Source organism: Lentzea atacamensis (assembly GCF_003269295.1).
GTDB classification, from domain to species: Bacteria; Actinomycetota; Actinomycetes; order Mycobacteriales; family Pseudonocardiaceae; genus Lentzea; species Lentzea atacamensis.
Map to the genome: position 1 here is coordinate 57,672 of NZ_QLTT01000016.1, position 46,311 is coordinate 103,982.

Genomic DNA, 46,311 nt, shown 5'->3' on the forward strand with positions numbered 1-46,311 from the left:
GAGTCGCGGTCGCCGTCGACGGCTGCGGTGTAGGCAGCGGTCGACAGCAGGGATCCGTACACCGACAGGTGCTCTGGCCCGCGGTGCAGGCCAGGCTGCAAGGTCTCGATGGAGCTGAAGATCAGGCTCTGCGCGGCGTCGGCGTGTCCGGTTCGACGCAGCACGATCGCCCAGGCGCGGTGCGCGGCGGCTTGGGTCAGGACGTCGTCCGTGTCGTGGGCCGCCTGTACCGCGCGGTCAGCTGTGATCAACGCGGACTGCGTGCGGTCGAGTTTGACCATCAGCTCGGACGCGAGCGTGTACAGGTCGGCCAACAGGCCGTTGGCCTCTGCAGGATTCGTCGCTTCCGCGCGGGTGGCCATCGCGGTCGACAACACGGCGGGCAGCCTGGAGGCGGACTCGGTGTAGTGGCCGAGTTGGAACACTGAGCGCACTGCAGCGACTTGCCGGCGCAGCTCCGTGACCCCTACCGGGGCAGCACTCGTTGAGGGCGGAGCGAGCAGAGCGCGCTCGAGCGCGCTTACCGGGTCGCTCTTGGCCCAGGACGGTGCCCCGGCACCGAGCACCGCGGTGCCGGCCAGACTGGTCAGCCCCGCGAGCAACGTGCGACGACGCATGGGATCGGTCTCCTCGTCCGGCGCCAGGATGACGTTGACCCTAGCGACGGGACGCGGCGCGTGCACGGACCGTGATGTTGTGTCGGTGAGCCCGAGCAGGTGCGGCGGAATTTGCAGAGCCCTGGCCAGGCATCGCAGGACCTGAACGTCGCGCAATGGCTGCTTGCCGCGCTCCATCCGCGACAGCGTCGAAACGGAGTAGCCGCACTTCGCTGCGAGGTCGGCGAGCGTGAGAGGGGTGGCGAGACGGACCGCGCGCACGATCGCCCCGAGGTCCCCGGAATCGACGGCGACTCGGACCTCTTGGGTGTCCCAGATCGCGCGAGTCCGGTCCATCGCCTGCACTCCTCACTCAGAGCAGGGTGTTTCAGCGTATCCAAACGATCACAGTCCGTGCCAGCTGATTTGCGCAGCCTGCAAATGGTTGGGCAAGTTCAGCAAGTTTCCTGGTCAGCGCGGTGGAGGAGGTCGTGTTCTAGGTGCTGCCGCGGCAGCTGACCGTCCTGCTGCGGGAGGAGGGACGACATGGCCACCCCAAATACGTCGCAGCAGAACTTCTCTGCCGTTGGCCGAGAGATGACTGCGGCCGAGCTCGACCACGCGGGCTTGTTGCATGCGGAGAACAACGTCGTGATCAGCCGGTACGCGATCTTCGTGCCCATAGACGAACTGGGCACACCTCGCCCGGTCGTGATCCGCGCTGGTGCAGTGATAGAGCCGTTCGCCGTCGTGCACGGCGGCACCACCATCGGCGAGCAAGCCCGCGTCGAGGAGCACACCGTCGTCGGCAAGCCTGAACTCGGCTATGCCGTCGGCAAGATCCGTCCTGGCGTTGGCGGCGGCACTGTGATCGGCGCCGGAGCGACAGTTCGCTCCGGCGCGGTCGTGTACGCCGAGGTCGGAATTGGGGTGAACACGCTGATCGGGCACCACACGCTGCTCCGTACCGCGGTGCAGGTCGGCGCGGACGCGCAGCTGGGTCACCACCTCACCATCGAACGCGAGACTCGCATCGGTCGCGACGTGCGATGCTCACCGGGCTCGCACATCACCAGTTCCACCGTGCTCGCCGACCGAGTGTTCCTGGGGGCTGGCGTGCGCACGATCAACGACAAGACTCTGACCTGGCGCGATCCGGATCGTGAGCCGATCCTCGCAGCACCGACGTTTGACACCGAGGCTAAGGTCGGCAGCGGTTGCGTCGTGCTGGCCGGCGTGACGGTTGGCGAGTGCGCCCTGGTCGGGGCTGGCTCCCTGGTCACCCGCGATGTCCCGCCAGGAGCGTTGGCCTACGGCCATCCGGCCCGTGTGCAGGGAGAAGCCCGGTGAACCCGGCCATGCCCAGCGGGCCCGCTACGGCAGCCGAGGCGATCACGACCTGGCTTCGGCCACTCCGGCCACTTCTCGATCCCTGTGGCCGGATCGACTGGAAGCGGCTCGCCGGAGTTGCGGAGGCCTTGGACCGAGTGCTCATGCATTGTTCGGTGGGCGCGAATCTGCAGGCGGGTGTGGAGCGCAGCCGCCGCCTACGCGCGATCCGGCAGGACCTGGCCCGCCATGTCGACACGACCGGCGATCCCGACCTGTTTCAGCTGCTGACACAGTTCATGTGTGGCTACTGCGACATCGATCTGCGCGACACCTTCGGACTCGGCCACGGAAGGCTCATCGCCCGTCACGGAGGTGCCCAGACACGGCAGCGGTGGATCCCGCGGCTGCTGGCGGGTGAGTTGGCCGGGATCGCCGTCACTGAGCCTCACGGCGGGTCCCGCCCAGCGGAAACTCAGACCTGCGCGGTCGCAGGGCCGGATGGAACTTGGAAGGTGACCGGTCGCAAGAGCTGGATCAGCCGTCTGACCGAAGCCGCGGTGTTCGTGCTGTTCTTCCGAACCCCTGACGGCGGTCTGGCCGCCGCCGCGGTCGACGCCACTCAACCAGGTTTGCACCGGCAGCCGATTCCGCCGACGGGGCTTGCCGGCTGGACATGGGGCGTCCTGGACCTCGACGAGGTGAAGATCCGCCAGGAGGACGTCCTGCACGGGGACGGGATGCTGCTGTTGCGTGAGCACTTCGCCGGCTATCGACCGCTGGTCACCGCCACCGCGCTCGGTGGGGCGGCGGCGGTCTTCGACGCCGTGACCGCGCGGCTTTCCGCTCGGCAGGCCGCAGGCGACCTGCATCGGCTGCGCGACTCCGCGCTGATCACCCTCGGCCGCACGCACGTCCAGCTCGCGACTGCGCTGCTGGGCGCCGTCACAGCCTCCTACCTGGCCGAAGGCGGACACCCTGCTGCGGAACTGTGGGGCGCGGCGACGAAGGCTCATGGCATCGACACCGCCAACTCCGCCACTGCGGAACTCGCGCTCCTGCTTGGCGCGTCCGGGTTCCGCGCCGACTGCCGGACCGCCAAGACCCGTCGGGACCTGGGTGGACTGCTCTACGCCGACGGCATCCACGACAGCCTGTACCGGACGGCGGGCAAGCAGCACACGGCCACAAAGGACTCCGCAGGCGATGTCACCGCGGTTCCGGCGCCACGAGATCGGCCGGCCTCGGTCGCGATGACCGCCTGATCAGTGCGAGCAGGGGACAGCAATTCTGGACTACGCGATGCGCTGTCCCTGCTCGCACAATGCGGTGGCGCCCTGCTCGGCAGCATGCAGCGCGACGGTCAGGCGGTCGGCCAGCAGCGGCTTCACCTTGCTGCGGGCTTCGTCGAGGCTGTGGAAGCCGGCGGAGAGGATCTCCCCGTCTGTGAACATCATGCCGACCAGATCGGTCTCGTCCAGCACACCGCCGTCGAAGACGAACACCACGCCCTCGGGGCGGGAGTCCTGCGGCCGCACGTAGTCCACGACCAGCAACCGGCCGAGTGGTCGCTCCCATCCCAGCTCCTCGGCGAGCTCGCGGGTCGCGGTCGCCCACGGTGACTCGTCGGCCTCCACTGCGCCACCGGGGATCTCCCAGTTCGGCTTGTACGACGGCTTAAGCAACAGAACCCTGCCTGCTTTGTCGCGGAACAACACCCCGGCGGCCATGCGCTTGCGGGCCAACCCGGCTACGTACTGCTCGACAGGCAGGATTCCGTTGATACCAGGTGCTGCGGACTCCGATGTGGTCACCTGCGGCACCCTAGCCAGCTCAACCGCGGTGGATTCCGCGGGGGAGCGGACGTCGGTTCTCACATCGGTGCGGGTGATCACCCGATCGTGCCTGTCCGGTCATTAGCGCAATTTTCGCAGGTAGCGGCCTGTGGGTGTGGGATTCCTGCTAGATCTCTGCCAGATTCATGAGCTGGCGTGAATCTGCGCGGGCGCGGTTGGCTGCTGGTGTCTGTCAGGACAGACCTCCAGTTACTGCAAGGAAAATGCACGATGCCGAAACGATTCTCCACGGTACGAGGCCGTGAGCTTGGCAATGGTCTCCGAACTGCCATCGCAGCCGCGGGCTTCACTTCGCGTGCGCTCGCAGAGCGGGCCGACTGGGATGAGGCCAAGCTTTCGTGTCTGGTCAACGGCAAGGGCGGCGTCAGCGATGTCGAGTTGGGTGTGTTGCTGGGCCTGTGCGGGGTGAATCCCGTCGAACGAGATCACCTGCTTTCGCTGTTGCCGGTTGCGCAGGTCAAGAGCTGGTTGCAGGAGCACGGAACTTGTCCGCCTGTCTACCATCGCACGCTTGCGGAGAATCTCGCCGCGGCGAAGACGTTGATCAGCTGGCGCGGAATCGCGTTGCCGGAGTTGCTGCAGACGCCTGCGTACATGCGTGCGGCGATCATGGCTTCGCCCACGGTGCCCGGGGCTGAAGTGGAAGCGCGAGTGAAGGCCCGGCTGAAGATGCAGGAGCAGCTTCGCCGTAGGGGACTGACTTGCACGTTCTACATCCACGAACTGGCGCTGAGCCTGCCGGTCGGTGGGGGAGAGGCTCGACAGGAGCAACTGCATCACCTGTTGCGCGTGGCCGTGCGCCCGAACGTCGACATCCGGATCGTGCCGACGGCGATCGGCGCGCACGTCGGGATGGACAGGCCATTCACCCAGCTGACCTTTGAGAAGTACGAACCCGTGGTGTGCGTGGAGTGCGAGACCTCCACCGCGTTCATCGAAGACGAGGCCTCGATCGAAGCCTACGTAGAGGTTGTCCGCGCGCTGAGCGAGTCCAGTTTGGACGCGGATGAGTCCAAGGCGCTGATCGCCAGTCTCGGCGAGACGCAATCGCCGCTCGGGGAAGCGGTCTGACTGCGTCTTACAAGGTCTCGACGAGCTTCCTGAGCGGTGCGGCGAGTGTCCACTGCTTGCCCTCGACGCCACCAGAAGCCTGCCCGGCAACGGTGAGTCCGAAGTGGTCGGCGGCGTGGCTGAGGTTGTCGTGCATCCACTGCCGGAACCGAGCGTCGGCATCGCTCAGGTCCACGGTATGGCCGGCGCGGTCGAGCATGGGTTGGAGTTGGTCACGCTGTTCGGACACGGGATCCCTTGGCCCTTGGTGCTCGCCGAGCACGATGTGCGGCTTCCTTGGTACCGCTTGGAAAACCTCCAAGCGAGGAGCCGAACGGCTCATGACCCGAACGGGGACGTGTTGAGCGAGTTGTCGCCCATGCCAGTGCGTTCACCGCTCAGCCACGTCGTTCATAGTCTGAAGAGCTACTTCAACCTCACACGGCACCCTTCACCCGCGCGCCGATGCCTTGATTGACTGTTCGACCCGTTCCTCATGGCAACGAGTCCGGTCTTGGTGGCGGATGTTGACCAGTTGTCAGCTCACCTGTCTTCACAGTTGCTTCAGTGTGGATCGAAACCAACATCATCACGCGCAACACGTTGACCTGCTGTCAAACGAACTGCCAAGATCGTGAGTCGGGGGTTGCCTGCTGCCTCGCTGAGGGAGCAGGCAACCCCCGACTGGTCTGGATTGAGTTACGTAGCCAGGGGATGGTGCTCGCCGGTGAGTGCGGCGAGTGCTGTGGCGACTTCTTCGAGGGTGGCGCGGATGTAGGTGGTGGTGCTTCCGGCGTCGGTGTTGGTGTCGTTGTGTCCGGCGTAGGCGCGGGCGACGGCGTAGCCGAAGTGTCGTTCGACCCAGGTGAGTGTGGTGTAGCGGAGCCAGTGGGTGCTGACGCCTTGTTTGCCGGCCCAGGTGAGGCTGTCGCCGACGCGGTTCCAGAGGTGGTCGTAGCGGTGGTAGGTGATCGGGCGGCCGTCTGCGTAGCGGAGCAGGCGTCCGTTCATGGGTGCGCCGCGGTGTTCGACGTGCTGGAGCAGGTGCCACATCAGGGTGGGGGAGACCGGTTGCCAGCGTGAGGTCTCGCCCTTCTCGCGGAGGTAGACCAGGCACTGCTCTTCGTCGAGGTCTTTGGGTCGCAACGCCAAGGCCCCGCCGCGGCGGGCGGCGGTCTCGGTGTGGAACCGGATGATCAATGAATCGAGTTGCGGGTCGTTGCCGGTGGTGGCCACGACGTCGTTGAGCTGATCCATCTGCTTGCCGGACAACGCCCGCCGATTGCTGGGCTGCCGCCGAGGCTTGGGCACTTTGGCTGCTGGATTGGCGCGTTCGTCGATGAGGTCGTCGTTGACGGCGTGGCGGTAGAGGCAGCGCAGTGCGGCGATGAGGTGTTCGGCGGCGGAGTTGCCGTTGCGGGTGTTGCGGCGGACGGTCAGGTTGGCCTTGATGTGCTGGACGAGCCGCTGGATGTCGGTCGGGGTGCGATCGCTGAGCGAGATGTCCGCCCACTGGTCCAGCACGCGGTTCCAGTACGGGCTGTAGGCGCGGCGGGTGCCGTCGCTGACGGCGGCGGCCACGACCGGGATGTACTCACCGAATGTGGGAGCCGGTGGCTTCACGGAGTTGAGCAGGTCCTCGGCGGTCACGCCCATCCGGTCGAGAACGAGGCGTGCGGCGTCGAGCTCGGCCTGGGTCGGTGCTCCGGTCATGCGTCCTCACCACCCGGCAGAACGGGGAGCAGCAACTCGTCGAGGGCGACGGGAGGGACCACCGTGATCGTCTGGTGGTCGAGTTGAGCGGCGAGGAGGACGCGGTCGCCGGAACGCAGGTGTCCGGCTCGGCGGGCGTCGGCCGGTAGGCGGACGTGGCCCTGTTTAGTGAGTTTGAAGACGCCGTGCGGGTCGGCGGTCACGGCCAGCAGGCCGTCGTGTTCGCGGATGCTCAGCCGGGTTGCGGCGGTCCAGTTCAACGCGGCGGTCATCTGGCGGTCAGCGACCCGGCCGCGATCGTCGAGCGTGGCCACGCTGTACAGAATGTTGCTCAGCCGGGGCGGACGAGATACAAGGACGGCGATGAGCGGAAGTGGCTGACCAACCGCGCGGGTAGCCACGCCCGTTGTATTTCCTGGCGCGGTGCCGGGCACGATCGGGCGGATGTAGGAAATAGTCATCGAACGCCACCTGCCTGTGGCGTCGAAACGCAAAACAGGTGCTCAAGTGGACTTGAGCACCTGCCACGTAGACGTGGCATACATGCCACATTTCCGTGTCCGAGGGGGGACTTGAACCCCCACCCCCTTGCGGGGACTAGCACCTCAAGCTAGCGCGTCTGCCATTCCGCCACCCAGACTTACCGCTCAATCATAGAGGACACCAGAGCACCCCCTGCACGGGGGTCACCGTCGACGAAGACCCCGGCGGCCGGACGGTCGAGGGCGTGGTGACGGGGCAGGTCAAGGTGGGGAGCGCTGGGCGTGACCGCGAAGGTGGCCGCATGAGGTCATGCGGGGGCTCGGGCCGACCCCCCACACCACGTACAGCTGTACCAGCACGACTCATCCACCGATGACGAGATAGGTTGGGCCGGCAGCAGAGGAGGCCGGCCGGTGAAGGTGATCGTCGAGGCAGACGGCGGGTCGCGGGGCAATCCCGGGCCTGCCGGGTACGGGGCCGTCGTCCGCGACAAGCTCTCCGGCGAGACGCTGGCCGAGCGCAAGGGGTTCATCGGCGTCGCCACCAACAACGTCGCCGAGTACCAGGGGCTGATCGCGGGGCTCAGGGCGGCGCAGGAGCTCGGGGCCGAGACCGTTGACGTGCGGATGGATTCCAAGCTCGTCGTCGAGCAGATGTCCGGCCGGTGGAAGATCAAGCACCCTTCGATGCAGCCGCTGGCGCTCGAAGCGCAGCAGCTGGCTCGCACGTTCGGGCGGATCACGTACGAGTGGATTCCGCGCGAGCGCAACCGCCAGGCCGACCGGCTGGCCAACGAGGCCATGGACGGGAACGAGAAGCCGGATGCGAGCAAGGAAGGCGACAAGCAGCCGCACTGGAGTGGTGCCACGGGTGATCCGACGCGGTTGATCCTGCTGCGGCACGGGCAGACCAGGCTGTCGGTCGAGCGGCGGTACTCGGGGCGTGGGGATCACCCGCTGACGGAGCTCGGGCTGGAGCAGGCGGCCAAGGCTGCCGAGCGTCTGTCCAAAGTGGATGGTATTGCGGCGATCATCTCGTCGCCGTTGCAACGGGCTGTGCAAACCGCTCAGGCGCTCGGCCAGAGGACGGGTGTTGAGGTCGTCACGCACCAAGGGCTCATCGAGACGGACTTCGGCACCTGGGAGGGGCTGACGTTCGCCGAGGCGGCGCAGCAGGATCCGGAGATCCACCGGCGGTGGCTCGGCGACACCAGCGTCCAGCCGCCCGGCGGGGAGAGTTTCGACGAGGTCAACGCCAGGGTGCGCAAGGCGCGCAGCGAGATCATCGCGAAGTTCGGCGGCAAGACGCTCGTCCTGGTCAGCCATGTCACGCCGATCAAGACGCTGCTCCGCCAGGCGCTCGACGTCGGGCCGCAGTTCCTGTTCCGGATGCACCTCGATCTGACGGGTGTGTCGATCGCCGAGTTCTACCCCGACGGGCACGCGTCGGTGAAGCTCGTCAACGACACGTCGCACCTCAGCTGACCTTCCGCAGGCGGGGCGTCAGGGCCAGTGTGAAACGACCGATCGCGGCCTCCAGTGCGGTGGCCGCTGCCGGTGAGCCCACGTTCCGGTCCAGCACGAACTCGCCGCGCACCACCTGGTCGGCGCCCTTGGCCGCGAGCAGCGGGTGCAGGGCGTAGTCCATCGCCACGAGGAAGCCCTGGCTGCCGCCCGTCGCGAGCGGCAGCACCGGGCGGCCTCGCAGCGCCTTCTTCGGCAGCAGGTCGAGCAACGCCTTCACCAGGCCGCTGTAGGCGGCGCGGTACACCGGTGATGCCACCACCACGCCGTCCGCGGACAGCACCGCGCTCACGGCGGCGGCGATCTGCGGGTCGCGGAGGTCCTCGGTGAGCAGGGACAACGTGGGCAACGAGCGCACGTGCAGCAAAGAAACCCGGTGTTCTGCGGCCTCCAGCGCGGCGGACACCGAGGACACCACGACGCCGGTCGGAGCGGTGGGGGTCGGCGCGCCGGAGATGATCAGCAGATCGGACATGGCAAGCACTCCCTGAGGTCGCGGGTGACAGAAAGCGCGCTCAGCGGAGGCAACACAGGCTGGCTGCCACGCGGCCGTAGTCGACGTGGCGACGTCGTGTCATGGGCTGAGTGAACCAACGTCCGGACCAGCGGACAACCGGTCTCAGCTCCTGGGATATCCTGGTGGGCGCGGATGAGTCGGCAGGGCGGCCGCGGCAGGAGACTGTCGAGGAAAGTCCGGACTCCACAGGGCAGGGTGGTTGTTAACGGCAACCAGGGGCGACCCTCGGGACAGTGCCACAGAAAGCAGACCGCCTCGGCGTGAGCCGGGGTAAGGGTGAAACGGTGGTGTAAGAGACCACCAGCGCCCCAGGTGACTGGGGCGGCTAGGTAAACCCCACCCGGAGCAAGGCCAAGAGGGCACGAAAGTGCCTGCGCGAGCGTTCGAGGGCGGCCCGTCCGATGCTCGCGGGTAGGCCGCTAGAGCCTGTCGGCAACGGCAGGCCCAGATGGATGGCCGCCAAGTGGGACGCGAGTCCCACGAACAGGATCCGGCTTACATGCCGGCTCATCCGCCCGGTCCACGTGGGACGGTGCCCCTGGCCGAAACCCGGGGCACCGTCGCACGATCAGAACGACGCGACGTTCAACAGCGGCTCGTGCGTGCTGTCCTTGTCGGTCGAGGTGTTCCAGTTGCTGGTCCCGGCGGAGCGCAGGGCCGTCTTCACGGCTGCCGGGGACGCGCTCGGGTGGGTCGCCTTGTACAGCGCGGCCGCACCGGCGACGTGCGGGCTGGCCATCGAGGTGCCCGAGATCGTGTTGTAGCCGCCGCCCTTCCAGGTCGACAGGATGCACACGCCCGGCGCGATGATGTCCACGTCCGCGCCGTAGTTGGAGAAGTCGGCGAAGGTGTCGTCGGCGTCCGCGCGGCACGTCGACGCCGCGCCGCCGCCCGGCTGGCCGTTGAAGTCGGCCAGCGCGCTGACCGTGATGACTTCCTCGTAGGTGGCCGGGACGAACGTCGCCGAGTTCGCCGCGCTGTTGCCCGCGGCCACGACGTACGTCACGCCGGCGGACACGGAGCGGCAGATCGCCTCGCGCATCGCGTCCCGGTTGGAACCGCAGGCGCTGTCGCTGCCGGAGCCGCCGAGGCTCATGTTCGCGACCTCGATCTCGTCGGCGTGCGCGGTCACGTAGTCGATGCCGCAGATGATGGCCGAGAACGAGCCGCTGCCCTGGTTGTTGAGCACGCGGACCGGCCAGATGCGGGCACCGGGTGCGACGCCCACGACGCCGGCGCTGTTGTCGAGCGCTCCGATGGTGCCCGCCACGTGGGTGCCGTGGCCGTTGCCGTCGTCAGCGCTGCGGCCGGTGGAGCAGTTCTTCGCGCCCGCCGTGTTCACGTTGAGGTCCGGGTGGTCGAGGTCGACGCCCGTGTCGATCACGGCGACGTCCACGTTCACGCGTTCGTCGGTGCCGTTGATGCGAGCGGTCGGGCTCAGTTCGGCGTCGACGCGGTCGATGCCGGTCGGCACGGTCTGCGCGGCGATCGAGGCCACGCCGTCCGGCTGCACCAGCGCGACCCGCGAGTCACGGGCGAGGCGCGCGGCGGTGGCAGCGGTCATGCGCGCTGAGTAACCGCGAACAGCCGATTGGTAGAGGTTCTCGACGGTGATTCCCGCCAGGTTGGTCACGCTGGGCACACTCACGCCGTCTTTCAGCAGCACGATGTACCCACTGGTCCGGGCATCGGCAACGGCGGGAGCGGCAGGCACGGCGGCGGCGAGCAGGACGGCTGCGAACAGGGCTTTGACGGTGAGTCGTCGCATGTCTCTCCTCAAAGGGGCTTGAGCAGGGACCACGATGCTCGCACCCGAACGGACATATTCACTAGCCCGTTCAGGTGTAATCCGGAAGAGTTGCTCCTGTATTGATATGTCTGTGCTGTCTCATCTGGAATGCGCCCGCTGCGGCCTGCACCACGACGCCGATCAGCAACAGAACGTCTGTCACTCCTGCTCCTCGCCGTTGCTGGCTCGCTACGACCTCACGAGGGTCGGCAGGCCCACCGGGGACGACAGCCTCTGGCGGTACCGCGGCGTCCTGCCGGTCCGCGGCCCCGACCCCGCGTTCAGCCTCGGCGAGGGCATGACCCCGCTCGTCCCGCTGCCCGCGCTGAGCCGCGCACTCGACGCCAAGATCCTCATGAAGGACGAGTCGCTCATCCCGACCGGCTCGTTCAAGGCCCGCGGCGCGGCCGTCGGCGTGGCCAGGGCCAAGGAACTGGGCGTCAAGGGCATCAAGATGCCGACCAACGGCAACGCCGGCGCCGCCTGGGCCCTGTACGCGGCCCGCGCTGGTCTCCGCAGCGTGATCGCCATGCCGGAGGACGCCCCGCTGATCACCCGCGAGGAGGTCGAGGCGAGCGGCGCCGAGCTCCGGATCGTGCCGGGCACCATCGCCGACGCCGCGCAGGCGATCAAAGACGTCGATCTCTTCGACGCCTCGACGCTCAAGGAGCCCTATCGCATCGAGGGCAAGAAGACGATGGGCTACGAGATCGTCGAACAGCTCGGCTGGCGCGTTCCCGACGTGATCGTCTACCCGACCGGCGGCGGGGTCGGCCTGATCGGCATTCACAAGGCGCTCAACGAGATGCGCGAACTCGGCTGGATCGACGGGCCCCTGCCGCGTCTCGTCGCAGTTCAGTCCACCGGCTGCGCGCCGATCGTCAGGGCCTTCGACGAGGGCGCGGACGAATCGGCGTTCTGGGACAACGCCTTCACGGCCGCGTTCGGCATCAACGTCCCGAAACCGTTGGGGGACTTCATCATCCTCCGCGCCATCAACGAAACCAATGGCACGGCAATAGCTGTGGACGATGGGCAGATCCTCGAAGACCGCGCGGAGTGCGCGCGACTCGAGGGCGTTTTCCTGTGCCCAGAAGGCGCTGCGACGATCAGCGCGGTCCGGGCGTTGCGCGGAAACGGCTGGCTCCAAGCGGATGACGAGGTGGTCGTGCTGAACACCGGAGCAGGCATCAAGTACCCCGGTGTCCGCCTCTGACCGCGGCGCCGGCTCCTGACCGAGATCGCCGCCCCGAAGTCGCGGCGCAGGTTCAGGCCGGCGAGAGCTACACAGCTTTCGAAAACTTGTGAACGCTCAACGCTTGGCTGGTCGCCCGGAAGGCATCCTCAGCACGGGCCGGAACGGCTCGCCCGCGTTGTAGAGCTCCTCCAACTCGGTGACATAAGCCAGCACCGCCGGATTCACGATGTCGGCCAGCGAGCGCACCCCCGCCTGAGGTTCGTAGGACGCCAGATACGTCGCCGCCGCACGCGCGCGCTCGAGCACCGACCGGTCGAAGTTGATCGTCCGCTGGACCCGGCGCCGCGATTGCGGGCCCTCCCCGGTAGGCTGATCCACGCCTGGAGCACTAGGGGAGGCTGTGATTCCGTCCACACTTCCGTCCGGCACGAGGTCAGGTTCGAGCATGGGCGAATCTCCTCGGAGTCGTCGCTCCGGGCCGCACCCGCGGCGGGGTCGCGAGCCGGCCGATCAGGGCATTCACATGGGTGTACGCGTGCGCATGTTTAACGCACGCACTGTGTGTGACCAGGGCGTTCGCAGTCGGGTGAACATTGCCAGCGACGGAGAGAATCCTGGTCCGGGTGTTCCCCACTGACGTCTCCTCAGTGATGATGTGTCGGCCAGATTAGACGTAATTCCTCCCAGGGGGAACGGCCAGATGATCTACAGCCCGCTCCAACAGCTTCACACGTCGTGACGAACTCGTGTTCTACTCGTAGCGCAAGCCCGAGCGCACTCTGGAGTACCTAATGACCGCCATGGACCTGGTGACACTCGCTCAGCAGCAGCCGCCGGTGCCGGGCACAGGCAATGTCCGCGACTGGATCCTGAACAACATCGTTCCGTTGCTCCTGCTCACCGTCGCGCTCCTGCTCCTCTGGCTGGGCGGTGGCAAAGGTGACAACGCGGGTGTCATGCGCCGCCTCGGCGGTGTGATCGTCGCGCTCGCCATCATCGGCCTCGCGGTCACGACCGACGCGGGATCGAACATCGGCAAGTGGCTCGCCGGCTTGTTCGTCGGAGGCTGACACGTGCGGGTCCGCACTGACGACGAGGTCTACCGGGTCGACGCCGTCTGGCTCGGCCCGCCCAAAGCGACTTTTCCCTGGCGCGCGCGGTACGTCGCGTGGGGCGTCGGGATCGTCGTTTTCCTCGCCGTACTCACGATCGAACGCCAGATGGGCATCGGGTTCGGGTTCTTCTCGACCGCGTGGGCCCTCGTGGCGACGATCATCCTCACACGCTTCATCACCCAGCGGATCAGCCATGAACGGCCGCTCACGGCCGTCATGTCGATGTGGGTCCGCGAGCTCACCGCACCTCGAGAGCGCACGGCAAGCACCGGCGGAGCGGCCAGCGCCGCCCGGATCCGGGTCAGCCCGCAGCGGCCTCGTCCCAAGTTGAGCAAGAAACAACGGGCGAGACAGCAGGCCCAGCACCGCCGGACGTCAGCCAGCCGTAAGAAGGAGGTTCGCGGTGTTCGGACGCCGGCGAGACCGTGACCGTCGCTCCGCCCAGCACATCGCCCAGCACGCCGCGGCCGACCCCCGCGAGCGCGCGCAGGTCTACTCCAAGCGCGGCCGCCGCCTGCCCGGCGAGCAGGCCGTCCCCAGCTACACCCCGTCGATCGCCGCCCGCAGCATCGACGGTCACCTGCTGCGCACCGGCCAGGAGGTCTACGCCTGGTACCGGCTCGCGCCGCAGCGCTGGTCGTTCCGCAGCGACTCGCAGCGCCAGGACCTGATCGCCGCGATCGCAGGCCAGTACGCCGAGCTGCAGGGCCGCTGGATGCACCTGCGGGTGACGACACGGCCGTACCCGATCCGCATGTGGGCCGAGGCGCACGTGCACAACGCCGTCAAGCGCCTGCCGGACACGCCCGGCACGCTGTCGTTCGACGACTACATGATCGGCGAGCAGCAGCAGCTCATGGGCCGCTCGATGGCGGAGAAAGAGGTCTACCTGGGCGTCCAGGTGCAGACCCGCAACATGATGGACCGCGCCGTCGAACGCGCCGCGCCCGTGCTGCGCAAGGTCTTCCCGGACGCCGTCGACGCCGAGCTGGTCGCGCTGGACTCCGAGGTCGAGCACCTCGACCAGGTCATCGGCTCCGCGGGTCTCGAAGGCCGTCCCGCGACGGCCGAGGAGATGTCCTGGCTGATGCACCGGTCGTGCTCGCTGGGCCTGCCCGCGCCGCGCAACCTGCCCGCCGTGCCGGGTGCCGCGTGGGAACCGGAGGACCTCGCGTCCTTCACCGACGCCGCGGACTTCCACCAGGAGCCGTACTCGCCGACGGTGACCGTGCGCGGCCGCACCGGCTCGAACGCGGGCATCAAGCGGCACGTCGCGGTGCTCACCGTCGGGCTCATGCACGGCCTGCAGATCCCCGAGGTCGACGACCCGTGGGTGCAGCGCGCGGACCGGCTCCCGGCCTCCGTCGAGTGGTCCGCCCGCATCTACGTGCGCAAGCCGGAGGAAGTCTCCGGCGAACTGTCGCGCCAGATGAGCAAGGTGCGCTCGCAGGTCCGCCACTACACCGACGAGCACGAGCTGGAGCCGCCGCAGTCGCTGGCCCGCCAGGCCGGTCGCGTGCTGGAGATCGACGACGAGATGACGTCGGGCTTCACCGCGCTGGGCACCCGGGTGCGCAGCTGGTGGCGGCTCGCGGTGAGCGGCCCGACCGAGCGCGAGGCGCTCCGGCTGGCCCAGCAGCTGCTGGAGCTGTACAAGCCCAAGATCGCGATCGAACACCCCGAGGCCCAGTACGCGATCGCCCGCGAGTTCATCCCCGGCGAACCGCTGTCCAACGGCGCGTACCTGCGCCGCGGTTCGGTGTTGTGGGCGGCCTCGGCCGTCCCCACGGCAACGGCCGAGGTCGGTGACCGCCGCGGCATCCTGCTCGGCGAGACCGTCACGGCCACCCGCCGGCCCGTCGCGTGGGACCCGTGGATGGCGCAGGAGCTCCGTGACGCCTCGGGTCTGACGGCGATGGTCGCGGGTCTGGGTGCCGGTAAGTCGTTCCTCGGTGGCGGCATCGTCTACAAGACGCTGCGCTCCGGCGCGCACTGGACGCTGCTCGACCCGTCCGGCCCGCTCGCGGCGCTGTGCGACCTGCCGGAGCTGCGGCCGTACGCGCGGCCGATCAACCTGCTCAACGCCCAGCCCGGCATCCTCAACCCGTACCGGGTGGTCGCCGAGCCGATGATCGAGCACTTCCTCGACGAGGACGACCCGGAACGGGCCTGGCGCCGCGAGAAGGCACTGGCCGCGGCGACCCGTCGTCGTCTGGTGCTGGACGTGCTGACGGGCCTGCTGCCCTACGAGGTCGCGCGTCTGCCCCAGACGCGCATCGTGCTGCTGCGTGCGGTCCGCACGGTCGGTGGCCGCTTCGACGCCCACCCCGGTCTCGTCTTCGAGGCGCTGCGACGGGACGCGTCCGAGCACCACGAGCACGCCGTCGTCGTCGCGGACTTCCTCGACGAGATGCGCGAGCGCATGTCGTTGCTCATCCCCGAGGAGAACCACGACCCGTACAGCGAGGTGCGCGACGACCGGCTCACCGTCCTCACCATGGCGGGACTGAACCTGCCCAAGGACGGCGTCGGCCGCGAGCACTGGACGGACGCGGAGTCGCTCGGTGTCGAGATGCTGAACCTCGCCGCGTGGCTCACCCAGCGTTCGATCTACGAGAAGCCGAAGGACCAGCGCAAGGGTGTCTGGATCGACGAGGCGTTCTTCCTCTCGGAGGTCCCGACCGGTCGCGTGCTGATGAACCGCTTCGCGCGTGACTCGCGCAAGTGGAACGTCCGTGTCCTGCTGTCGTCGCAGATCCCGGCCGACTTCCTGAAGATCCAGGGCTTCGTGGCACTGCTCGACTCGGTCTTCGTCGGCCGTCTCGACGACGACCAGGCGCAGGCGGACGCGCTGCGGCTGCTCAAGGTGCCGGTCGGCGCCGGGTACGAGCAGGTCGTCGCATCGCTCGGCCGCCGCCCCGGTGGCGAGCGCACCGCGACCGAACGCGACCGCGCGCCGCGGCAGTTCATCTTCGGCGACGGTGCCGGTGGCGTGGAGCGGATCCGCATCGACTTCAGCGGCCCGCACCTCGAGCACCTGCGCAACGCGCTCGACACGACCCCGGACGCCAAGCGCGACAACGGCTCCGGCCAGCTCGCGAAGACGGACGACGACCACGCGGCTCCTCAGCCCGCCTACGTGCCCGACGAGATCGACGACGAACTGGCGGCGGACATGGAGCTCGGACTGACGGAGGAAGAGGCCCATCTGGTGGGCCACGGTGACGGCTCCAACCGCCACCGGGACGGCGCCGCATGACGGCGCTGACGATCGTGCTGGCGATCGCCGCCTTGCTCTGGGCGAGGCGGCGGTTCTCGGTACGCATGTCAGCTCGCACGAGGTCGGTCGGCCTCGTGGCAGCCATCCTGGCTCTCCAGGTGGTACTGGGTGCCCCAGCCGCGCACGCTCAATCCTGCAACGAGGCGCCGAATCCGGAGCGGCCGGGCGCGGGCATGGTCGGCGCGCTCGACCCGCCGGTCGGCAACGGCCTGCCGGGCTCGCCGTACCTCGACTACGGCTACGCGGGCATGGTGTGGCACTACTACCAGGCCAACTGCTCGATCGTGCCGAACGCCAACGCCACGCTCGACACGTGGGCGGGCAACGAGCTGTTCAGCATCGGCAAGAACATCGTCGGCGCCACGAACGCGTTGCACTACACGGTGATGGGCCGCGGCCTGCTGGTGCCGCTGGACGATGCCGTGAAGAACGGTGTGCAGAAGGTCTACGACAACGTCTACCTGCGCTGGTTCGGCCTGGTGGCGTTGATCCTGGCGATCCTGATGTTCCGCCAGATCTGGACCGGCGACTTCGCCACGATCTCCAAACGCGGGCTCTGGGCGTTGGCGGCCATGTGGCTGGCGACGTCCACCTTGGCCCTGCCGCAGTTCTACAACCTCCTCGACAACACGCTGGTCTCCAAGACATCGGAGATCCAGGCGGGGTTCATCGAGGCACCTGAGGAACAAGGCACACTCCACGTACTGCCCACGAAGCTGCACGACGCGGTCGTCTACCAGAGCTGGCTGCGCGGCGCGTTCGGCACGCCGGAGGCACCGCAGGCCACCGAGTACGGCCCGCGCATCCTCAAGGCCCAGGCGTGGACGACGGCGGAGATCGCCGAGCACAAGGACGCGGACCAGGCGGCTCTGCAGGCGAAGAAGAACGAGTGGATCGCGCTGGAGAAACAGCTCGGCACCGCGAAGGGCTACTTCGACGGCACGGACGGCAGCCGCACCGGCGCGGGTTTCCTGGCGCTGCTGCAGTCCATCGCGTTCTCGCTGTTCCAGCTGTTCGCGAAGGCCGCGGTGCTGCTCGCCCAGCTGCTGCTGCGCATCCTCACGCTCGCCGGACCGCTCATCGGTCTCGTCGCGCTGATCCACCACGACCTGCTGCGCAAGGTCGCGCGCGCGGCCGCCGTGACGGTGTTCAACGTGCTGGTGCTCGCGGTTCTCGCGGGCGTCCACGCGTTGCTGCTGCAGGCGATCTTCAACGCGACCGGGCTCTCGCTGCTGACGCGCACGTTGCTCGGCCTGATGCTGACGCTGGTGTGCTTCGTGATCGGCAAACCGTTGCGCCGCATGTGGCAGATGGTCGAGATGTCGGTCGGCTCCGCGAGCAACGTCCTGCCGATGAGCGGCGGCATCTGGTCGAAGATGATGGGCAAGAAGAAGCCCGGCCCGTCGCCGCAGGACGAGTTCTGGGAGTCCGTGCGCGAGAACGACACCGACGGCGAAGAGGTGCCGCAGCGCGGTCGCGGCCGTGTTCGCCCGGAGGCCTCCAGCCCGGTCATGGCGACGGCTCAGCGCCTCGACCGCGACGCCCAGCCCGGTCAGATCGTCAGCGGCGGGGACGGCTACGGCGTGCGTGCCGGTGCTCTGCCGGCGGGATCGGGTCCGGCGGCGTTGCCGGTCGCCCGGTCGCGCGTGGTCGACAGCCCGCCGGTCACCGACAGGCAGTGGGACCGGGTCGACGACGCGGTGCTCGTGCCGTCGCGGTCGAACGGCTACTCGGGCCCGGTGCAGGAACCTCGCAGGGCTGAGACGGAAGTGGTGGCAGGGCGTCAGGTGCACGTGATCTACCGACCGTCGCGCGGTTTCGAAGTCAGGGACAACTGAAGGGAGGCGTAGGTGCCGATCCGAACCAACCGCGGCCGTGCCGCGGTGTACCGCAGGCTCTGGGGATGGCCGCTGCGTTCCCCGCGTCACCTGGCCGCCTCGATCATCATCTTCGTGGTGGTGGTCGTCGCGCTGGGCGTGATCATCCCGAGGGTCCTGGACCGCAAGCCCGCGACGCCCACGGTCGCCGGCCAGTCGTCGTCGCAGCAGCCGAACCAGGTCGGGCAGCTGCCCTCCAGCGGCGCCTCGCTGCCGACCAAGGCGCCGGCACCGAGCAACTCCGCGAAGGCGGCGCCGCCTGCCGCCGACGCGCAGGTGACCGCGGAGCTGTGGGCCGAGACGTGGATCAAGCCGCCGCCCAACAACGACGTCAACCAGTGGCTCAAGGAGCTCGAGGAGTACACGACGCCCGAGTTCCTCGCGCAGATGGCCACCATCGACCCGAGGAACGTGCCGGACAAGCTCACCGACAAGGTCGTGGCGGTGAGCTCCACGACGTCGTCGGTCGACTTCGAGGTGCCCACGGACCTCGGCAAGGTGCGCATCACGCTGGTCAAGTCGCCCGGCGGCAAGTGGTTGGTGAACAGTTACACGAAGGCGGACTGACCCATGCGGCTCATGTTGCTGGTCGGGGCTCTCGTCGCGGTCGTGGTGATCGCGGTCGCGACGTCTGGCGTGACACAGGTGGTCAGCAACTCCACGAACCCGGCGGCCGTCGGCGGGCTCAAGCTGATGAGCTGCAACGCGGCCATCGGGCCGTGGGACGCGGGCGGCGGCGACAAGGGCCGTCATGACGCGTCGCGGCTCAACGAGGAACAGCGCAACATCGTCGCGCGCATCATCTCCATCGGCCAGGAGCGCAAGCTTCCGCCGCTCGCGTGGCAGATCGCCATCCAGGCGGGCATGACCGAGTCGGGCCTGCGCCCGCTGAACTACGGCGACCGCGACTCGCTCGGCATCTTCCAGATGCGCCCGTCGATGGGCTGGGGATCACCCGCCGAGGTGATCGACCCGACCTACGCGATCAACAAGTTCTACGACGTGCTGCTGAAGGTGCCGGACTGGGAGACCAAGCGGCCCGGCGACTCGGCGCAGGCGGTGGAGCGCTCGGCGTACCCCGACCGCTACCACAACTGGGAGGCCATGGCGGCCTTCCTGCTCGGTGAGCTCGGCCAGGTCACCGACCCGGCCGGCTGCGGCGCGGGCGCCGGTCAGTTCCTGCTGGCGTCGAACGCGGCGGGCGTGGCCATCCAGTTCACCAAGGAGCAGCTGGGCGAGCCGTACCTGTGGGGCGGCAACGGCCCGGACGCGTGGGACTGCTCCGGAATCCTGGTGAAGGCGTTCGCCGCGGCGGGCGTGAAGATCCCACGCGTGGCGAACGACCAGTACGAGAAGGGCGGCGCCCACCTTCCGGTGCGCGAAGCCCAGGCAGGCGACCTGATCTTCTGGGCGACTGACACGAACAACCCGCGAACTGTGCACCACGTGGGCATGTACCTCGGCGGAGACGAGTACATCCACGCGCCACAGACGGGTGACGTCGTGAAGATCAGCAAGATCAACTGGAACTATTACGAGTTGATGCCGCTGGCCGTCCGGCCGGGCGTGTAGATCGCGGGGAGGCGCTGCATGTTCAACCACGACCCCATCCCGAGGCCTTCCGGACCGCCCGCGTCGAGCACACCGGTGCGTGACTACATGGCTGCCGGTGGTCCAGGGATGTCGTCCGACTACGTCGTCGTCCCGCGCGCGCTGGCCGAGGCGATGCCGTTGCCCTGGCAGCAGCACATGACACACCTGCTCGCCGAGTTCCACCGCACCTACGGTCACCTGAACTGGCCGATCTACCGGGTGGTGCCGTCCCGCTACGAGAAGCTCGTGGACCTGGACGAGGACCAGCTGGCCGAGGTCGGCGCGATCATGGAGATCGACTCCGACGGTTCTCTCGTCTACCGGGACCGCTCCGGGCGTAAGATCGAGAACGCCGAGGACCGCACGGTGCTGGTGTCGTGTTTGGACCCGATCCCGTCGGAGTACGCCAACGCCAACCAGTCAACGCCGCCGCGGGGATTCCCGGCGCCTTTGGGAGGCGAACGCCGATGAGCGACAAGAGCGGTTGGTTCTACTGCCTGACCCACCAGACGGTCGAGCAGGGCAAGGGCTGCAAGGGCCCGGACCGCATGGGCCCCTACCCGGACGAGGCCACCGCGGCCCGCGCGCTGGAGATCGCCCGCGAACGCACCCGCGCGGCCGACGAGTCCGACAAGAAGTGGCGCGGCGACGACGAGGACTGAGGTCCTGATTCCCTAGGCTGTGCGGGTGGCTTCCATGGTGATCCGCACGGGCCGTGCGGACCTGTCCTTCGACGGCATCCGCACGGAGTTCGGGCTGCGGCCGGCGTTCCCCGCCGCAGTCCTTGCCGAGGCAGAGGCGGCGGTGTCCCGACCGGTGGGAGACCGCCCCGACCTCACCTCGATCCCGCTGGTGACGATCGACCCGCCCGGTGCCAAGGACCTGGACCAGGCGTTGTGCCTGGAACGGACCTCCACGGGCTTTGTCGTGCACTACGCGATCGCGGATCTCGGCGTGTTCGTGACGCCCGGAGGGGCACTCGACAGCGAGGTCCGGCAGCGCGGCCAGACCATGTACCTGCCCGACGGCAACGTGCCGCTGCACCCGACCGTGCTGTCCGAGGGCGCGGCCTCTCTCCTGCCCGGCGTGGTGCGGCCCGCCGTGCTGTGGACGTTCACCTGTTCAGCTGAAGGTGTGCCGACTTCGGTCGAGGTGCGACGCGCGCTGGTGCGGTCGCAGGCGCAGTTCGACTACGCGTCGGTGCAGGAGACGTTCGACACCGGCAACCCGCACCCGTCCGTCGCGGCGCTGGCCGAGTTCGGTCCGTTGCGGCGGGCGCTGGCCCGTTCGCGCGGGGCGATCGAGCTGCAGCTGCCGGAGCAGGAGATCGAGTCCAACGGCTCCGCCTGGAAGCTGGTGACGCGGCCGCGGGCCCTCGTCGACTCGTGGAACGCCGAGATCTCGCTGATGACCGGGATGGCGGCGGCGTCGATCATGCTGGAGGCCAGGGTCGGGATCCTGCGCACGCTGCCGGATCCGGATGTCGCGGCTGTGGCGGCGCTGCGGAAGTCCGCGGCGGCTTTGCGGGTGCCGTGGCCCGCTGACGTGTCGCCGGGGGCGTTTCTGGCCGGGCTGGACGCTTCTCAGCCGGAGGCCTTGGCGCTGTTCACGGATGCCACGCGGTTGTTGCGAGGTGCGGGGTACTCGGCTTTCAACGGTGAGGTTCCCGAGGTTGTGACGCACGCAGGCGTTGCGGCGCCGTACACACACGTCACCGCGCCTCTTCGTCGGCTGGTGGACCGGTTCGCCACGGAGGTTTGCCTGGCGGTGACGGCGGGGGAGGAGCTGCCTTCGTGGCTGGCGGAGGCGTTGCCGCAGCTGCCGTCGTTGATGGGGGCGTCGGACTCGCTGGCCGCGAAGGTGGAGCGGGCGTCGCTGGACCAGGTCGAGGCCTGGGTGCTGGCCGGACGGGTGGGGCAGGAGTTCGAGGCCGTGGTGATGCGGGCGGGGGAGCAGGAGGCCGAGATCTTCGTGGCCGCGCCGCCGGTGCTGGCCAAGTGCGCTGGGAAGCGGCTGCCCGAGGGGGAGCGGATTCGGGTGCGGCTGGCTGAGGCGGATCCTGTTGAGCGGCGCGTGAGGTTCGAGCGCGCTTGAGTGCGCCCGGCACCACATCCGAGCGCAACGTCACGTTGCCCAGCCCGTCCTCGGCCGCCCGTGTGAAGATGCACGGGTGACAGAGATTCGTGACCTCACCGTTGGCGTCCTGGGCGGCACCGGAGCCCAGGGCAAGGGCCTCGCGATCCGCTGGGCCAAGGCGGGCCTCAAGGTGATCATCGGTTCCCGCAGCGCCGAGCGGGCCGAGCTGGCGGCCAAGGAGATCGTCGAGGTCGCCGGCGGCGACGTGCGGGGTGCGGACAACTCCGACTGCGCGGCCGACTCGGACATCGTGCTGGTCGCCGTTCCGTGGGACGGTCACGGTGACCTGCTCCAGAGCCTGCGCGACCAGCTCGCCGGGAAGATCGTCATCGACTGCGTGAACCCGCTCGGCTTCGACAAGCAGGGGCCGTTCGCCCTTCCCGTCACCGAGGGCAGTGCCGCCCAGCAGGCCGAGTTGCTGCTGCCGGAGTCGCGCGTCACCGCCGCTTTCCACCACGTGTCCGCCGTGCTGCTGGCCGACCTCGCCGTGTCCGAAGTGGACATGGACGTGCTCGTGCTGGGCGACGACCGCGAGGCCACGGACACCGTGCGTGAGCTGGCCGAGCTGGTGCCTGGCTTCCGCGGCGTCTACGGCGGCCGGCTCCGCAACGCTCATCAGGTCGAGGCGTTCACCGCGAACCTCATCGCGATCAACCGCCGTTACAAGACCCACGCCGGTCTGAAGATCACGGGAGTCTGATGCTGCCCGTCGACGACCTCGGTGAGCCGGTGGTGCTCGACCAGCCGGCCCGCGTGGTCAGCCTGGTCCCCTCCATCACCGAGGCCGTCGCGGTCAGCGTTCCGTCCGCTCTCATCGGCGCGACGGACTACTGCACCCATCCATCCACTTTGGATGTTTCACGCGTCGGCGGCTCCAAGTACCCGGACGTCGACAAGGTCATGGCGCTGAACCCAGACCTCGTCATCGCAAACTCGGAGGAGAACCGCGCCGAGGACGTCGATCGGTTGCGCGCCAACGGCATCCAGGTCTGGGTGACGGAGGCTCCGAAAACCATCCCCATGGCCCTGAAGTCGCTGCGGCGGTTTTTCGGCACCGCGTGGGACCTCGAACCGGACTGGCTGCGGCAGGCCGAGAACCTGTGGCGGGAGACGAAACCGGCGAGGCTCACCGCGGTGATCCCCGTCTGGCGCCGCCCCTGGGTGGTCGTCGGCCGCGATACTTTCGCCACCGACGTGTTGCGGCGCTTGGGGATCGAGAACGTCTACGCCTCGGACGACGAGCGCTACCCGCGGCCGAGCCTGCAGGAGCTGAACGACCGGCGCCCTGACCTGGTGATCCTGCCCGACGAGCCGTACGTGTTCACCCACGAAGACGGCCCGGAAAGCTTTCCCGGTCTGCCGTACGTGCTGGTCAACGGCCGACACCTGACCTGGTACGGCCCTTCCCTCGTCGAGGCCCGGGAAAGCCTCGAACGGGCCCTCGACTACGGCCAGGGTTGACAACCGTAGGTGGATTCGCGGCACTCGTTGCGCTGACAAGATCTTCGCCATGGGGAAACCAGCCGCGATCATCGCGACCGCCGCAGCCGTCACGACTCTCACCGCCGTCCCGGCCCAGGCCGAGCCGATGGTCCAGTACCAGCTCGCCGGCAGCAACCGCTGCCTCGCCGACAGCGGCACCGACATCGTGCTGAGGGCCTGCAACGAGACAGTCATCAACCAGATCTGGATCGTCCCGAACACCGACGCGGACGTGCCGCACAACAGGGCCACCGGCAACTGCCTGACCGCCACCACCTCGGGGAACGTCCTGGGCCAGGACTGCGGCACCGGCAACCAGCGCTGGCGCCGCGAACCTGTCACCAGCACGTCCTTCCGGTTCCGCAACATCGCCACCGGCAAGTGCCTGACCGCTCAGGTCACGGTTGCCGCGTGCACGACGTCGAGCGCGAAGTGGAACGGTCTGCGCTAGTCGCGGAGCCGGTCCGTGGCCGCCAGCAAGGCGGACAGGATGCCGGGCTCGTCGTAGGCGTGCCCGGCGTCCGGCACCAGCACCAGTTCCGATCCCGGCCAGGCCTTGTGCAGGTCCCAGGCCGACACCGCGGGCGTCGCGATGTCGTAGCGCCCCTGCACGATCACGCCGGGAATGTCCCTCAGCCGCCCGGCATCCCGGATCAGCTGCCCCTCCTCGAACCACCCGTTGTTCACGAAGTAGTGGTTCTCGATCCGCGCGAACGCCAGCGCGTACGAGGGCACCGCGAAGTCCGCCACCAGTTCGGGCCGCGGCAGCAACGTCACCGTCGCGCCCTCCCAGGTGCTCCACGCGACGGCGGCCGGGCCGTGCACCTCGGGATCCGGGTCGGCCAGCAGCTTCGCGTACAGCTCGACGGGATCGCCGTCGAGTCCGGAGATCGGCTCCATGAACTTCTCCCACAGATCAGGGAAGAGGTTCGCCGCCCCACCGCGGTAGTACCAGTCCACTTCGGACGAACGCAGCGTGAAGATGCCGCGCAGCACCAGTTCGGTGACCCGCGAGGGGTGCTTCTCGGCGTACGCCAGCGCCAGCGTCGAACCCCAGGACCCGCCGAACACCTGCCACCGCGAGATGCCGAGCGACTCCCGCAGCAGTTCCATGTCGGCGACGAGGTGCCAGGTCGTGTTCAACGACAGATCGCCCGACTCGGAGGCGTGTGGCAACGAGCGCCCGCACCCGCGCTGGTCGAACAGGACGATCCGGTAGGCGGACGGGTCGAACAGGCGGCGGTGCGACGGTGAACACCCGCCACCGGGGCCGCCGTGCAGGAAGACGACGGGCTTGCCGGACGGGTTGCCGCACTCCTCCCAGTACACGAGGTTGCCGTCACCGGTGTCCAGGTGACCTGACGCGTGGGGCTCGATCTCCGGGTACATGGGCCTATCGTCGACGACATGGCGCAGTTCACGAAGGAGACCTCGACCACCGGGGCGTTCGTCCGGCAGCCCAACCGCTTCACCGCGCGCCCGGAGCCCGAACCGGGCCGCTACCGGCTCGTCGTCAGCCTCGCCTGCCCGTGGGCGCACCGCGCGATCATCGTCCGCAAGCTCCTGAAGCTCGAAGACGCCATCTCGCTCGCGGTGGTCGACCCGATCCGGGACGAACGCGGCTGGCGCTTCCCCGAGACCGACCCGGTCTTGGGCATCGACTTCCTCAAAGAGGCCTACGACAGGGCTGACCCCGGCTACGACGGCCGCGTCACCGTCCCGGCGCTCGTCGACACCACCACCGGCGAGGTCGTCACCAACGACTACCCGCAGATCACGCTGGACTTCAGCCTCCGCTGGCGCCCGGACAGCACTCTCTACCCGGAGCACCTCAGGGATGAGATCGACGCCTGGATCGAGCCGATCTTCCACAACGTCAACAACGGCGTCTACAAGGCGGGTTTCGCCACGTCACAGGAGGCCTACGAGGAGGCGTACACCAACCTGTTCGCCGAGCTGGACCGCATCGAGGAGCACCTCGGCAGCCACAGCCACCTCGTCGGCGACCAGCTCACGGAGGCCGACATCAGGCTCTGGACCACGCTGGTCAGGTTCGACGCCGTCTACCACGGACACTTCAAATGCAACCGGGACAAGCTGACCGAGATGCCGAACCTGTGGGCGTACGCGAAGCGCCTCTACGCGATGTTCGGCGACACGGTCGACTGGGACCACATCAAGCGCCACTACTACGTGACGCACCACCAGATCAATCCGACCGGGATAGTGCCGGCGGGCCCAGACCCGGAGGTCTGGACCCGCTGACGAGAAACCTCAGTGGAAGGTGTGCTCGGGACCGGGGAACTGGTGCCCGCGCACCTCGTTGGCGAACTCGGTGGCCGCGCCCAGCATGATGTTGCCGATGTCCGCGTAGCGCTTGACGAACCGAGGCGCCTTGCCGCGGTTCAGGCCCATCATGTCCTGCCAGACGAGCACCTGGGCGTCGGTGTCCGGACCGGCGCCGATGCCCACGGTCGGGATGACCAGGTCGTGCGTGATCTGCTTCGCGACCTCGGCGGTCACCATCTCCAGCACGACCGCGAACGCGCCCGCCTCCTGCACCGCGATCGCGTCCTGGAGCACCACGTCGTGGTTCTCGTGACGCCCCTGCACGCGGTAGCCGCCCAGCTGGTGCTCGGACTGCGGGGTGAAGCCGATGTGCGCCATGACCGGGATGCCCGCGGCGGTGATCGCGCGGATGTGCGGCGCGAAGTACGAGCCGCCCTCCAGCTTGACCGCGTGCGCCTGGCCTTCCTTCATGAACCGGACCGCCGTCGCGACAGCCTGCTCGACCGACACCTGGTAGGAGCCGAACGGCAGGTCAGCGACCACGAGAGTGCGCTTGACCGAGCGCGTCACCGCGCGTACCAGCGGGACCAGTTCGTCCACCGTGACCGGCAGCGAGGTGTCGTGCCCGTAGACGGTGTTCGACGCGGAGTCGCCGACCAGCAGGACGGGGATGCCGGCCTCGTCGAAGATCGAGGCGGTGAACGTGTCGTACGCGGTGAGCATGGGCCACGGCTCGCCGCGTTCCTTCATCTCACGCAGGTGATGGACGCGAACCCTCTTGGCGGGGGCCTTCTGGCCTGCTCCGCCGGCGTAGGGCGCGGAAACTTCGGCATTGGTCATCGTCGACCGTTCCTTTCCTCGAGGCCCGCGTGAGCAGGTCCCCGGGCGCGTTGTGCACGGTTGCCGAAGACCAGAGTGACACCGTTAGCCGGAAACAGGTCGTAGATGCGGCTACCGTCACACACGTGGCATCCCGAATCACCGAGCTGGTACTCGACTGCACCGATCCGGAACGCCTTGCCACCTTCTGGGGAGAAGTTCTGGGCTACGAGGTGCTCGGCCGCGGCGACGACTGGGCCGAGATCGGACCGCCGGACAAGCGCTCGACGTTGCTGTTCCTGCGCAACCCCGACCGCAAGCTGCAGAAGCTCCGGTTGCACATCGACGTGACGGCCACCGACCGCGAGCAGGACGCCGAGCTGGAACGGCTCCTCGCGCTCGGCGCCACGCCCGTCGACATCAGCCAGGGCGAGGTGAGCTGGCACGTGCTCGCCGACCCGGAGGGCAACGAGTTCTGCCTGCTCAGCGGTCGGGCAGACCCCTGAGGACCTCCCGGACGGCCATGACCACGGCATCCGGCCGGTCCATCTGAATCATGTGCCTGCTTCCGGGCACCGGCACGTTGCGTCCCCACGGCACTAGGGCGGCCAACGACTGGTGCTCCGGCCACACCCGACGCCCCGCCGTGAGCACGACGAACGGCACTTTGGGCAGCTCACGACGCCTGCGCAGGCGTTCCAGCGTCGCCACCTGACCGGGGTACGACGCGAGCTCGGCCAGCACCGCCCGGCCCACCCCCGGCCGCCGGTAGACCATCTGCACCAGGTCGGCGGGTGCCGGGTCGGTCACCCCCAGCGTCGACGCCGCCGTCAGCAGGTTGCGGAACGAGTGCCCGAAGCGCCGCGTCATCCGGGCACCGAGCCACCGGCTGCCGAACGCCCGGAGTCCCTGCGCGACCACCGCGGACACGTCGAAAGGCGCGCCCGCGCCCGGCGTCTCCGTGTCCGGATCGAGCAGAACGAGCCCGTTGACGCGGTGCGGCCGTAGCCGGGCATAGGCCTCGACGTGCATCGACGCCATCGAATGCCCGATCAGCACCGCATGCGGGATCCCGCGCAGCACGGCGTCCAGGACGGCCACCTCGCGCGCCAGCGACGGCCCGCGCCTGGCTGGTCCGCTCATACCGAGCCCCGGCCGGTCGAACACGATCACCCGAGCCAGCGGTTCGAGCAGCCGCACCGTCCGGTCCCAGTCGAACCACGCCCCGCCGAGCCCGGAGCTGAGCACCACGACAGGCTGGTCGACACGCCCGTAGGAGGCGACGTGCACCCGTCCGGCCGAAGACGGGATCATGGCGGTCATGGGTGGACCTCGGGAGCTGACGTGACACCGGCGTGGAAGTGGAAGGCCGCGGGCGCGATCGCGACGGTGGTGCAGCTCGCCGGGGTCTTGTCGCTCTTCCGGCTGGTCCTGCCGGAGGACAGCTGGTTCACCGACGTCGCGGACGGCGTCGGGTACCTCCTCGGCCTGCCGATCGACGGCAACCTCTTCATCGCCCTGGTGTTCTTCGTGCTGGGCTCCGCGTTGCGCAGGCACAAGCGAGCGGCGCTGTGGGCGCTGCTGCTGTTCCAGGTCGTCGGCCTGACGCTCGTCGGGTTCATCATGGTCATCTTGGCCGTAGCACCTGAAGAAGTCCTGGAGGACGGCGAGCAGGCGCACTGGGTGTCTCTGAGCGTCGGCCTCGCGAGCTCCGTGGTGTTCGTGACGCTGCTGTGGATCGTGCGTGACGCGTTCCCCGCCCGGCTGGCCCGCGGTGCGTGGCGGCAAGCGCTTGCGTCGTTCGTGCTGGGCATGGTCGCGCTGGTGCTCCTCGGCTGGGGCCTCGCCGAGGTCTTCCCCGGCAAGCTGGTGGAACAGCTCGACAAGCTGGCTTGGGCGGCGAACCAGGCCACGGGTGAGGTCGTCCGGCTGGGACGGCTCGACATCCCCGAGGGCCCGCAGTGGCTGAGTGTGCTCCTCGGGCTGGGTGGCACGCTCGTCGCGATCCGCGGTCTGTACGTGTTCCTCCGCGGTGTCCGCACCCAGAGCATGATCACACCGGACCAGGAGCTCGACGTGCGCCGGCTGCTGGCAGCCGACGGTGAGCCCGACTCGCTGGGCTACTTCGCGACGCGGCGCGACAAGAGCGTGGTGTTCGCGGCTTCCGGGCGGGCGGCTCTGACGTATCGGGTGATCGGGGGCGTGACGCTGGCGTCGGCCGACCCGATCGGTGACGAGGAAGCCTGGCCGGAGGCCGTGCTGGCGTGGCTGTCCGAGGCCCGCACCTACGGCTGGATGCCCGGCGTTCTGGGTGCTTCCGAACGGGGTGCGCAGGTCTACTCCGACGCCGGGCTCAAGGCGCTGGAGATCGGCGACGAGGCGATTCTGGACGTGCGCGAGTTCAACCTCGCCGGTCCGGAACGCCGAGGGCTGCGGCAGGCGGTGTCCCGCGTCGAACGCGCCGGGTACACCGCGCGGGTGCGCCGGCACAGCGAGATCGCGCCGGACGAGATGTCGTCCATTCTGGACCTCGCGCAGGCGTGGCGGGGTGCCGAGACCGAGCGCGGGTTCTCGATGGCGCTGGGACGTCTGGGAGATCCGAGCGACGGCCGGTGCGTGATGGTCGAGGCCTACGACGCCTCCGGGGCGTTGCGCGGGCTCCTGTCGTTCGTGCCGTGGGGCCGTCGTGGCGTGTCGCTGGACCTGATGCGGCGTGACCGGGCGGCGGAGAACGGCCTGAACGAGTACATGGTCGCCCAGCTCGCGGCCGCCGCCGGCCACCTCGGCGTGCAGCGGATCTCACTGAACTTCGCGATGTTCCGCGCGGTGTTCGAGGAGGGCGAGAAGATCGGCGCGGGCCCGGTGCTGCGGGCGTGGCGGAGGGTGCTGTCGCTCGCGTCGCGGTTCTTCCAGCTGGAGTCGCTGTACCGGTCGAACGCCAAGTACCTGCCGGACTGGGAGCCGCGTTTCCTCTGCTACCAGCGTTCCCGGTCGTTGCCGCGGGTCAGCATCGCCGCTGGCGTGGCAGAGGGTTTCGTGCCGTCACTGCGGTCGTTGCGCAAGCGCGCTCTGCAGAAGACGGACGTGAGTTCCGACTTCGCCGCGAAGGTCGCCGAGATCGACGCGATCCGCGTCGAACCGAAGGTGGTCCGGCGTCCCGAACAGGTGCGGGTGCGCATCGCGAAGGTCGAACGGCTCGTCTCGCAGGGCGTCGACCCGTATCCGGTCGGCTTCGACCGCTCGGATCTCCTCGTCGCGGCGCGGGACCGCTTCGGCGAGGTGGTCTCGGTCACCGGACGCGTGGTGGCGCTGCGGGAGATGGGCAAGCTCTGCTTCGCGCGGCTGCGGGACTTCAGCGGCGAGATCCAGCTGATGCTGTCCGTCGACTCGCTCGGCGACGCGCTCGCCTCCTGGAAGTCCGATGTGGACCTGGGCGACCACGTCGGCGTCACCGGCGAGGTGGTCAAGTCGGACCACGGCGAGATCTCCGTGCTGGCCTCCTCGTGGACGATGACCGCGAAGTGCCTGCACCCGTTGCCGGACAAGCGGAAGGGCTTCACCGATCCGGAGGCCCGCGTCCGTCAGCGCTACCTCGACCTCGTGGTGAACCAGGACTCGGCGGCGTTGCTGAAGCTGCGCAGCGACGTCATCCGCAGCGTGCGCGAGTTCCTGCACTCGCACTCCTACCTCGAAGTCGAGACGCCGATGCTGCAGGCGGTGCACGGCGGCGCGAACGCGAGGCCGTTCGTCACCCACATCAACGCCTACGACATGCGCATGTACCTGCGGATCGCGCCGGAGTTGTACCTGAAGCGGCTGTGCGTCGCTGGCGTGGACCGGGTGTTCGAGCTGAACCGCAACTTCCGCAACGAGGGCGCGGACGCCACGCACAACCCCGAGTTCACGATGCTGGAGGCCTACCAGTCCTATGCGGACTACCGGGTCATGCTCGACCTGGTGCGCAAGCTGATCCAGCACGCGGCGCGCACGGCGTTCGGCGCGGAGGTGGCCGAGCGGCCGGACGGCACGTTCGACCTCTCGGGGGAGTGGCCGGTGGTTCCGGTCTACACCGCCGTTTCCGCGGCGCTGGAAACCGTCGTCACACTGGACACGTCGGTCTCGGAGCTGCGTTCGCTGCTCGCTTCGCGGGGCGTCGAGATCAACGAGGACTGGGACCACGGCCAGCTGGTGCAGGAGGCCTACGACTCGTTCGTCGAGGCTTCCACCGTCGGCCCGACCTTCTACATCGACTTCCCGACCTCGGTGTCACCGCTGACCCGTCAGCACCGCGTCGACCCGCGCCTGGCCGAGCGGTGGGACCTCGTCGCGTTCGGCGCGGAGATCGGCACCGCGTACTCGGAGCTGACCGACCCGCTGGAGCAGCGGCGCCGGCTGGAGGCGCAGTCGTTGAAGGCCGCGTCCGGTGACGTCGAGGCGATGGAGCTGGACGAGGACTTCCTGCGGGCGCTGGAGCACGGCATGCCGCCGACGGGTGGGCTCGGCATGGGCGTCGACCGGTTGCTCATGATGCTGACCGGCACGTCGATCCGGCAGACCGTGCTCTTCCCCTTCGTCCGTCCCCAATGAGTTCGGCTCAGTGATCGAGGTACGCGAGCACGGCCTGGACCCGGCGGTCACCCGTGCCGTCCTCGGAGTTCAGGCCGAGCTTGAGGAAGACGTTGCCGATGTGCTTGTGCACGGCTCCCGCGCTGATGACCAACCGCTCGCCGATGGCCGCGTTCGACAACCCCTGCGCCATCAGCCCGAGGACCTCGCGCTCACGTGGTGACAGCACGCTGAGCGCGTCGTCAGCCTTGCGCCGCACCAGCAGCTGCGACACGACCTCGGGGTCGAGCGCCGTGCCGCCGTTCGCCACCCGGTGCAACGAGTCGAGGAAGTCCGCGACCTTGCCAACACGTTCCTTGAGCAGATAGCCGACACCACCACTCGTTCCCGCCAGCAGCTCGTGCGCGTAGCTCTGCTCCACCCACGCACTCAGCACGAGCACGGCGAGTTTCGGGTGCCGGCGTCGCGCCTCCACGGCCGCCTTGAGCCCTTCGTCCGTGAACGTAGGTGGCATCCGCACGTCGACAACGGCGATGTCCGGCTCATGCTCGGCCACGGCGTCGAGGAAGTCGTCCGGGTTGTCCGTGGCCGCTGCCACGTCGAGCCCTTCGTTGCGCAACAACAACGTCAGCCCCTCGCGGAGCAACGCGTCGTCCTCGGCGATCACGATGCGCATGGGTCACTTCCCAATCGGTAGTACGACGGTGAGCACGGTGGGACCGCCCTCAGGACTGGTGATGTCCGCCGTACCGTCGAGCGCCGCCACCCTGCCGCGAATGCCTTCCAACCCCGTCCCCCGCTTCTCGTCCGCGCCACCCTTGCCGTCGTCGTGGACGATGACGGTGAGCTTGTCGTTGTCCATCCCGAGGCTGACCCACGCGTGCCTGGCCCCGCTGTGCTTGGCCACGTTCGTGAGCGCCTCGGCCACCGCGAAGTAAGCGGCCGCCTCCACCGCCGCCGGCAACCGTCCCAGATGCTCGGCCTGCAACACGCACGGCACCGGACATCGCGCCGCGAGCGCCTGGATGGCCCCGTCCAGACCCAGATCCTCCAGCACGGGCGGGTGGATGCTGCGCACGACGTTGCGCAGTTCTTCGAGCGCCTCGCCCGCCGCGTCCTGCGCCCTGAGCAACGCCTTGAGCGCGTCGTCCGGGTTGTGGACCAGCGTCCGTTCCGCGATGCCGAGCATCATCACCACGCCGACGAGCTTGTTCTGCGTGCCGTCGTGCAGGTTCCGCTCGATGCGCCGCAGTTCCGCGCCGTGAGCCTGAAGCGCGGCGGCCCTCGTGGCCACGACCTCCGCCAGCCGCTTCTCCAACGTGGCCCGCGGCGGCGCCAGCAGCGCCCGCGCCCACCTCGCGTCCAGCGCCGCCAGCCGCGGCAGCTGGGTCAGGATCAACGTGAGCACGATCGCGATCGGCACGCTCAGGAACGCCTTCGCCCACGAGTCGACGTGGACGCCGAACGAGTTCTCCATCCCGCTCGGAAGCGCCCACCAGAGCAGCGGCACGAACGGCTGCTGCACCAGCGCCCCCGCGCTGCCGATGGCGATCGCCCCGAACAGCGTGCCGAAGAAGGCGTGCGCGACCAGCCACATCCCCTCACGACGACTCTCCGGGTCAGCCAGCACCCGTTGCGCCCGGTGCAGCCACGGCCCGTCGAGCGGCTCCGGCGACTGCACCTCGGCACCGGTGAGACGGGTGAGGCGCCGCCGGTCGAAGTCCACGATCCGGCGGATGTACGGCGCGGTGACCGGCAGCAACGGCAGGACGACGACGGACAGCAGCAGGACTCCGATCGCGAGCCACGACGCGATGGCCGTCAGCAGCCCCGTCGCCAGGTAGACGAACGCCGCCCAGATCCGTTTCATGTGGGCAAACGTATCGGCCGCGGTTTCAGCTCGCGGTAGAGCAGACTCCACTCCTGTGAAGCACCACCCGAAGAGGCTGGACGGCCTGACCGGACGTGCCTCGTACGTCACCCAGGCTCGCGGCGTCTACCTCGGCTACCGGCCGGTGAACCGTCAGGCGTGCTCGACGGCGGTGCGCCTCCGGAGGTCATCAAGCGGGCGGTGACCTTCCAGCAGCGCTGGGGCGGGCTGGTCCTGCCGCCCGCGCCGGAGTACGAGGGCGGCCCGCTGATCCTCGAGGCGGGCTTCCCGGAGCCCGGCCCCTCCGGCGAGTGGTACTTCGGGGCAGGCAGCGTGCGGGCCACCGTTCCCTACGAGTTCGTGGTCGGGCCACAGAACGAGTTCGGCATCGGAACGCACGTGTGGACCGTGCTGCACGCGACGGTGGACGGCTGGGTCGAGTCGGTCGCACTCGCGTACCACGCGGCCTGGACGGCGCGCCGGGTCACACGGGTGCGGGGCGCCGAGGTCGACGACATCGACCTCGACGGCTTCGAGCCCGTGCGCGCGGCGTGGTGGTGCGGGCCGGACGGCGTGATCGCGATCCACCGGGGTGAGGCGGAACTGCTCGGCGACCCCGCGCTGAAGGTCACGCGCGTCTACGAGGGCGTCACCCTGGACGGGTGGGAGGACTGATCAGCCCTCACGCCACCCGTTGGTGATCGGCAACCGCCGGTCCCGCCCGAACGCCTTGTTCGAGATCTTCGTGCCCGGCGGGTACTGCCGCCGCTTGTACTCGGCCTTGTCCACCATCCGCAGCACCCGATCGACGAGCTCCGGCGCGAACCCGGCCGCGAGCAGGTCGTCGTACCCGCGATCCCCGTCGACGTACTGGGTGAGCAGCGAGTCCAGCAGCTCGTAGTCCGGCAGCGAGTCCGTGTCGACCTGACCGGGCCGCAGCTCCGCCGACGGCGGCTTGACGATCGAGTTCTCCGGGATCGGCGGCACCTCGCCGCGCTTCTCCGCCTCGTCGTTGCGCCACCGTGCCAGGCCCCAGACCAGGGTCTTGAACACGTCCTTGATTGGCGCGTACCCGCCGACCGCGTCGCCGTAGATCGTCGAGTAGCCGACCGCGAGCTCCGACTTGTTGCCCGTCGCCAGCACCAGGTGCCCGTGCTGGTTGGACAGCGCCATCAGCAGCATGCCCCGGCAGCGCGCCTGGATGTTCTCCTCGGCGAGACCCGTCAGCGAGAGCTGGCCCACGTACGTCGACACCATCTCGCCGATCGGCTCGGTGGTGAAGTGCAGCCCGGTCCGGGCGGCCATGTCGGAGGCGTCCGAACGGGAGTGCTCGGACGAGTACGAGGACGGCATCGAGACGCCGTAGACCGAGTCGGCCCCAAGCGCGTCCACGGCCAGTGCCGCGACAACGGCCGAGTCGATGCCACCGGACAGACCGAGCACGACGGACCGGAAGCCGTTCTTGTGCACGTAGTCGCGCAACCCGGTGACCAGCGCGTGCCACACCTCTGCCTCGTCGGACAGCGGCTCGAACACGCGCGGTGCGGGCAGCGGTTCGTACGCCGGTCCGGCGTCGGACAGGAACACGCGGCGGACGTAGAAGTCGCCGATCTGGCCCTGCTCGTACTCCGAACCAGCGGGCAGGTCGAAGTCCACCAGCATCAGGTGCTCGACGAACTGCGGCGCACGGCCGATGAGCAGGCCATCAGTCGCAACCACCAGCGAGTCGCCGTCGAACACCAGCTCGTCCTGCCCGCCGACCAGGTTGCAGTAGGCGAGCGGCGCACCGGCCTCGGCGGCGCGGCGGACCACCAGCGGCAGCCGCTGGTCGTCCTTGTTGCGCTCGTACGGCGAGGCGTTGGGGGAGACCACCAGGTCGACGCCGGCGTCACCGAGCGCGGTGATCGGGCCGCCGTCCTGCCACAGGTCCTCGCAGATCACCATGCCGACCTCGACACCGTTGATCCGCACGATGTCCAGCGACGACCCCGGCTTGAAGTACCGCCGCTCGTCGAACACCCCGTAGTTGGGCAGGTGGTGCTTGCTCTGCCGCGCCACGACACGCCCGCCGTGCAGAACCGCCACGGCGTTGCGCGGCCCCACGGAGTCGTGCTCCAGGTACCCGACGAACGCGGCGATGTCGCCCAGGCCGGCCTCGACCAGCGTGGTGGCCAGCGACTCCAGCGCCTCGGAGGACGCGCGGGCGAAAGACGTGCGGATCGCCAGGTCCTCGACCGGGTAGCCGGTCAGCACCATCTCGGGGAACACCACGAGGTGCGCGCCGCCCTCACGGGCCTTGCGCGTCCACTCCACGACCAACGACGCGTTGCCGGAAAGGTCGCCAACAGTGGCGTTGACCTGGGCGAGCGCGATGCGAAGCTGCGGCATGCCCTCATCATCTCCCATACCATCGGGCTGTGGTCCGTCTCTTGAGCGTGTTGCTCGTCATTCCCCTTCTCGCGTCCTGCACGTCGATCGTCGACGGGACGGCCAAGCCCGGCGTGTCCCTGGAGAAACCCGGTCCAGCCGGGACTGTCCCGGCGGGTCTGGAGAAGTTCTACGGCCAGCAGCTCGCCTGGCAGGACTGCGCGCCGTTCGCCACCACGGGATCGAGCCGCCAGGCCTACGGGAGCAAGCGCGACGTCGAGTGCACCCGGCTGCAGGTCCCGCTCGACTACTCCAAACCGGACGGCGACACGATCACCATCGGTGTGCTCAGGTACAGGGCCACCGGCCAGAAGATCGGCTCGCTGCTGATCAACCCCGGCGGGCCGGGTGCGTCCGGCATGGCGTCGGCCGCGGGCCTGATCACGGACTACCGCAAGACCGAACTGGCGAAACGCTTCGACCTGATCGGGTTCGACCCGCGGGGCATCGGCGCGAGCGAACCGGCGGTCAGGTGCCTCACCGGAGCGGAGCGCGATGCCGAGCGTTTGGACCTCGACGTTGATACGAGCGCCGAGGGAATCGCCCAAACGGAGCAGGAGAACAAGGCGTATGCCGAGAAGTGTGCCGCCGGGACAAAATTCGGGGCGGCAATGCTCGCCAACTTGGGCACGCGGGACGTAGTTAAGGACATGGATGTCCTCCGCTCTGCGCTCGGCGACGCGAAGCTGAGCTATCTCGGGTACTCGTACGGCACCCGGATAGGTACCGAGTACGCCGAGACCTTCCCCCAGAACGTGCGCGCACTCATCCTCGACGGCGCCGTCGACCCCACCCAGGACCAGCTCGCGTCGCTGGTCGCCCAGGCCGCCGGCTTCCAGAAGGCGTTCGACGAGTTCGTCAAATGGTGCCGCGAGAAGAAGGACTGCCCTCTCGGCGACGATGCCAACGCGAGCTTCCGGCAGCTCACCACCCCGTTGATCCAGAAGCCGGTCAACGTCGGTGACCGCAAGCTGTCCTACAACGACGCGATCACCGCCACGATCCAGGCGTTGTACTCGGAGCAGCTCTGGCCGTTGCTCCTGGACGGCCTCGACGAGCTGAAGACCGGCAAGGGCGGCACACTGCTGCGCCTCGCCGACGCGTACCTCGACCGAGACGACCAGGGCAACTACTCGACGATCACGGACGCGTTCACCGCCGTGCACTGCGTCGACGACCCACGGCTCACGGACAAGAACGCGCTGTTGGAGACCGCGAAGAAGTACAAGGAGGCGGCGCCGTTCCTCGACGACGGCAACCCACCCGGCGCGGCACTCGACTCGTGCGCGTTCTGGCCGGCACCGGTGTCCGGCCGCACCGCGCCGCCCAAGGCCGACGGCATCCCGCCGCTGCTCGTCATCTCCACTACCGGTGACCCCGCCACCCCGTACCAGGCGGGCGTGAACCTCGCCAAGGCGCTCAACTCGCGGCTGCTCACCTTCGAAGGCGTCCAGCACACGGTCTTCCTGCAGGGCGACAAGTGCGTGGACGAGGCCGGCGTGAAGTACCTGATCGACCTGACCTTGCCCGCCGACGGAACCCGGTGCGCCTAATGACGAAGAGGCGATCCCGAGTCACCGCGGCCTTGTTCGCCTTGATCGTCCTGCTCGGCACGTCAACGTCCTACGCGCGCATAGACGGCAATCCCGTCGCCGCGCGCAAGGGTCTTGCACGCTTCTACGAGCAGGTGTTGTCGTGGGGCGCGTGTCAGCCCTACGCGACCGACGCGAAGAGCAAGGGTCTGTATGAACGCGAGGGCATCCAGTGCGCGCGTCTGCAGGTCCCGCTCGACTACGAGAAACCGGACGCGGGGACGATCACCGTCGGACTGTTGCGCCGGCCTGCCGCCGAAAAGGAGCGGCGGGTCGGTTCTCTCGTGGTGAACCCCGGTGGTCCGGGTGGTTCGGGCATGTCGCACGTCGCGAACATGCAGCCGAACAACCCGGTCGGCAAGCGGTTCGACGTGGTGGGTTTCGACCCGCGCGGCGTGGGGGCGAGCCAGCCCCGCGTGCAGTGCCTGACCGACGCCGAACGGGACGCGCAGCGGTTGCGCCCCAAGGGCGAGAGCGCGAACCAGACCGAACAGGAGAACAAGTACTTCGTCGACAAGTGCGCCGAACGCAGTGGTATCGACCTGCTGCGCAACGTCGGCACGCGTGACGTCGCACGGGACATCGACGTGCTGCGCGCCGCGCTGGGGGAGAAGAAGCTGAGCTACCTCGGCTACTCCTACGGCACGCGTATCGGCACGATGTACGCCGAGATGTACCCGCGCAACGTGCGCGCGATGGTGCTCGACGGCGCCGTGGAGGTGAACAGCGACAAGGTGGCCGCGTCGGCACGTCAGGCGCAGGGCTTCGAGGAGTCGTTCCAGCGGTTCGCCGGCTGGTGCGCCCAGCGCGACTGTCCGATCGGGACGGACGCGGCCGCCGCGGAGCCCAGGTTCCGGCAGATGATCGAGCCGCTGAAGAAGGCTCCGCTGCAGGTCGGCGACCGCAAGCTGTCCCACTCGGACGCGAACACCGCGATCATCCAGGCGATGTACTCGGACCGCCTGTGGGAGACCGCTCTGAAGGGTCTGCAGGAGCTCCGGCAGAACAAGGGCAGCACCCTGCTGCAGCTCGCCGACCAGTACCTCGGCCGCGCCCCGGACGGCACGTACTCCCGCATCCAGGACGCGTTCGTGGCCATCCGCTGCGTCGACGAACCACCGGTGAAGGACCGCGCCACGCTGGAGTCCAACCGTCGGAGGCTGTTGGAAATCCTCGGCAACGACACGATCCCCACCGACGAGACCGCACTCGGCCCGTGCGCATTCTGGCCGGCCCCGCACACGTCGGAACCGCATCCGCCGAACGTGAACGGGCTGCCGCAGGTGCTGGTCATCTCGACGACCGGTGATCCGGCGACGCCGTACCAGTCCGGTGTGGACCTCGCGGCCGCGCTCGGCGCGCGTTTGCTGACCTACAACGGAAACCAGCACACGGCGTTCCTGGCCGGCATCGGCTGTGTGGACGGTGTGGGCACGAACTACTTGGTGGACTTGAGACTGCCGGAGACGGACTCGGTCTGCTGACGCTTCGAGGGGAGGAGTACCGAACCCAGCGCGCCGAGCGCGCAGATCACCGCCGTGATCAGGAAGATCTCGTGGTACTCGGTGAGCAGCGCCTCGGTGAGCCTGCGCTGGTACTCGGCCATCTGCCGGGCGTACTCGGCTTTCTCGACCCCGAACGGCAGCGGGGTGTTCAGGCCTGCCGTGAGCTCGCCGAACCGGTGGAGTCCCCACGCGGACAACGCCGCCACGCCGACGAGCATGCCCGCCATGCGCGCGACGACGACGAACGCCGACGCCACGCCGTGACGAACTGACGGCACGACACGCAGCACAGCACCGGACAACGGCGCGATGACCAGCCCGAGCCCGAAACCGGCGATGGCCAGGTCACGCGTCAGAACGAACCCGGACACGTCGGCGGGCCACTGCGCGATGAGCACGTACGACGCCGACGCGATCGCGAGCCCGGCGAAGGACACCCAGCGGTCGCCGAGGCGTGCCGCCAGGAACCCGCCCACGACGGCACCGACGGGCAACGCGATCAGGAACCGCGCCAGCAACGCCGCGGCAGCCGCGGAATCCCGGCGCAACACCGTCTGCGCGAACAACTCCACGTCGACGAGCGTGACCATCAACGCCGCACCGGCCGCGAGCGAGACGCCGAGCACGGCCCAGAACGGCAGCCACTGCACGCCTTCGGAATCGAGGAGCCGCACAGCAGCACGCCGTTCCCACAGGAAGAAGGCGACCAGCACGACCAACGCGGCACCGAGCACCGGCCAGCCCCACGACGGCAGCACCGACTCTTCGGGCTTCGGGTTGTAGAGCGCCACCACCAGCAACGACAGCGCCAGCGCGAGCAGCACTCCGCCAACAACGTCGATGCGAACTTCACGCCGTGTATTCGGCACGGTCCGTTGCACGATCACCATCGCGATGACTGCCAACGGGACGTTCACCCAGAACACCCAACGCCAGCTCTGCGGCTCCCACGCCTCGAACAACGGCAACGCGTTGAACAGTGACGCGACCCCGATGCCGTAGAGCGTGCCGAGGACGGACCCCAGCTCTTGTGCGGCACCGACCGCCCCGAGCGCGGCCGAACGCCGGTGCTCTTCCCACAGATCCGCGACCAGCGCCATCGTGACCGGCAGCAACGCGCCACCGGCCAGACCCTGCACGACGCGCCCGGCGACGAGCAGCGGCACGTCCGCGGCCAGCGCCGTGACCACCGACCCGACCAGGAACCCGAGCAGCGACACCTGCAGGACGAACCGCCGCCCCAGCCGGTCCGACAGCTGCCCGAGCAACGGCATGCCGGCCACGTACCCGAGCAGGTACCCGGTGACGATCGGCGTGGCTTCCTGCAGCTTGTTCACCGCGATGCCGAGATCGCGCACCATGTCCGTGAGCACACCGACGACGACGTACGCGTCGAGCGCTCCCAGCAGCACAGCCGCACCGGATGCGGCGAGAGCCACTCTTCTCATCATTTCCCGGCCCGCATCACGCCGGGGCCGTGACCGTGACGGGCTTGTCGAAGTCGGTCAGTCCGATGTCGACCTTCTGACCACCGGGCAGTTCGAACAGGGCGCTCTTGAGCTTGTTGTCCTTGTCCACGGAGAACGTGCTCTTCACGTCCGCGGAGATGCCGGGCACCAGACCGGCGGCGACGTCCTTCGGCACGGTCGCCTCGATCACCGACACGTCACCGGAGGACTTCGTCTTGGCGTCCTTCGCGCTGGCCAGAACCTTCGCCACACCCTTGTCCGGGTTCAGGATGGCGGACGGGTCGTACACCTGGCCCGCGAACGCCGCAGGCAGCTTCGTGAACCCGCCCGTCGGGCCCTTGAAGTGCAGGTTTCCGCCGGTCAGGACGTATTCGATCGCCAGCAGCTGGCCGGCGAACGTCACCTTCGCGGTGCCCTTCGAGTCACCGGCGGACGTGAGGTCGCCGTCGGCGTCCTTCACCGGCACGTCCGGCAGCTCTCCGTCCACCTTGATGGTGAAGTGGACGGTCTTGACCGAGCGCATCGACTCGGCCGACCTGGAGAGCAACGTCGCACCATCGGGGAGATCTCCACCGGACGTGCAGCTCGTGAGCAGGGCGAGTGCGCAAACCAACAACCAACGGGCGGACATGCGTTGATCCTAGTGCCGGGCCGCTGACCTCAGCCGCGTCTTCGGCGCTCAGCAGGGCGCGTCGCGACACCGGCCCCACGCCCACAGCCAACCAGGATGAGGACGCGGGGCCGGCACCCCGACGCACCCGTCTGACCACCGAATACGGCGCTAAGGCCAGCGGCCACGGCACTGGAGAGTCCGGAGCCCTTAAGCTGCGCCCTATGGACCGCCAGCAGGAGTTCGTGCTCCGCACGCTCGAGGAACGCGACATCCGGTTCGTCCGGCTCTGGTTCACCGACGTCCTGGGCTTCTTGAAGTCCGTGGCGGTCGCACCGGCCGAGCTCGAGGGCGCCTTCAGCGAGGGCATCGGGTTCGACGGCTCCGCGATCGAGGGCTTCGCCCGCGTCTACGAATCGGACATGGTCGCGAAGCCGGACCCCGCCACGTTCCAGGTGCTGCCCTGGCAGACGCCCGAGGGCACCAACTACTCGGCGCGCATGTTCTGCGACATCACCATGCCGGACGGCTCCCCGTCGTGGGCCGACCCGCGCCACGTGCTGCGCAGGACCCTGTCGAAGGCGAGCGAGGCGGGCTTCACCTGCTACGTGCACCCGGAGATCGAGTTCTTCCTGCTCAAGGACCTGCCGGGCGACGGCAGCGAGCCGATCCCCGCGGACAACGGCGGCTTCTTCGACCAGACGTCGCACGAGACCGCCACGCACTTCCGCCGCCACGCCATCGAGGCGCTGGAGGCGATGGGCATCTCCGTCGAGTTCAGCCACCACGAGGGCGCGCCCGGCCAGCAGGAGATCGACCTGCGCTACGCCGACGCGCTGACCATGGCGGACAACGTCATGACGTTCCGCTACGTGGTGAAGGAGGTCGCGATCACGCAGGGCGTGCGCGCCTCGTTCATGCCGAAGCCCTTCTCGGACCAGCCGGGGTCGGGCATGCACACGCACATCTCGTTGTTCGAGGGCGACCGCAACGCCTTCTACGACGAGGAAGACCCGTACCAGCTCAGCGACATCGGCAAGATGTTCGTCGCGGGTGTGCTGAAGCACGCCCGTGAGATCTCCGGTGTGACCAACCAGTGGGTGAACTCGTACAAGCGCCTCATCGTCGGCGGCGAGGCCCCCACGGCCGTGTGCTGGGGTCACGCGAACCGCTCGGCACTGGTTCGTGTACCGATGTACTCGCCGGGCAAGTCGTCGTCGCGCCGCGTCGAGATCCGCTCGCTGGACTCCGCGTGCAACCCGTACCTCGCCTACTCCGTGATCCTGGCCGCCGGCCTCAAGGGCATCGAGAAGGGCTACGAACTGCCGCCGCCCGCCGAGGACGACGTGTGGTCGCTGACCGACCGCGAACGTCGTGCCGCCGGGTACGCGAACCTGCCGCAGAACCTCGGCGAGGCCCTCACCGAGATGGAGAACTCGGAGCTGCTCCCCGAAGCGCTGGGTGAGCACGTCTACGACTTCTTCCTGCGCAACAAGCGGACGGAGTGGGACGCGTACCGTCGAAGCGTCACCCCGTACGAGTTGCGCACTCTTCTTCCCGTGCTGTGAGGCCGATACGTTGCTCTCCGTGACAGAGGTACCCGAGTTCCAGCCGGCGATCTGCGCGTGCACGGTCGCCACGGCGGCGGAGCTGCCCGCGGTCAAGGTCCTGTCCAGCTCGTTCCTCGCGGAGCACCCCGAGGGCCGGTTCGTCGCGCTGGTCGTGGACGCGCAACCGGAGCACGCAGGACCGGGGCTGATCACGCCAGCGGAGATCGGCGTGCCCGAGACCGAGCTGCACGTGCTCGCGACCTCGATGGAGGCCGACGCGCTGAAGGCCGCGATGCTGCCGCGGCTGCTGGAGGCGTTGCTGTCGCAGGGCATGCCCGTGCTGTACCTCGACCCGTGGGTGCAGGTGTTCGGCTCGCTCACGAAGCTCGTGCTGGAGGCGTTGCGCAACGCCCCGGTCGCGCTGTTGCCGCGCACGTTGCGCCCGCTGCCGTCGGACGGCCTCCAGCCGGGGCCCGCCGAGCTGCACGACCTGGGCGCGTTCGACCCCGGCTTCATCGCGGTCGGTCAGGGCTCCGAGCCCTACCTGGGCTCGCTCGACATGCCGGCGATCGTGCCGCACCACGTGGTGCGTGACGCACGGGTCGGGGTGTCGGTGTGGAACGTCGCGGACCGGCCGTTGCACCGCACCGAGTCGGGCTCGCTGGCCGTCGTCGGGCAAGACCTGCTGACCGTGCACTTCCGCGGGTTCGACCCGCGGCGGCCGTGGCTGCTGTCCGCCGACTTCGCCGACCGTCCCCGTGTGCTGCTCTCCGAGCACCAGGAGGTCGCCGAGCTGTGCACGGCGTACCGCGCCGAGCTGGTGCGTTGCGGCTGGACCGTGCAGCCGGTGCCGTACCGGTTCGGTTCGCTGATCGACGGGACGCAGATCCCGTCCGAGCTCCGTGCCGACTACCGGGCCGCCTCGCCGACGCCGCCGCCAGCTTTCGGTGAAGACGGTGGTGGTGGGTTCCTCACCTGGGCGTGCGAGCAGACCGCGAGCGGTGGAACGCGTTGGGCTGATGCGGTGTGGCGTGCTGACACGTCGCTGCAGCAGCAGTTCCCGGCGCCGTTCGGTGCGGATGCCGATGCCTGGCGCGAGTGGTGCGCCGGGGTCGGGGTGGCTTCCGGGCGGTTGCCCGTACCGGCCGTGCCGCAGCCTCGTTCGGAAGGGCCGGCGCTGCTGGACCAGCTCGGCGTGTCCGTCGTCGGTTCGGGGCCGTTGTCGCAGCTGATGCTCGCGGCGGCGCGCGCGTCCGGGCTGCCGGTGTCGACTTCCGCCGGCTATCCCGTCGTGATGCGGACCTCGCCCGACGACGAGGTGCCCGCCGGGCGGTTCGTGGTCGAGGTCGCGCTGGACGCAACCTCCGCGGACGACCGCACGGGCGTGAACGAGCTCTGGCTGTCGTCGGATTTATCGCGTGCTGCCGCCGAACGCATCGGCGGACCCATCGTTCGTGTGGTGCCTGTGCCGGTGCACGACGTTGGCGCGCGTGAGCACACGGCCGGCGACGTGGTGGTGTTCGCGGCGATCGCGGACCACTCTCTCGACCGGCCCGGCAACGTGCTGGGCGCGGTGTCGGCGTTCTTGAGCGCGTTCCCCGATCGCACCGACGTCGAGCTGCGGATCGCGGTGTCCGGGGCGTTCGAGCACCCGGAGGCGGCCGAGCGGCTGCGCCTGGCCACGGCTTCCGACCCGCGGATTTCGCTGGTCGAGGACGTCGACGTGTGTCTGGACGCCGACGCTGTCGTGTCGCTGCACCGCGGTGGGGCGGACGACGCGATCGCGTTGCGCCTGGCCAACCTGGCCGTGCGGGGGATTCCGATCGTGGCGTCGGACCACGGCGCCGTCGCCGAGCTGTTCGGCAAGACAGCGGTTCTCGTGCCGTGTCACCAAGGTGCCGAGCCCGATGTGCAGGCGGCTGCGAAGCTGCTCCACTCGCTGGCCGACGACCTGGCGACCGCGGAGGCGCTGGGTGCGGCCGCACGCGAGCACGTGCTGTCGGTGCGGTCGGTCCCGCGGGTGGCCGAGCTGCTCCGCGAACGCGTCGAGCACGCGTACCGGGGATGGCGGGCGCGCCGGCCGAAGCCGAAGCCCGAGGTCGACCCGATGCTCGCGCTGCAGTCGGCGAAGCACGCGTTACTGCGCCAGCCCAACGTGGACACCGCTCACCGGACGCCGATGGCACCCGCGTTGCGCAAGGTCGTGTTGCGCGCGTTGGACCACTACGACAACCACATGCGCCAGGTGTTGCACACCCTGATCGACGGGGTGGAGCGTACGGTGTCCGAGCTGGTCGACCGGCAGGACGCGCTGAAGGCAGGGGTCGGCGCGGGCGAGCTGGAGCTGCTGCGCGCCGAGGTCGAGCAGGTCGCGGAACGGCAGTCGCACTTCGGCGACCAGCTGGTCGGTGTCGACGACGGGGTCGTGCGCGTGCGCGCGGACATGGCCGGTCAGGGCCGCCGGTTGCGGGACATCGAGGACGCGGTCGTCGCCGAGGCGGCCAAGCGCGCGAAGTCGAACGACGTCCTGGCGGAGCGGATCGACAAGCTGACCGTGGCGCTGGATCGCACGCTGGACCGGATCGACACCTTGGAATCCAAGGTCGTCGAGGTCTTCCGCGAGCGCGACTCGCGGCTGGACGCCGCCATCCGGGCGGCTCATCACGCGCAGCAGACCGCGGACGCCCTGCGGCGCGTGGTGGTTCGCCAGCACGAGGCTGCCGGGGACGCGCCCGAGGTGCGTTCGTCGCTGGTTTTGTGCGACGCGGGCATGATGCGACTGCCCTCCGACGACGCGTTCATGCTTCCGCTGTTGTCGTCCAACGGTGTGTGGGAGCCGGACCTCGCGGAACTGCTCGACTCGGTGCTCGAGCCGGACGGCATCTTCGTCGATGTCGGTGCGTACGTCGGGTACCACTCGATCCGCGTGTTGTCGCGGATGGGCCTGATGGGCGCCGTTGTCGCCGTTGAGCCCGATGCGTCGGCGGCTGCTCTGCTGAGGCACAACGTCTCGGCGAACCTGCCTGCCGCCGTGGCCTCGCGGTTGACCGTGATCGAGGGCGCCGCGTGGGAGAGCCCCGGTGAGCTGGCCGCGTCGCCGACGCTGACCGGTGGTGTGTCGGTGTCGCCGCTGCCCGCTGATGCGTCCGCGGATGTCGCTCGGGTGCGGGCGGTGCGCCTGGACAAGGAGCTCGAAGAGATCTCCTTGGTTCAGGGCATGAAGCTCTCGGTCGTGCGGGTGGACACGCCAGGGCGAGGTCATCGTGCGCTCGCCGGCCTGGTCCGGTTGTTGCGGCGCGACCGGCCGCACGTGTTCCTGGAGTTCTCGGCGACGTCGACCTCCGAGTTCGGTGACGATCCGGTGACGGTCCTGAAGGAGTTCGGCGTCTGGGGCTACGACCTGGTGCCGCTGGCCACCCGCCAGGTGGCCGCACCGGACCAGATCGTGCGGGCGATGGAGGGTCTGCGTTCCATCACCCTGTGGCTCCGGCCGCGTCCGGTTGGCGCCAAGCCGGCTGCTCCGACCCCGTCCGTGCCGATCAAGCAGCCCGCTGACCAGGCGATTTGACTTTGAACCTCCCGCTGAGTAACTTTCTTCGAGTCGCAAGCGAGACCCCCGGAACGAGCGGTTGACACCGCGGATCGGGCCGGGTAAAGTATCGCGGCGTCAAACCCCCCAGAAGTGAATGAACGGCCTAACGTGCTGTCCGGGATCCGAAAAGACCCCGATTTGACACCGGAAAAGCCTCTCAGATAACTTCTGAACCAAGCCAAAAACTGAATGCGAAGCGAGTTTGCGCCGAGCAGAGAAGCCCGAAACGGCCGATTTGACAAGCGAAAAACGAACGAGCTAAGCTTTCAACACAAGCCCCGAGAGAAACTCTCCGGAAACGGAGAATGGAACCGGTGAGCGCGTGTTCTTTGAGAACTCAACAGCGTGCCGAAACACAGCCAGTAATATGAATACTCCTCGTCAGGAGTGTTCCTTTGAGTAGTTTTACCAGATTGCCAGACATATTCCGTCTGGAGCGATCAACACAATCCTTATTGGAGAGTTTGATCCTGGCTCAGGACGAA

The 46,311-nt window shown here is 68.6% G+C and carries 42 protein-coding genes, 1 tRNA gene and 1 other RNA gene (1 of these 44 cut by a window edge); 26 read left to right on the plus strand and 18 right to left on the minus strand.

All coding sequences use genetic code 11. From position 1 onward, the window contains the following. On the minus strand, positions 1-953 hold the 5' portion of the coding sequence (locus C8D87_RS43280) for a helix-turn-helix domain-containing protein (RefSeq protein WP_112232370.1). Its footprint begins 415 nt before the window's first position; only the first 953 of its 1,368 coding nucleotides appear in the window; its start codon is at positions 951-953; the stop codon falls past the left edge of the window. A 189-nt stretch (positions 954-1,142) separates the two neighbouring features. Between C8D87_RS43280 and C8D87_RS49025 the strand changes: the two genes are divergently transcribed. Continuing rightward, a complete protein-coding gene (locus C8D87_RS49025) occupies positions 1,143-1,946 on the plus strand; it encodes a hypothetical protein (protein ID WP_112232372.1) in 804 nt (267 codons plus the stop codon). 197 nt (positions 1,947-2,143) lie between these two features. On the opposite strand, the gene C8D87_RS48795 is transcribed toward C8D87_RS49025, so the two are convergent. Then, positions 2,144-2,275: a hypothetical protein gene (locus C8D87_RS48795; RefSeq protein WP_267899934.1), complete on the minus strand. Its 132-nt coding sequence runs from the start codon at positions 2,273-2,275 to the stop codon at positions 2,144-2,146. On the opposite strand from C8D87_RS48795, the gene C8D87_RS43290 reads away from it, so the two are divergent. Further along, positions 2,225-3,190 carry an acyl-CoA dehydrogenase family protein gene (locus C8D87_RS43290; protein ID WP_233442568.1) on the plus strand — a complete coding sequence of 322 codons (966 nt, stop codon included), beginning with the start codon at positions 2,225-2,227 and terminating at the stop codon, positions 3,188-3,190. The two genes, C8D87_RS48795 and C8D87_RS43290, sit on opposite strands and share 51 nt — an antisense overlap. 30 nt (positions 3,191-3,220) lie before the next feature. Here C8D87_RS43290 and C8D87_RS43295 read toward each other — a convergent pair whose 3' ends face one another. Continuing rightward, positions 3,221-3,739 (minus strand): NUDIX domain-containing protein, encoded by a 519-nt coding sequence (locus C8D87_RS43295; protein WP_233442563.1) that lies wholly within the window; start codon positions 3,737-3,739, stop codon positions 3,221-3,223. A 252-nt stretch (positions 3,740-3,991) separates the two neighbouring features. On the opposite strand from C8D87_RS43295, the gene C8D87_RS43300 reads away from it, so the two are divergent. Next, the gene (locus C8D87_RS43300) at positions 3,992-4,852 is read left to right on the plus strand and encodes a helix-turn-helix domain-containing protein (protein WP_112232376.1); all 861 of its coding nucleotides are present in this window, start codon (positions 3,992-3,994) and stop codon (positions 4,850-4,852) included. A gap of 7 nt (positions 4,853-4,859) precedes the next feature. On the opposite strand, the gene C8D87_RS43305 is transcribed toward C8D87_RS43300, so the two are convergent. The 4 genes from C8D87_RS43305 to C8D87_RS43320 form a co-directional block, all read right to left on the minus strand. Next, complete coding sequence (locus tag C8D87_RS43305; RefSeq protein WP_146772089.1) at positions 4,860-5,051, minus strand: hypothetical protein; 192 nt, start codon at positions 5,049-5,051, stop codon at positions 4,860-4,862. A gap of 479 nt (positions 5,052-5,530) precedes the next feature. After that, positions 5,531-6,544: a tyrosine-type recombinase/integrase gene (locus C8D87_RS43310; RefSeq protein WP_112232380.1), complete on the minus strand. Its 1,014-nt coding sequence runs from the start codon at positions 6,542-6,544 to the stop codon at positions 5,531-5,533. Then, positions 6,541-7,005: an AbrB/MazE/SpoVT family DNA-binding domain-containing protein gene (locus C8D87_RS43315; protein ID WP_233442564.1), complete on the minus strand. Its 465-nt coding sequence runs from the start codon at positions 7,003-7,005 to the stop codon at positions 6,541-6,543. The genes C8D87_RS43310 and C8D87_RS43315 overlap by 4 nt, the downstream gene beginning before the upstream one ends. A 96-nt stretch (positions 7,006-7,101) precedes the next feature. Further along, positions 7,102-7,184, minus strand: a tRNA-Leu gene (locus C8D87_RS43320). A 262-nt stretch (positions 7,185-7,446) separates the two neighbouring features. Between C8D87_RS43320 and C8D87_RS43325 the strand changes: the two genes are divergently transcribed. Further along, positions 7,447-8,511, plus strand: coding sequence for a bifunctional RNase H/acid phosphatase (locus tag C8D87_RS43325; protein ID WP_112232424.1), 1,065 nt, complete (start codon positions 7,447-7,449; stop codon positions 8,509-8,511). Here the strand turns inward: C8D87_RS43325 and C8D87_RS43330 are convergent. Beyond that, positions 8,504-9,025: an NAD(P)H-dependent oxidoreductase gene (locus C8D87_RS43330; protein ID WP_112232382.1), complete on the minus strand. Its 522-nt coding sequence runs from the start codon at positions 9,023-9,025 to the stop codon at positions 8,504-8,506. The genes C8D87_RS43325 and C8D87_RS43330 overlap by 8 nt on opposite strands. Before the next feature lie 175 nt (positions 9,026-9,200). On the opposite strand from C8D87_RS43330, the gene rnpB reads away from it, so the two are divergent. Continuing rightward, positions 9,201-9,581, plus strand: an RNA gene (gene rnpB, locus C8D87_RS43335) — RNase P RNA component class A. A gap of 54 nt (positions 9,582-9,635) precedes the next feature. Here the strand turns inward: rnpB and C8D87_RS43340 are convergent. Continuing rightward, positions 9,636-10,835, minus strand: coding sequence for a S8 family serine peptidase (locus C8D87_RS43340; RefSeq protein ID WP_112232384.1), 1,200 nt, complete (start codon positions 10,833-10,835; stop codon positions 9,636-9,638). A 106-nt stretch (positions 10,836-10,941) separates the two neighbouring features. Between C8D87_RS43340 and C8D87_RS43345 the strand changes: the two genes are divergently transcribed. Continuing rightward, positions 10,942-12,072, plus strand: a complete 1,131-nt coding sequence (locus C8D87_RS43345; RefSeq protein WP_233442565.1) for a threonine synthase — start codon at positions 10,942-10,944, stop codon at positions 12,070-12,072. A gap of 96 nt (positions 12,073-12,168) precedes the next feature. Here the strand turns inward: C8D87_RS43345 and C8D87_RS43350 are convergent, their stop codons facing one another. Further along, entirely contained in the window at positions 12,169-12,432 is a 264-nt protein-coding gene (locus C8D87_RS43350) for a hypothetical protein (RefSeq protein WP_233442566.1), read from the minus strand. 413 nt (positions 12,433-12,845) lie between these two features. On the opposite strand from C8D87_RS43350, the gene C8D87_RS43355 reads away from it, so the two are divergent. The 12 genes from C8D87_RS43355 (at position 12,846) to C8D87_RS43410 (ending at position 23,988) form a co-directional block, all read left to right on the plus strand. Continuing rightward, positions 12,846-13,124 carry a hypothetical protein gene (locus C8D87_RS43355; RefSeq protein ID WP_170154763.1) on the plus strand — a complete coding sequence of 93 codons (279 nt, stop codon included), beginning with the start codon at positions 12,846-12,848 and terminating at the stop codon, positions 13,122-13,124. A 3-nt stretch (positions 13,125-13,127) separates the two neighbouring features. Next, complete coding sequence (locus C8D87_RS43360; RefSeq protein ID WP_109632721.1) at positions 13,128-13,598, plus strand: hypothetical protein; 471 nt, start codon at positions 13,128-13,130, stop codon at positions 13,596-13,598. Next, entirely contained in the window at positions 13,573-16,428 is a 2,856-nt protein-coding gene (locus tag C8D87_RS43365) for an ATP-binding protein (RefSeq protein ID WP_211337168.1), read from the plus strand. Before C8D87_RS43360 ends, C8D87_RS43365 begins: the two co-directional genes overlap by 26 nt. Next, positions 16,425-18,287 (plus strand): hypothetical protein, encoded by a 1,863-nt coding sequence (locus C8D87_RS43370; RefSeq protein WP_112232388.1) that lies wholly within the window; start codon positions 16,425-16,427, stop codon positions 18,285-18,287. Before C8D87_RS43365 ends, C8D87_RS43370 begins: the two co-directional genes overlap by 4 nt. A gap of 12 nt (positions 18,288-18,299) precedes the next feature. Next, a complete protein-coding gene (locus C8D87_RS43375) occupies positions 18,300-18,893 on the plus strand; it encodes a hypothetical protein (protein WP_109632725.1) in 594 nt (197 codons plus the stop codon). 3 nt (positions 18,894-18,896) lie between these two features. Further along, positions 18,897-19,898 (plus strand): C40 family peptidase, encoded by a 1,002-nt coding sequence (locus tag C8D87_RS43380; protein ID WP_112232390.1) that lies wholly within the window; start codon positions 18,897-18,899, stop codon positions 19,896-19,898. Between the two features lie 18 nt (positions 19,899-19,916). Next, positions 19,917-20,390 (plus strand): hypothetical protein, encoded by a 474-nt coding sequence (locus tag C8D87_RS43385; RefSeq protein ID WP_109632729.1) that lies wholly within the window; start codon positions 19,917-19,919, stop codon positions 20,388-20,390. After that, positions 20,387-20,581, plus strand: a complete 195-nt coding sequence (locus tag C8D87_RS43390; protein ID WP_109632731.1) for a hypothetical protein — start codon at positions 20,387-20,389, stop codon at positions 20,579-20,581. The genes C8D87_RS43385 and C8D87_RS43390 overlap by 4 nt, the downstream gene beginning before the upstream one ends. Positions 20,582-20,615: 34 nt before the next feature. Beyond that, the gene (locus C8D87_RS43395; RefSeq protein WP_112232426.1) at positions 20,616-22,013 is read left to right on the plus strand and encodes an RNB domain-containing ribonuclease; all 1,398 of its coding nucleotides are present in this window, start codon (positions 20,616-20,618) and stop codon (positions 22,011-22,013) included. A 76-nt stretch (positions 22,014-22,089) separates the two neighbouring features. Then, positions 22,090-22,755: an NADPH-dependent F420 reductase gene (gene npdG, locus C8D87_RS43400; protein WP_109632733.1), complete on the plus strand. Its 666-nt coding sequence runs from the start codon at positions 22,090-22,092 to the stop codon at positions 22,753-22,755. Continuing rightward, positions 22,755-23,516, plus strand: a complete 762-nt coding sequence (locus C8D87_RS43405) for a helical backbone metal receptor (protein ID WP_112232393.1) — start codon at positions 22,755-22,757, stop codon at positions 23,514-23,516. The genes npdG and C8D87_RS43405 overlap by 1 nt, the downstream gene beginning before the upstream one ends. A gap of 49 nt (positions 23,517-23,565) precedes the next feature. Then, positions 23,566-23,988 carry a ricin-type beta-trefoil lectin domain protein gene (locus C8D87_RS43410; protein ID WP_109632737.1) on the plus strand — a complete coding sequence of 141 codons (423 nt, stop codon included), beginning with the start codon at positions 23,566-23,568 and terminating at the stop codon, positions 23,986-23,988. Here C8D87_RS43410 and pip read toward each other — a convergent pair. Further along, positions 23,985-24,926, minus strand: a complete 942-nt coding sequence (gene pip, locus C8D87_RS43415; protein WP_112232395.1) for a prolyl aminopeptidase — start codon at positions 24,924-24,926, stop codon at positions 23,985-23,987. The two genes, C8D87_RS43410 and pip, sit on opposite strands and share 4 nt — an antisense overlap. Before the next feature lie 18 nt (positions 24,927-24,944). On the opposite strand from pip, the gene C8D87_RS43420 reads away from it, so the two are divergent. Continuing rightward, on the plus strand, positions 24,945-25,802 hold the full coding sequence (locus tag C8D87_RS43420; protein WP_109632742.1) for a glutathione S-transferase family protein: 858 nt from the start codon (positions 24,945-24,947) through the stop codon (positions 25,800-25,802). Between the two features lie 9 nt (positions 25,803-25,811). Here the strand turns inward: C8D87_RS43420 and panB are convergent, their stop codons facing one another. Next, entirely contained in the window at positions 25,812-26,666 is an 855-nt protein-coding gene (panB, locus tag C8D87_RS43425) for a 3-methyl-2-oxobutanoate hydroxymethyltransferase (protein WP_109632745.1), read from the minus strand. Positions 26,667-26,791: 125 nt separating this feature from the next. Here panB and C8D87_RS43430 point away from each other — a divergent pair, with 125 nt between their 5' ends. Continuing rightward, positions 26,792-27,151, plus strand: a complete 360-nt coding sequence (locus C8D87_RS43430; protein WP_112232397.1) for a VOC family protein — start codon at positions 26,792-26,794, stop codon at positions 27,149-27,151. On the opposite strand, the gene C8D87_RS43435 is transcribed toward C8D87_RS43430, so the two are convergent. Next, a complete protein-coding gene (locus tag C8D87_RS43435) occupies positions 27,129-27,968 on the minus strand; it encodes an alpha/beta fold hydrolase (protein WP_109632751.1) in 840 nt (279 codons plus the stop codon). The two genes, C8D87_RS43430 and C8D87_RS43435, sit on opposite strands and share 23 nt — an antisense overlap. A 21-nt stretch (positions 27,969-27,989) precedes the next feature. Between C8D87_RS43435 and lysX the strand changes: the two genes are divergently transcribed. Beyond that, positions 27,990-31,232, plus strand: coding sequence for a bifunctional lysylphosphatidylglycerol synthetase/lysine--tRNA ligase LysX (gene lysX, locus C8D87_RS43440; RefSeq protein WP_112232399.1), 3,243 nt, complete (start codon positions 27,990-27,992; stop codon positions 31,230-31,232). Positions 31,233-31,239: 7 nt separating this feature from the next. Here lysX and C8D87_RS43445 read toward each other — a convergent pair whose 3' ends face one another. Next, positions 31,240-31,887 carry a response regulator gene (locus tag C8D87_RS43445; protein WP_112232401.1) on the minus strand — a complete coding sequence of 216 codons (648 nt, stop codon included), beginning with the start codon at positions 31,885-31,887 and terminating at the stop codon, positions 31,240-31,242. 3 nt (positions 31,888-31,890) lie between these two features. Continuing rightward, on the minus strand, positions 31,891-33,081 hold the full coding sequence (locus tag C8D87_RS43450) for a sensor histidine kinase (RefSeq protein WP_109632758.1): 1,191 nt from the start codon (positions 33,079-33,081) through the stop codon (positions 31,891-31,893). A 159-nt stretch (positions 33,082-33,240) separates the two neighbouring features. Here C8D87_RS43450 and C8D87_RS43455 point away from each other — a divergent pair, with 159 nt between their 5' ends. Beyond that, on the plus strand, positions 33,241-33,756 hold the full coding sequence (locus C8D87_RS43455; protein ID WP_215732659.1) for a hypothetical protein: 516 nt from the start codon (positions 33,241-33,243) through the stop codon (positions 33,754-33,756). On the opposite strand, the gene C8D87_RS43460 is transcribed toward C8D87_RS43455, so the two are convergent. Beyond that, entirely contained in the window at positions 33,757-35,469 is a 1,713-nt protein-coding gene (locus C8D87_RS43460; RefSeq protein WP_109632760.1) for an NAD+ synthase, read from the minus strand. A gap of 29 nt (positions 35,470-35,498) precedes the next feature. Here C8D87_RS43460 and C8D87_RS43465 point away from each other — a divergent pair, with 29 nt between their 5' ends. After that, a complete protein-coding gene (locus C8D87_RS43465) occupies positions 35,499-37,061 on the plus strand; it encodes an alpha/beta hydrolase (protein ID WP_112232403.1) in 1,563 nt (520 codons plus the stop codon). Then, on the plus strand, positions 37,061-38,584 hold the full coding sequence (locus tag C8D87_RS43470) for an alpha/beta fold hydrolase (protein ID WP_112232405.1): 1,524 nt from the start codon (positions 37,061-37,063) through the stop codon (positions 38,582-38,584). Before C8D87_RS43465 ends, C8D87_RS43470 begins: the two co-directional genes overlap by 1 nt. On the opposite strand, the gene C8D87_RS43475 is transcribed toward C8D87_RS43470, so the two are convergent. Further along, positions 38,539-40,053 (minus strand): MFS transporter, encoded by a 1,515-nt coding sequence (locus tag C8D87_RS43475; RefSeq protein ID WP_233442569.1) that lies wholly within the window; start codon positions 40,051-40,053, stop codon positions 38,539-38,541. The two genes, C8D87_RS43470 and C8D87_RS43475, sit on opposite strands and share 46 nt — an antisense overlap. A 16-nt stretch (positions 40,054-40,069) precedes the next feature. Next, positions 40,070-40,705 carry an LppX_LprAFG lipoprotein gene (locus C8D87_RS43480; RefSeq protein ID WP_109632770.1) on the minus strand — a complete coding sequence of 212 codons (636 nt, stop codon included), beginning with the start codon at positions 40,703-40,705 and terminating at the stop codon, positions 40,070-40,072. Positions 40,706-40,908: 203 nt separating this feature from the next. Between C8D87_RS43480 and C8D87_RS43485 the strand changes: the two genes are divergently transcribed. Together C8D87_RS43485 and C8D87_RS43490 are read left to right on the plus strand one after the other, a co-directional pair. Continuing rightward, positions 40,909-42,252, plus strand: a complete 1,344-nt coding sequence (locus C8D87_RS43485; protein ID WP_109632772.1) for a glutamine synthetase family protein — start codon at positions 40,909-40,911, stop codon at positions 42,250-42,252. 19 nt (positions 42,253-42,271) lie between these two features. Next, positions 42,272-45,802 (plus strand): FkbM family methyltransferase, encoded by a 3,531-nt coding sequence (locus C8D87_RS43490; protein WP_146772090.1) that lies wholly within the window; start codon positions 42,272-42,274, stop codon positions 45,800-45,802. Positions 45,803-46,311: the final 509 nt, after the last annotated feature.

What these genes read in the sequence shown, in the direction of transcription:
- C8D87_RS43310 (WP_112232380.1), bottom strand. Translation starts at nt 6,544, where the DNA reads ATGACCGGAGCACCGACCCAGGCCGAGCTCGACGCCGCACGCCTCGTT.
- C8D87_RS43405 (WP_112232393.1), top strand. Translation starts at nt 22,755, where the DNA reads ATGCTGCCCGTCGACGACCTCGGTGAGCCGGTGGTGCTCGACCAGCCG.
- C8D87_RS43420 (WP_109632742.1), top strand. Translation starts at nt 24,945, where the DNA reads ATGGCGCAGTTCACGAAGGAGACCTCGACCACCGGGGCGTTCGTCCGG.
- C8D87_RS43355 (WP_170154763.1), top strand. Translation starts at nt 12,846, where the DNA reads ATGACCGCCATGGACCTGGTGACACTCGCTCAGCAGCAGCCGCCGGTG.
- C8D87_RS43480 (WP_109632770.1), bottom strand. Translation starts at nt 40,705, where the DNA reads ATGTCCGCCCGTTGGTTGTTGGTTTGCGCACTCGCCCTGCTCACGAGC.
- C8D87_RS43345 (WP_233442565.1), top strand. Translation starts at nt 10,942, where the DNA reads ATGTCTGTGCTGTCTCATCTGGAATGCGCCCGCTGCGGCCTGCACCAC.
- C8D87_RS43290 (WP_233442568.1), top strand. Translation starts at nt 2,225, where the DNA reads ATGTGTGGCTACTGCGACATCGATCTGCGCGACACCTTCGGACTCGGC.
- panB (WP_109632745.1), bottom strand. Translation starts at nt 26,666, where the DNA reads ATGACCAATGCCGAAGTTTCCGCGCCCTACGCCGGCGGAGCAGGCCAG.
- C8D87_RS43470 (WP_112232405.1), top strand. Translation starts at nt 37,061, where the DNA reads ATGACGAAGAGGCGATCCCGAGTCACCGCGGCCTTGTTCGCCTTGATC.
- C8D87_RS43330 (WP_112232382.1), bottom strand. Translation starts at nt 9,025, where the DNA reads ATGTCCGATCTGCTGATCATCTCCGGCGCGCCGACCCCCACCGCTCCG.
- C8D87_RS43445 (WP_112232401.1), bottom strand. Translation starts at nt 31,887, where the DNA reads ATGCGCATCGTGATCGCCGAGGACGACGCGTTGCTCCGCGAGGGGCTG.
- C8D87_RS43380 (WP_112232390.1), top strand. Translation starts at nt 18,897, where the DNA reads ATGCGGCTCATGTTGCTGGTCGGGGCTCTCGTCGCGGTCGTGGTGATC.
- C8D87_RS43315 (WP_233442564.1), bottom strand. Translation starts at nt 7,005, where the DNA reads ATGACTATTTCCTACATCCGCCCGATCGTGCCCGGCACCGCGCCAGGA.
- C8D87_RS49025 (WP_112232372.1), top strand. Translation starts at nt 1,143, where the DNA reads ATGGCCACCCCAAATACGTCGCAGCAGAACTTCTCTGCCGTTGGCCGA.
- C8D87_RS43475 (WP_233442569.1), bottom strand. Translation starts at nt 40,053, where the DNA reads ATGAGAAGAGTGGCTCTCGCCGCATCCGGTGCGGCTGTGCTGCTGGGA.
- C8D87_RS43410 (WP_109632737.1), top strand. Translation starts at nt 23,566, where the DNA reads ATGGGGAAACCAGCCGCGATCATCGCGACCGCCGCAGCCGTCACGACT.
- C8D87_RS43460 (WP_109632760.1), bottom strand. Translation starts at nt 35,469, where the DNA reads ATGCCGCAGCTTCGCATCGCGCTCGCCCAGGTCAACGCCACTGTTGGC.
- C8D87_RS43385 (WP_109632729.1), top strand. Translation starts at nt 19,917, where the DNA reads ATGTTCAACCACGACCCCATCCCGAGGCCTTCCGGACCGCCCGCGTCG.
- C8D87_RS43395 (WP_112232426.1), top strand. Translation starts at nt 20,616, where the DNA reads ATGGTGATCCGCACGGGCCGTGCGGACCTGTCCTTCGACGGCATCCGC.
- C8D87_RS43370 (WP_112232388.1), top strand. Translation starts at nt 16,425, where the DNA reads ATGACGGCGCTGACGATCGTGCTGGCGATCGCCGCCTTGCTCTGGGCG.
- C8D87_RS43390 (WP_109632731.1), top strand. Translation starts at nt 20,387, where the DNA reads ATGAGCGACAAGAGCGGTTGGTTCTACTGCCTGACCCACCAGACGGTC.
- C8D87_RS43300 (WP_112232376.1), top strand. Translation starts at nt 3,992, where the DNA reads ATGCCGAAACGATTCTCCACGGTACGAGGCCGTGAGCTTGGCAATGGT.
- C8D87_RS43450 (WP_109632758.1), bottom strand. Translation starts at nt 33,081, where the DNA reads ATGAAACGGATCTGGGCGGCGTTCGTCTACCTGGCGACGGGGCTGCTG.
- C8D87_RS43305 (WP_146772089.1), bottom strand. Translation starts at nt 5,051, where the DNA reads ATGCTCGACCGCGCCGGCCATACCGTGGACCTGAGCGATGCCGACGCT.
- C8D87_RS43435 (WP_109632751.1), bottom strand. Translation starts at nt 27,968, where the DNA reads ATGACCGCCATGATCCCGTCTTCGGCCGGACGGGTGCACGTCGCCTCC.
- C8D87_RS43340 (WP_112232384.1), bottom strand. Translation starts at nt 10,835, where the DNA reads ATGCGACGACTCACCGTCAAAGCCCTGTTCGCAGCCGTCCTGCTCGCC.
- pip (WP_112232395.1), bottom strand. Translation starts at nt 24,926, where the DNA reads ATGTACCCGGAGATCGAGCCCCACGCGTCAGGTCACCTGGACACCGGT.
- C8D87_RS43485 (WP_109632772.1), top strand. Translation starts at nt 40,909, where the DNA reads ATGGACCGCCAGCAGGAGTTCGTGCTCCGCACGCTCGAGGAACGCGAC.